Source organism: Acinetobacter sp. IK40 (genome assembly GCF_035615075.1).
Taxonomy (GTDB): Bacteria; Pseudomonadota; Gammaproteobacteria; order Pseudomonadales; family Moraxellaceae; genus Acinetobacter; species Acinetobacter courvalinii.
Genome location: NZ_JANBOE010000011.1, coordinates 1 through 57671, shown reverse-complemented (window position 1 = coordinate 57671; position 57671 = coordinate 1). Strand labels below are relative to the sequence as shown.

The following is a 57671-nucleotide window of genomic DNA, read 5'->3' as shown; positions in this document are numbered from 1 at the left end:
GAGGGTAAGTAAAATACCTAAAATAAGGAATAAAGATCTGAAAAGCTGGTGCATCTAAATAATTCTCGTATTAATAAATACTTCTAAAAATAGAATTGATAAAAGGGCGAATCAAAAAACAGAAAATATCACATTTAAATTTTGTATCAAAACGCCAGAAAGGTGATTTACCTGTGAAGCATTTATGTTCTAATAGGTCAGTTTTTTCAAATGTTAGAAATCAAAAATGTCTGAACAACGCCCAACGGTCTCTGTGCGCTATTATCTGAATCTGGAAGAATCACAGGATGGCTTTGCTCTGGTCACTTTTGGTAAAAAGACCTTTAGCCGTTTTCTAACACCCGTGATTAGTATCGCGATTATCCTGTGGGGGATTTATTTAGGCTTTTCTGGAGTCGGGCGCTATTATGTGGCGTTGGGTGCGTTCTTTCTGCTGATGCAGGGCGTAATGCGCTACTGGTTATTGCCGATGTTATTCAAGCGCCAGTTTGTCCGTTACCAGTTCGGTAAAAGTGAACAGGGGGTTGATTTATATCAGGATCATTTTGAACTGTACGCAACAGGCAAAACCCAGAGAAATCAGTATACCGAGGTACAATCTTTTGCAATTGGCAAACTGACCTATATGCTGGAACTGAAAAATCATACCGTGATTATTGTACCGAAACGTGCATTTGCAAATACTTCAGATCAAACCAAATTTGAAAATAGCTTTGAAAAGTAAATTTATCAGCGGTTCAAAGAACAAGGAACATTCATGAGTACACGTCCTTCAAAAATTGTGTGTGTTGGCCGAAATTATGCAGAACATGCCAAAGAGTTAGGCAACCCTATTCCTGATCGTGCGATCTTATTTATAAAGCCACCGAGCAGTCTGAGTCCTTTAGCACAAGGAATCAGTTGGAATCAGGCTTTAGGAGAGTGTCATTATGAATGTGAAATCTGTTTGAAAATCACCCATCCTCTATCTCAAGAAACGGATCCGACCAAAGCTTTAGAAGCCGTTGGTGCAGTGACCTTGGGGCTGGACTTAACCTTGCGTGATTTGCAAGGGGATTTAAAAGCCAAAGGCGAGCCATGGGAACGTGCCAAAGCCTTTGATGGAGCCTGTCTTCTGGCGGACTGGATCGAAGCGGATGAAATTGGCGACTTGCAGGAGCTGGAACTCATTTTCACCATTAATGGGGTTGAGCGTCAGCATGGATTTAGCAAAGACATGATTCGGGACATTGGCGCGCTACTGGTTGAGATCAATCAATGTTTTAGCCTGGAAGCAGGAGATGTCATTATGACCGGTACACCTGCAGGTGTCGGCGCTTTACGTGCCAATGATCAGTTGACTATGAAACTGATTACCCAGTCTGGTGAATATGACTGGGATAGCTTTGTAAAAGCACAATAAAAACAGCAAGATAAAAAAGCGCTGCTCAATAAATAGCAGCGCTTTTTTTTATTGCAAGGCCTTATAAATTATCCGCTATCCAAGCAAAGCTTAACTGCCTTGATAGAGCTTGCGGAACTGGTCAGGGGTGAAATGCATCCAGCGTTTAAACATATAAATAAAAGCAGATGAGCTGGCATAACCCAAATCCAGCGCAATACTTTCAATGGTCTTACCCTGATTGAGCATCGACATGGCTTTCATGACTTTTAAGCGCTGCCGCCATTCATGCAGCGACATGCCCAATTCTTTCTGGCTATAGCGGGCCAGCGTGCGTTCGGTCATGTTGATCATGTGTGCGAGCTGTTCAAGGGTGCTGTTGTCGGCAGGAAACTCATGTAAATGGCTCAGAACTTTAGCCAGTGCCGGATGTTGCGTGGTGGGCAAATAGCTGCCGACCAGTTCAGCATGGGTCAATGCGTCCAGTAAAACCTGAAGTAAGCGGATATATTCGGGATCGTGTTCTGAAAATGCGGTGTGACGAAGATGTTCCAGTAGTGCGCAAACCAGCGGTGCGGACAGTAAAATCCCGGCCTGTTGTGGCATCCGTTGACATAATGATTCATGAATATAAAGCGTACAATAGGTCACATCATTCCGGTTAATTCCGCTATGTTGCAGATGCGGTGGCAGCCAGATGCCATAAGGCGGCGGGGTAAGGTAATTGATCTGCTCAATATTAACTTCAAGCACCCCGTCAAAGGCATAAATAAACTCCCCCCAGGCATGCGCATGTTTAGGATAAAAAGTCTCTGCAGGTGCATCCCGAACCCGTAACCATAAAGGTGCCGGAATATCATTGTAGGTTGGAATGGCCTGAAAATCCTGAATCCGTTGTGCTGACTTTTTCATAAGATGAGAATTGCCCGAATACACGCATGTCTTGTCAGATTTTCACTATATCATGAAAATCTGACAGCCTTATATTGGTGCTCAAATAATAGAATCGGGAGCGTGCGATGGATGAGCGCAAAGCATTAGATGCAACTGCATCGGGCCTGATGGTCGTACTGTGTATGATCTGGGGCTTACAACAAGTCATTTTAAAAATGGCAGCTCCCGATATTTCGCCCTTAATGCAGATTGCATTGCGGTCAGGTCTGGCTGCAATTTTGTTATTGCCGTTGCTGTATCTGGATAAAGCCAGTCAGTTATTCAATCGCCAGAATCTCAAGGCAGGGGCACTGGTCGCTTTTTTATTTTCTTTGGAGTTCTTTTTGCTGGCGCAGGCCTTGCAATGGACGTCTGCATCTCATGCGGTGGTGCTGTTGTATACCGCTCCCATTTTTGTAGCTTTGGGGCTGCACTGGAAACTGCCTTCCGAGCGTTTAAGTGTGTTGCAGTGGAGCGGTATCGCCATTGCATTTTTAGGGATCGTGGTCACTTTTATGAGAGCAAAGCAGGGTGCCACCCAGCTAGAACAGCAGATGTTATGGGGTGACTTACTGGCTTTGGCAGGGGGGATTGCCTGGGCGGCAACCACGGTGACAGTGCGTTTATCTTCGCTGGCTCAGGCCGCCGTTACCCAAACCCTGTTTTATCAACTGGCAGGCAGTTTTGTATTGCTGTTCGGTTTGGCATTTTTTCTCGGACAAGCCACCATTCATTTTACCCCGCTGGTGATCGGCAGTCTGGCCTTTCATACCCTGATTGTGTCCTTTGCCAGTTTCCTGGCCTGGTTCTGGTTATTACGCAATTATCTGGCCTCGCGGTTGGGCGTATTTTCATTTCTGACGCCGTTATTTGGCATAGCCTTTGGCGTCTGCTTGCTGGGCGAAAAAATTGAACTGAATTTTGTAATGGGCTCAGCCTTGGTATTACTTGGCATTGTGGTGGTTAGTCTGCAAGGCTGGATCAGAAAATAAACAAGGCCTCGATTGAGGCCTTTTGACTATTTCTGTTCAAAGATGGTGGACAGCGGGATGGAGAGCTTGGCAGCTAAATAATCATTACTTTCAATCAGGGATGGGCCGAGCCGTTCCATCCATTCATCGTCCTGATGAATATTTTCAACATCGGGACGTAACGGTAATGGATAAGGCAGGGCAGTAAAGAAACTCCAGAAATCGACCTGCGCCAGATTCCGGACCAGTACATATTCGTCTTTATCAGTACGCATAATCAGGTTCTGCTGTTCCAGTTGCAGGATATAAGCCGGTAGTCGACCTAATTCGCCACGACCGATAATATTTAACAGCTCTTTCTCACTGACACTTTGTCCAATCTGCTGCTTCTTATAAAACAGTTCCAGAATGTCGAGTAACATCAGGATCGGATGGCGTTTCTGTTCTTTGCCAGAGTGAAAGGCGGTAAGGGCATAGCTGATTTCCACGCCTAATAAAATGATATTCCAGGACAGGTAAATCCAGAGCAGGAAGATCGGCACTGCGGCAAATGCACCATAAACGATTTCATAGCTGGTGAAGTTGCTCATCACCCAGCCGAAAAAACGTTTTAGAATTTCAAATACGGTTGCACTAAAACAGGCGGCAATAAAGGCTGAAAAGACCGGGACAATACGGTTCGGGATGGTCCAGTATAAAATGAAGAAGCCAACAACGGTCAGTAAAAACGAGATCAGCCAGAGCAGGAAGGCACCATCCAGCTGATAGCCTGCAAAATTATTGCTGAGAATACTCATCGAAGCGACGGTTGAAGACAATACAAAAGCACTGCCTAACACAATTGGGCCCAGTGAAATAATGGTCCAGTAACGCATAAAACCGACCAGACCCGTGCGAGTTTCCTTAACGCGCCAGATGCGGTTAAACACATTCTCAATCGAAGTCAGCATCAGCACGGTGGTAACAAACAGGAATAGCACACCAATCACGGTAAGATTGCTGGATTTCTCGGTAAAGGCATTCAAGGCCTTGTCAAAGGCAATGGTGCTTTTCGGTAAAAAGTTACTGTAAATCAGCTGTTGCAGCTGTTGCCGCGCAGGTTCTAAAGCTTTAATCGAGGAGATAATCACCAGAAAAACAGTCAACATGGGAACGACTGCAAACAGGGTCGTATAGGTCAGTCCTCCTGCCTGTTCCCGACAGCGATCCGCTTCAAAACGTCGTAACACAAACACAATAAATTGAAACCATGTTTTTTCTAAAAAAGGCAGTTTTTTTAGATAACGGTCTAAGATCATGGGTTCTATCCTAATTATTTTTAATAAGATCCTGCAAAAGCACAGGACTTGTAACAGCCTAAAATGTATAAAATGTCGTATAGTGTCCTTTTTAACAAAATTCTTGAAAGTGATGCAACCTTACGTTCTTGTTCTTTATTACAGTAAATATGGTTCCACTAAGCAAATGGCACATCTGATTGCCGATGGCATTGAAGCTACAGGTGTAACAGCGCGCATTCGAACCGTGCCGAATTTAGCCACCGTCGTCACTGAAGCGGCGCCCAGTATTCCAGCAGATGGCGACCTTTATTGCACTTTAGAAGATCTCAGCCATTGCTCTGGTTTGGCCTTGGGTTCGCCAACGCGTTTTGGCAATATGGCCAGTGAGATGAAGTACTTTTGGGATCAAACCACCAGTTTATGGCTGAATGGCGCTTTGCATGATAAACCGGCCTGTGTTTTTACTTCTTCAGGTTCCATGCATGGCGGGCAGGAAAGTACGTTATTGACCATGCTGCCGCCATTATTCCATCACGGCATGATGATCTTGGGCTTGCCCAACTCAATTCCAGCCTTGTCGAATACCAAAACCGGTGGAACACCGTATGGCGCCAGCCATGTCAGCGGGCCTCGCCATGATCAAAGTCTGAGCCAGGATGAAAAGGTTCTGTGTGAAGCACAAGGCAAGCGTTTGGGTGAAGTCGTTAAGGCGTTGGCTGGAAAATTTTAAGTCTGGGACAGTCGGTATTGTTGTCCGACTCGAACCAACTGCCAGAAGTGTAGAGGATCGGTTGGACAGGCAATCACGCTCTGATTTTCACTGAGCAGCGATATTTTATCGAGATTGCTTTGTGCTGAGATCAACATGGCATAGACATAATCAAGCAGATCGATAGCACTGAAAACCTGTTTATAGGCATCTTGCAGTTCAGCATTTTGATTAGCAAAACACACCCGATGTGGCTCATCTTCATTAAGGAAGGAAAGGCCAAGTGTTTTTTCTATTGCTGTCACAATCTCCCGATTCAACTGTAAAGGGGAGAGCGATAGAACGAGTTGGTGGCTTTTAAAGCCTGCACGGTGATCTGGCATCGCTTTGACCTGTTGCGATAGGGATAGCTTCTAAAATCACTATACGCTTTTTATGGATAATGAATACAGCGCAAAAAAATGGGAGCTTTTGCTCCCATCATTTTATTTCTTTAACTGCCAGTCATAGATGTTTCGACGATAGGCGTACCAGATCATCCACAGACCAATGATGATCATTGGGAAACTGAGGATCTGGCCTTTGGTCATCCAGCCAAACAGGATAAAGCCCTGATCTGCATCGGGTTGACGGAAGAATTCCATAAAGAAGCGGGCAACACCATATCCGGTCAGGAACAGTGCAGAAACCGCCATACGTGGACGTGGCTTGGAACTAAACCACCACAGTACGATAAACAGGATCAAACCTTCACATAGCGCTTGGTAGATTTGTGAAGGATGACGGACCAGACCTAATGGATCAGTTGGAAAAATCATCCCGAAAGGATAGTTTGGATCTTGCACCTGACGGCCGTAAAGTTCCCCGCCAATAAAGTTACCAAAACGTCCAAACATAAGGCCTGTCGGTACACATGGTGCAATAAAATCCAGGGTTTGAAACCAGGTTTTCTGATACTTTTTGCACCAGAACAACATGGCAATCATGACACCCAGGAAACCGCCGTGGAAGCTCATGCCGCCGGTCCAGACCTGAAATAACCACAGTGGATTTTCCAGAAACTTACCGAATTCGTAAAACAGCACATAGCCGACACGTCCACCCAGCACAACACCTAGCGCACCGTAAAACACCAGATCTGAAACCATATCGGCAGTCCAGCCATCACGTTGTTTAGCGCGGTACGATGCTAAACCCCAGGCACATAGAAAAGCCAACAGATACATGAGTCCATACCAGTGCACCTTGACTGGTCCTAAGCTCAGCGCAACTGGATCAATATTTGGATAGGTCAGCATTGCTGTTCCTCAATGTAGAATTTGAAATTAAGTTTTGATCAGATTGTAGCGGAATGATGTGAAAAATGTTGTACATTCAATGTGTAAAGATGTGAGAACCAAATCAATGTGTATTGTCGCTTTCGCATGGCATGTACTGGATGAGATGCCATTATGTCTACTTTCAAACCGTGATGAATTTTATCATCGTCCTAGTGCCGCTTTACATCAGTGGCCCGCGAGTCCGATTGTGGCCGGGCAGGACTTGCAGTCAGGCGGGACCTGGATGGGCGTGACTGCATCGGGACGATGGGCCATCCTCACCAATTTCCGTAATGGCCGGGATCAGCAATCCTACACCACTTCACGTGGCCATCTGATCCAGTCTTTTCTGGAAAGTGAGCTGGCACCGATTCGTTTTGCCCAGCAACTAGAACAGCAACAGCAGGATTATGCAGGCTTTAATCTGTTTGTTGGTGATCGGGAGCAGGCCGTTTACATGAGTAACCGGGGTGAAGCGCCTCAGGTACTGGCAAATGGGGTATATGTGGTATCGAATGGCTTAATGTCCGAAGATTGGCAAAAGACCCAACATTTACGCAAGCGCTTTACCCAGGAGTTTTTACCGATGCTGCAACAAGCACAAATATCTGAGGCCGAGCTCAGACATGTGGCCTGGGATATTCTGGAAGATGAACGTAAGGTCATTGCAGACCTGTTACCTGACACCGGCATCAGCACTGAAATGGAAGCCTTATTGTCTTCGACCTTTATCCAGAGTCCGGTCTACGGCACACGCTGCTCAAACTTTTTAAGACTCAACTCAACACAATGGCAATGGCTGGAAAAATCCCAGCAAGGGCAACAGCAGGGACAGATTGTTGCGTTAGAGCTCGAGTTGAATCCATAAAAAATGCCGACATGAAGTCGGCATTTTCTTTTTACAATGAAAGCTTGGATTTAAGCTTTTTTCTCAATTGATGGTGCAACTGGGTCAGCAGTGATGTAGCCGACGCTGGCACTATAACCACCATTGTAGTTGGCTAAAACGGTTGCTTTCAAGTCAGCAGGCAGTTTTGAGCTATCGCCTGCATGCTGGAAATTGCTCATGATATAGGTCCAGCCATTGACTGAATCAACCGCATGTAAACCGGTTGATTCTGCACCTGCTGGTGTCGAAAGAATTCGGTCTAAAGATTTGGTATCCACGTTATATGCCCACAAGAAGTTATTGGTATGGTTACCGCTATCTTCACCGATGAACAGGGTACGTAAGGTTTCAGAGAATTTTAGGTTATCTGGACTGGCGATATTGTCTGGATCAGCCGTATTGCCTAGACCGTCCACTGGAATATCCTTGCCCATCAAGACCATATGACTTTGATAAGGGGTCCATTCACTATTGATGACACCATTTAAGTGATCGATCTGGCTGCCTTTAAGGTCATGTGCAAGTACACCGCCGGCTTTCAGGGTGTTTTTGAATTTCACATTATGTTCAGCCACCCAGCCTGATTTACCTTCAATCATGGAGTCCTGGATATTGGCCAGTGCAGAATAAGCCACTTTATCCTTGATATTGACCGTGGTGCCTTCCATTTTGGTGAAGGCCATACTACCGCCTTTGAGCGCCGCATAACGGTGAGTTTCAAGGAAAGCTGCCGCCAGTTCGATTTCGGCTTTGCTGAAACCGTTATTGGCTTCTTTTAACTTGACCCACAGGGTTTTCTTATCCAGTACAATCTGGGTATAACCGGTCAAATCTGCTGGAGCAGTGCTTAAGCTCTCCATAATGTTTTCGGCTTTAATGCCACGAACATTGACCAGATCTTCAATGGTTTTACTGTTGGTATGGCCCAGTTTGATCCATTTAATCGGTGCAGTAGAGGTTTCATTCAATTCAGCTGTGTATTTCGCAACGTATAGGCTGCCTGCAGAAAGATCTTTCTCTTTATCTGCAACAAACATAAAGAAACCGCCGTTGGTATAGTCATCGCCCATGATCACGGTGCGGTTGTCTGGCATCACCTGAATCAGTTCGTGTGAAATACGGCCTAGGCAATAATGTTTAACGGCAGTACCACGACCTTTACCATCCAGAATGATTTCCGGTAAATGGCCGTAGTTATAGACATTCGCCGTATTTTCATTGCCATACAGATTTTTACTATAGGCTTTCAAAGTTGCGAGGCTGCTACCGATCTGATCAAAAGCATCCGGTTCATATTCTTCACTAGAAAGATGGGTATTCCACGGTGAGAGGCTCGCACCACAGGTAATCCATAGCCCGTGCACTTTGGACATATCGACATTGAAGTATTTTTTCAATGCCAGATGACCTGTTTTCTGATCCTGATCCAAGGTCAGTACTGCAATTGGAGAAGGTAATTGCCCATACATACTTTGTTGTGCCAGGTTTTGTGTGGTGTATTCGAACTGCACCACATGGAAGACTGGATTATTGACGCCCGGTACTTGTGCACCTTGAAGATGAATCATTGACGAACCATCTGGACAGTCAGAGAAGAATTGACGTTCCTGACCTGCCACCGAGGTATCCCGGATCGGTTTATTGTTGATGTCGTAATAACTACCAGCAATAATTTTTCCACCATCGATATTGTCGACTTGCATACCTGTGCGGAAAAATTCCTGATAACCCAGTTTATATTCGGTGGTGGTATTGTCTTCCCAGGTCACGGTCAGGCTAGACTTGACTGAAGTAGTGGCCATTTCTGCTGTGGTTGAGGGCGCTGCCATAGGGGTAAATTTGGCATTTTTAAACTTAACCAGTTTTGCTGGTGGTGTAACAACATTGTTATCGTTGTCATCATTACAACCCGTTAAAGCTGCAGCTGTCCCCATTGCCCCCAATGGTAAAAATGGAACGCCAGCGAACCATTTTAAAATATCACGACGACTTGGCTGATTAGTATTGGCTGTCATAATAATTCCGTATCTATAATATAGGGTAAATAAATCCTGATTGATTCTATGAAGTGGAGATGACAGTTTTTTGACAGTTTGAAGGCAGTTTCAAGACAATTGAATTTTTATAAATAGCTAAAAAATATAAATTTAAAATAAAAAAACCCTGAAGCATGCTCAGGGATCTGATTCGGTTCATTTAAGCCGATGCTTTACGTTTTTCGAGTATTTTTCCAAACAATAAACCCAGTTCGAATAACATCCACATCGGTACCGCCAGCATAATCATCGACAAGGCGTCAGGTGGGGTTACAAACATGGCAACAAAGAAACAGCCGACTACAATGAAACGGCGTTTCTCAATCAGGCTCTGGGTACTCACCACACCAATTAAAATCAGAACTAGGGTAATGATGGGAATTTCGAAGGTAAAACCAAACACCAGAAACAGTTTTAAACAGAAACTTAAATAACTGTTGATATCGGTCATTGGGGCAACGGTTTCAGGTGAAACACTGATAAAGAAATGTAAAATTGCCGGCAAGGTAATAAAATAGGCAAAGGCCACACCCAGATAAAACAGCACGATACTGCCCAATAGCAGCGGAATAGCCAGATGGCGTTCCTTTTCATACAGGGCCGGTTTGATAAATGACCAGATCTGGTAAATGATATAGGGCATGGCCAGCATGAATGCGACAAACAGATTCAGCTTGAATGGCGCCATGAATGTGGCCGTGACATCAGTCGCAATCATGGTTGAACTGGCTGGTAGCTGTTGTCTTAACGGTTCTGAAAGCCATTGATAGGTCGTGTTTCTAAACGGCAATAAACAGAAGAACAGCAGAATCGTCACCCCGACAATCTTGAACAGATATTGACGGAGTACAATCAAATGCTGCATCACTGGCATTTGTTGCAGGGTTTCTTCAGGATTTACTGAGGTCGAAGGTAACTGGCTCATACGGCAATCTTTAATTCTGTATCAAACGGTTGAGTCGATAGACTCGGCTCAGGCTTGAAAGGTAATTGCTTGTGATATTCAAGACTGAACGGCAGGATCGCTTGCTGCGGACTCAACGTATAAATGATAAAAGCTTTAGTCTCAGCTTTGACTTGTTCAGTCTCGGAAGGCGTTTGTGTATTTTTAAGCGCATCTAGCTGTTGTTGCATCCTGCGTTCAAGTTCTGTGATTTTATCAATTTCTTTTTGCATTTCTTCGCGGAACTCGGAAAGACGAAGTTCGCGGTCAATTTCATTCTGAATATTGTTGATAAACTTTTTAATTTTTCCATACCATTTGGCTACGAACCGGGCAGCTTCTGGTAATTTATCAGGACCGAGCACCAGCAATGCAATCACTGCAAAGCAAAAGATTTCGGTCATTCCCAAATTCAGCATAGTCGTGCTCGCTTAACTTTTTACCGAGCTTTCAGTATTTTTAACTTGAGCATCAATAGTGCGAGGTTCATTTAAAGAGGCCGCAGTTTCGTCTTCTTTCATGGATTTTTTGAAGTCTTTCACTGCACCACCGACATCTTTACCCAGATTTTTAAGCTTTGATGTACCGAAAAGTAGAATCACCACGATTGCAAAAATCAGTACATGCCAAATTGATAAACCCGCCATCATTCTATTCCTATAAAACTTTGGATATATCTCAACAGCTTGGCATGACAGAGATGTGACATTTATATTGCAGTTTTAAGACAGTGCATTTATCCCATGCTAAATAGTGCTAGCATAAGCAGCCTATCAAGACATGATAAAAAAATAGATCGACATGACCTTCATTCTTCCAGTAAGTGCCTTTATATTCGGGCTATTGCTTGCTCAGTTCAAAGTCGCAGAACAGGCGAAAAAAGTCCTATCTTCCTTATTGGCACGGCTTTTTATCCCAGCGGTGATCATCTACAACATGGTGTTTTATCAGGCAGGCAGCTTGGCCTTGATGGGATTTAGTTTTATTACATCGATTATTTTATTTTATGGTTTTTTCCATTTTTCGAAGGATCGCTTACAAGCGCTCTGTGTGAGTTATAGCAACATCGGTTGGTTGGGTTTTCCATTTGCTATCGCCTTATTTGGAGAGCAGGTCAGCGCAGCCATGATTGCGTTATATATTGGTGGTTCACTGTTTGGCAATATCTGGGCGGTGGCTGCGGTTTCAGACGGGCCCACTGATTATCTTGCAACATTGCAAAAAGTACTGAAATCACCCCCTGTATTGGCCTTGTTCGCAGCCTTGGTTTTATGGCTGTTGGGAGGGCATGATTTGCAGGGCAATGCGCTGGTAGAAGGAGTGTATGAGATTGCCAAGTTTGGGATGAGCTTTGCCGGGATGTGCATTCTGGGAATGTGGCTGAGACATACCCGTGTACATGTGGCTGATTTGCTGCTGAGTACTCGAACCCTAATGTTCAAGCTACTCTGTGGCGTCATCATATGTACCATGACTTATTATTTTGTCGCCATGCCGCAGATTGAATTTTTGATTCCGGTTTTGTTTTTTTTATTCTGTCTACCGCCTGCCGCCAATATTGTGGCATTGGAGACGCATTATCAAGGGACAGGCGTTTCAGCTCGCTATATTGCTGCAGGAACCATCGTCAGTTGTATTGTGATTGTGATCTATGGTCTATTGCTACATATAAAAAGTGCCCTCATATAGGAGAGCACTTTAGGGTTTTAAACCAGACTGGCTTTAAATAGCTGCATGGCTTGGCCACGATGGCTGATCTTATTTTTCTCTACCTTGCTGAGTTCAGCACTCGACACATTGAGTTCAGGTAGCCAAAATAAAGGGTCATAACCAAAACCGTTTTCACCACGTGCTGCTGTTAAAATCTCACCTTTCCAGATACCTTGGAAAATTTGTGGCAGCGGGTCTTCTGCATGCGTGACCAGTGCGAGTACACAAACAAACATCCCTTCAATCACTTCGCCGTCTTTACGAAAAGGTGCAAGATCGGCCAGCAACTTTTGATTGTTGGCAGCATCGTTACCATGTTCGCCAGCATAGCGCGCAGAGTAGATGCCAGGCGCACCGCCTAAAACCGGAACGCATAGCCCAGAGTCATCTGCAAGTGCAGGTTTACCTGAAAGCTTAGACGCATGACGTGCCTTGATAATGGCATTTTCAACAAAGCTGAGACCATCTTCGATCGCATCTTCAATATCGAGTTTGCCTTGGGGAATAATTTCAACAGGAAGATTCAGTTGTTGAAAGAGGTGTTCAAATTCGACAACTTTGCCTTTGTTATTACTTGCAAGCACAAGGCTGCCTTGGTTGAGCCAGGATTGGGTAGACATATCCGTTTTCAGATCAGAAAAAATTAAAGAGGATTTTAGGCAAATTTTATGAAAATAGATACTTGATACATACAGGTATGTCTATTTTGTGAAATTTGTTATGCTTAGACTCGAAAGAATAAGAATAGAGGGTAAATGATGAGTCCGACCTTTTTACATGAATTGGCCATAGAGCAATTGCAGCAAATGTCTCAGGAAGATATTGAGCAGACTTTAAGAGCTGAACAACTATATTGGGAGAATAAGCCACAGACACTTCATTATCTTGCTGTAAATGGTGCTAAAACAAAAAATGGTGGTTTAGTTAGTGCTTCTTATCATCATTATAAAATTGCAGAGATGTCGATTGCTCGTGTGGGTGATGACGTTATTTATAAGAATGGTACAACTTCTAAAATTATTTCAGGCGCAGGTCAAGCATGCATACTTGATGGCGTGCCAGTTGCTTTGGTGGGGAGCCATTTAGAAAATGGTGATGAGATTATTGATAGTCCAAATACATCCGTTGCGATACGTATTTTTAAAGATCAGCCAAAAGTTGATCACTTACTAAGTTCTGATACCTCTCTAAAGGACTAAATTATGGCAAAAGGTTTTGCGATTCATAATGCATTTACAGATCATGGTGGCATGATTCCAGCAACCCAAATGATGAGTTCTCAGCAGGGAAATTTATTTGTAAGGACGGGAGATGGGCATTTTTGCCCTAAATGTAGATGCTGGTCTACAGTAATAAAAAGCCATGATCATGTCATTTTTGATGGTAAACCTGTCGCTTACGTTGGTGATAAGCTAACGTGTGGTGCAACCATCATGCCTCAACAAACACATGTTGTTGGGAGTAGTGGACATTCTTATACGCAATCACAAGAAAAAACAAATGAAAATAAATTCATTTCTTCAACTCAAAAAGAAATAAAAGAAATTTTTTGGAGTTATGGGGATGATTTCATAAAATTGGAGACAGAGTCTCGATATTTTGTAGATATGAATTTGCATGTCAAAACGATAAATTACTCTGAGGGAGAGATCGTTGAAATTACTTTAACGTACGATGATGGAGATTTTATTTTTGATAACTTAAAAGAAATGAAAGTTCAGGGACCAGTAAATGCTAATGGTGAGGTTGTTCTGAAAAACGTATTCAAAAATAAGAAATTAAATCTAAAATAGGATAATAGTGTATGGCTCAGTTAACCGCCTCTGCAGGAAATAGCGCTTCAAAAATTAAAGTAAATAGGCCGGCATGGAATGATATGTTTTCTAGCTATCCTAAAGAAAATATAACCAGTAGTAATTTCTATCCTATGGTATCTCAAAGATTTGCTCAATTAGCAAGAGAGAATCCTAGGGACTGGGAAAATACATGTGCTGCTCGTATGTCTTACGCATTAAATCGATCGGGTATCCGTTTGCCTCAAGCACCAGCAGGAGGAAATTTAGTTGGAGAGGACAAATTTAATTATTGGTTAAGAGTTAAAGATTTAAAGACATTCATGTTTAACAGATTTAAAAGCCCAGATATATCTTATACTCCTATAAAGGTTAATGCTATCCAATCGGCTCAAGCTAAAGAGCGAATTACTGGTGTTCAAACTAATATTTTACAAAAAATCAAAGGTAAAAAGGGAATTGTTGTGTTTGATGTAACGGGTTGGGGTAATGCATCAGGGCATTTTACGCTTTGGGATGGTAGAAATTTACTGTATGTGGGGCCTAGTGATCATAATGTTCCATCTTCTATGGAATATTATTTTTGGTTTATGAGGGAAATGCCTTATTTTGATAAGGGGTTTAAGGTAAAGGTAGTTCAAACGACGAAAATATCATTTTGGGAGTTAAAGTAAATGAAAGTAATAAGTTTTCTGTTGATTGTATTTTTGAGTTCTTTTTTTAAAGTAGAGGCAAACTCAGTTCAACTAAACCCAAATGATTTTGCTTTGAAAGTTTGTCTGGATGATAATTATGAGAAAATTAAAGCCTATCAAAGAGAAAATTTAAGGGACTATTCTTCATTTAATGTGGGGACACCTGAACAACAACTTGCTCTTTCAGACTTTGTTAAATCGAATACAAAATATTTTTATAAAGAAAATTTACCAATTTATGTTGAGTCTAGCTCAGAAAAAAGTAATGCTATTTTCCAAAAGTGTATGGAGTTTTATAAATCTGATAAATTAAAAAGATTTATAAAGATAAATTATAAATTAAATTAGTTAAGTTTTGATTTTAATATGGATATAGTTGATTTTGGCATCTATGATGAATGCTATTTGGAATTTTATCTTCACATCTAAACAATAAATTTTTGTATATACGACTATGAAGATAATTTTTTTTGTATTTTGCATTGTAGGGCTGATTGCTTGTACACCTAAAAACTATTATTTAAAACCAGAGCTTTATGGGCAAATTTTTGATATTAAAACAAAAAAGCCCATTTCTAGTAGAAAAGGATATATCGGGTATAGCCTTAACGATGATACAAGTATTAAGACAGATGAGCATGGTCGATTTAAGATTACCCCTAAAGCCGAGTCTTATTATTTTTTTAGGCCGAATTTAAAAAAAATGTCCGCTAGTGCCCCACAAATTTATGTTTTTTTTGAAGATTATGAGCCTAGAATAGTGGACTATTCAAATGGAAAATCTCTTGAAGATATTAAAGAGAATCCTGGGGCGAGAATTTTGGAAAAGATAGATGTTGGTATTATCTATTTAGAACCAGAAAAGTAAAAGAACTTTGATCGAAGCGTTTAACAGGCAACTAAAAATTAGATCTAAATAAAAAACCGACTCTTACAAGTCGGTTTTTTATTATTCAATATCTCTAAATAAGATTATTGCGCTTGAATCCATTTATCAGCACGGTCACGTGCAGTACGAATCTGGTCTTGGGTCAAGTTTGCTGCCAACGCCGTTTTCTTACCTTCAGAAAGTTTGATCACTTTGGTATCGAGCATGCCATCACGGGTTGAAAGCTCATACCACTGATAAGCACCCATATAGTTTTTCTTTTGCTCTTCCATCATGGCAAGATTAAAGCTAGCACGGTTATCGCCATTGCTGGCGGCTTTCTCGAAATATTTACGAGCCAAAGCTTCATCTTTCTTGGTGCCAATACCATCGGCATACATGCGGCCCACATTCAATTGTGCTGCAGATAAACCTTGATCCGCAGCAGCCTTGAATAAGGTAAATGCCTGTTTCTCATCTTTAGCCACGTCTTTACCATACTGGTAACGGGTCGCTAAATAAAATTGTGCCCCCGCCTGACCTGATTTGGCTGCGCTTTGTAATCCACCGATGTCCATCACTGAATAACGCGCTGCCTGTGTTGCAACCGATTGTGGTTGGGCAACATAGTCAGCGTGCGCTTGTATACTGATCAGACCAAATAAAAATGTGCTGATTAATGTCTTTTTCATAGAGCGCTCACTCGATAAATTGCGACTTCACCAAATAGGTTCGGCATATGCTTGCTGAGCATACTACCTTGTTGGTCACCATTAACGGCAAGTCGATTAATAATTTTAATCCGGTTCTCGGCACATAAGGCTTCAAAGTCACGGAAAGTACATAAATGAATATTCGGGGTGTTATACCACATATAAGGTAAAGCTTCCGAAACAGGCATTTTCCCTTTTAATGCAAGAAAAGAACGCGTCTTCCAATGCGCAAAGTTTGGAAAAGTAATAATTGCCTGTTTGCCGACACGCACCATATCACGGAGTAATACATCGGGTGCATCTACAGCTTGTAAAGCTTGTGCCATAACCACAGAGTCAAAAGACTGGTCGGCAAAGCGGCTTAAACCGAGGTTCAAGTCCTGTTGGATAATATTTAACCCCCGACTGATGGCAATTGCAATCTTTTCTTGATCAATTTCTAGCCCATAGGCACGAATATTGTGCTGTTTGCTCATGTGAGCCAGCAATTCACCATCACCACAGCCTAAGTCTAACACGCTAGAGTTCGGGTTAATCCATTTTTCGGCAAGTTGTTGATCTATACGCATCAGTGCTGCTCCTGTCGTGTCGATTGCAACTGTTGTTCTCCACCTAAAAATGCCCGTAGTGTTTTCACATAGAGTGGAATAGGGAACAAGAACGAGTCATGACCTTGCTCAGCATCAATATCCAGATAGCTGACAGGCTTATGATTATCAATCAAGGCATCCACCAGTTCCTGTGAACGGCTCGGACTAAAACGCCAGTCCGTGGTAAATGAAATCACCAGAAACTGGCATTTCGGCTTACTCATGGCCTTTGTTAAAGAGTGCTCATATTCACGGGAAGGGTCAAAGTAATCCAGTGCCTTGGTCATAATCAAGTAAGTATTTGCATCGAAATTACGACTAAATTGTTCGCCTTGGTAACGCAAATAGCTTTCAACCTGAAATTCGACATCGAAACCATACATAAATTTGCCTGACTTGAGGTCACGGCCAAATTTCTGCTTCATGGCTTCTTCAGATAAGTAGGTAATATGCCCAACCATACGTGCCAGAATCAGGCCGCGTTTCGGATAGCTGTCATTTTCCAGATAGCGGCCATGATGGAAGTCTGGATCAGAGAGAATTGATTGGCGTGCCACCTCGTTAAAGGCAATATTTTGAGCCGAGAGTTTAGGTGCGCTGGCAATCACGGCACATTTTTTGAGGCGATCCGGATAATCCAGAGACCATTGCAAGGCTTGCATACCGCCTAAAGATCCACCAATAATGGCATACCAGACGTCGACACCGAGTCGGTCGGACAGCATGGCCTGGGTTTTGACCCAGTCCCGCACGGTAACCAGTGGAAAGTCTGGACCATAAGGGCGATTTTCATTTTCTGGATTCGGTGAGGTTGGGCCGGTAGAGCCGCTACAGCCCCCGATATTATTTAATGAAACAACAAAGAAATGATCGGTATCAATTGCTTTTCCTGGTCCAATACAGCTGTCCCACCAACCTGCTTTTTTATCATCTTCATGATGATAGCCTGCAGCATGGTGATGTCCTGAAAGTGCATGGCAAATCAGAATGGCATTGGATTGATCTGCATTGAGTGTTCCATAGGTTTCAACCATTAAATCGAAACGCAGCAATACGCGGCCACATTCAAGCTCTAGCGGTTGTTCAAATTGAAACTTTTGTGGAGTGACTAAACCCACTGAATCCGATGGAAAAGACACTGGAATGATTCGCCCTATAATAAATCATTAATAATAAAAGGATACCAATTCAGGTATCCTTTCAAAAGTCATTTTTTCTGATATTACAACTCAGCTTTACTGACGATTATGTGATATTTCACCGATCTAAACGGCTGCGGCAGCCACTTGGTCGGTGGTCAACACGCCTTGCTCAATCAAGCGGTTGGTACATGCAATAATGGCTTCAATTGATGAGGTCACGATGTTGTCATGTACGCCAGCACCGAATGCACTCTTACCTGTACCTTTCACCTGAAGCTCAATCAAGGCAAGGGCTTTGGCATTGGCACCTGAACTGATGCTGCGCTCTTCGTAGTTCACCACGTCAATCGGTAACTGTAAAGCATTCAACATGGCTGAAATCGGGCCATTGCCTTCACCGCGTAGACGTTGCATTTCACCATCAATTTCAACGTCCAATTCAATGATTTGTGTCCCATTAATATCTGATAATTGATAATGCTTGGTGTGATAATGGCTGTTTTTCACATCCACATAGGTTTTTTCAAACAAAGACCAGATTTCATGGGCGCTGATTTCAGTGCCATTTTCATCGGTATGTTGCTGTACGATCTGGCTAAATTCGATTTGTACACGACGTGGCAAGGCAACGTTGTAATTCGATTCTAACAAGTAAGCAATACCACCTTTACCTGACTGGCTATTGACACGAATCACCGCATCGTAGTCACGACCCAAGTCTTTCGGATCGATTGGTAAATACGGCATATCCCAGATTTCTTCGTTTTTCTGGAACTCGAAACCTTTCTTAATTGCATCCTGATGTGAACCCGAGAATGCGGTAAAGACTAAATCACCTGCATATGGATGACGAGGATGCACTGGTAAACCCGTACATTCTTCGACCGTTGCAATCACTTCATTGATATTGGAGAAGTCCAAGTTAGGTGCAACACCCTGGGTATACATATTCAAGGCAATTGCAGCAACGTCAACGTTACCGGTACGTTCACCATTTCCAAACACACAGCCTTCAACTCGGTCAGCACCTGCCATAATTGCCAATTCAGAGGCTGCGATACCGCAACCACGGTCATTGTGACAGTGAACCGAGATAATCACGCCATCACGACGTGCCAAGTTGCGGTGCATCCATTCGATTTGATCGGCATAGACATTCGGCGTCGACACTTCCACAGTTGCAGGCAAGTTCAAAATGACTTTGTTGGTTGGTGAAGCTTCCCAGATTTCAGTCACTGCATCGCAAACTTCTTTGGCGACTTCTAATTCGGTTGCGGTGAAACATTCGGGACTGTACTGGAAAATCCACTCTGTTGCCGGGTACTGTGCCGCATATTCCTTAACTTTGCTTGCCGCATTCATGGCAAGCTGTTTTGAGCCATTCGCATCGACATTCAAGACTTTCTTACGGAAAGTCGGCGAGTTTGAGTTATAGATATGCACGATGGCACGTTCTGCACCGACCAATGCTTCAAAAGTGCGTTCAATCAAGTGATCACGCGCTTGTACCAATACTTCGATATAGACATCATCCGGAATCAAATTTTCTTCAATTAACTTACGGGTGAAGTCGAAGTCGATTTGTGATGCAGAGGGGAAGCCGATTTCAATATGTTTAAAGCCAATCTTGACCAACATATGGAACATTTTTAATTTTTGTTCCATGTTCATCGGCTCAAAAATTGCCTGATTACCGTCACGAAGATCGGTACTCATCCAGATCGGTGCCTGATTGATTTCATTATTTGGCCACTGGCGATCGGGTAAATCGACGCGCTGGTACATACGGCGGTATTTTTTGCTTGGGTCAGCCAACATCATGAGATAACTCCTTGTCGTAGCATGGTTGCTGAGTCAAATAAAAGGCAACGTGCTACAAATATATATGGTGTCTATAAGAATTGATTTAAAGCGAATCTGGGGATCGAGTGCCTAAAAATGTAGGCAAAAATTTATACGCGCGCGAGGCGCAGCATCAGGAGAAGAGCAGCAAGATGTGTTGTATGAGACGGGTGAATAAAGCCGCGATTTGTTTTCATCATCTACCATTCGTATGGGTTATTTAATTTTGCAGTTATATTAATCATCTAACTGGGATCAGTCTAGGCGAAAATACAGACGGCTGCAAAGGTCTATAAAACATTTTAAAGAGAGTAATGCGAAAAATTTTGTCTATTTTTTCATTTTTTTTAATTTGTTCGGGAAAATTTACCGAAATTTCGTTGGATAGAGAAAAAATAATATCCTTCTCATCATTTGAGAAAAATATAGTTCTAAGCGTTAATGGAGTATTAATGTAGCGGCTATGACATCAGGGCGTGTGAAAACCTGAAAATTATCTGGTTACATTGGGAGTTAAGCTCTAGTGCAAGCAACACAGAGTGTGTTTACAGTCAGTGTAAAGGAGTTAAGTTCATACTGATGTTTTTTAGATAAACTTTCGATCAGTTGCACTAAACTTCGTTCTTCCTTTTCTTGCAGTGTTTCTAAAGTAAAGATGGTCTTACAAGCGCTACAGATGAATCTTATGGCGCTATAACTTTTTTTAAAAGAGAAGGAGGCTTGGATATCCCCATCTTTATATCTTTGGATAATACCAACTTTCTCTAATTCTCTTAATACATGATAGATACTCGAAATTTTAGCGCTGTTTTGATGGAATAATTTTTTTTGAATATCGGTTGCAGTTAATTCGATAGATGCGTCTTTTAATATGCGAAGAATTTTGATGCGTGGAATCGTTACCCGAAGTTTCTTGCTCTTTAAAATATCAATAACTTCTTTATCCATAATGTTCTGTATTACTCATCCTTTAGTAGCTCTTAATCTACTGTAATGCTTTTTTTAGTGCAAAAAATATGTTGGAGATAAAATTTAGCATGAAATTTATTTTTCTTAATATTTTGATATTTAAGGGGTTTTATTAATTTTTTTTAATGCTCTAATATTTTTAGTCCTCTTTTGTATTAAATTTCAGTCTTTTAGGTTTAAATTTTAATATTATTTTATTGAGAGAAGTCTGAATTGCTTTGGTGGGGATTTAGCAAGTAAGTGATAAAGGTGATAAATCTTTACCTCTACCACCAAAGCACGCCTTAAATTATAGTTCAGACCACATCCGGATCAGATTGTGGTAAATATTAGTTAGTTTCATCACTTCTGGATAAGCATCGCCATGAGTTTTACGCAGTTCACGGATACTTTCATCTAAAGAGAAGAGCAGGTGGCGCTTGCTATCATCCCGAATCAGACTTTGGACCCAAAAGAATGATGCGAAACGGGTTCCCGAGTCAATACTACTGACTTCATGCAAACTGGTTGATGGATAAAGCACCACATCACCAGCGGGAAGTTTAATCTCATGGTAGCCATAGGTATCTTCGACCACCAGTTCGCCGCCTTCATATTCTTCTGGTTCGCTTAAGAACAGGGTGCAGGATAAATCGGTGCGGATTTGCTCGGATGTGCCACGAATCAGGCGAATCGAATTATCGACATGAAAGCCAAAGCTTTCTGACTGATCATAACGATTGAACAGGGGCGGAATAATTTTATGAGGTAATGCTGCAGCCTGAAACAGTGGATGTTGCCAGATCGCTTTGATCACAATATCACTAAGCGCATGGGTCAGGGGATCTTGTTCTGAGAGCTGCTGATTTTGTTTCACTGAAGCAGAGAGGGTCCCCGCAGTCACTTTCCCACCCACCCAATTTGCATCTGCCATTAACTGGCGGAATTCTGCAACTTGTTGTTTGCTTAATACATTGGGAATATGATGGATCACGCTGAACACCTTTTGAATATTTATTGCATTTGTAAAAATAGCCTCATGACGAGGCTATTTTATATGAACTCAGTTGAATGCCATAAAGTTATTATGGCGCTGTTGCTTAGTATTTAAAATTAACAGCAAGTACCGCGTTACGACCATTACCTTCGAATGCATAATGTGCAGCATGTGCGCTGGTAAAGTAACGTTTATCACCAATGTTATTCACGTTAAGTTGTAAATTCACATTTTTGTTTACATCGTATTTTGCCATTGCATTGTAGATGGTATAGGTTGGCAAGAATTTCGGTGCTGTCGTGTTTACAAACACTTGATCACGATATTCTGCGCCCGCACCTAGTGTTAAGTTCGGTAATACTTTATATGTTGACCATAAAGTTGCACTGTTTTTCGCAACGAATGGAAGTGGTTTACCTTCTTGAGCGACGGCGTTATAAGCTGCCTTAGTGATTTCGCTGTCCAGATAGCTATAACCTGCAGAAATATCCCATTTATTGGTAATTTTGCCGTTTAAGCTCACTTCAAATCCATCTACTTTACTTTCACCCGCATTGGTGGTTGTAGTTGGATCAATTTGAATACGGGTATTTTGCTTTTCAGTACGGAAAATAGCTGCGGTTAAATTGGCACGTTCATTAAACAGATCCCATTTGGTTCCGATTTCAAAAGTCCGTGCTTCTTCAGGTTTCAGATTATTCACAATATCTGTCGTACCGAGTGCATTATCACTGCTATCACCTTCAGCTAAAACACCGACTGGATTTGCTGAAGTCGCAAAACTTGCATAGATACTGCCTGCTTCAGTTGGCTTAAACACTAAACCGGCCTGATAAGTAAAGAAGTCAGCATCACTTTCGTATTTAGTGCCTTTAGCTGTGGCAACTTTGGAATAGTCATAAGCGCCTTTATCTGTCGCATAGACATCTTTATTATATTTCTTCTCGGTATCAAATTTGTCCCAACGAACACCTAAGTTAAGTAACCATTGTGGGTTAAACTCAATACTGTCGAGGGCATAAACAGAGGCAGTACGGCTACGTGTTGTTGATTGACCTTTGATACTGCCTAAACTGTCAGTAAAGCGACCATTGCCTGGATTATTTAAACCCGTACACCAGCCATTTGACGTAGCGGAAGCTGTGTCACAACCACTGACATTCGAAGCCAGAATAGTTGAAGTCGTTTGGCCAGCCGCATTGGTAAAGGTATGCACGCCCTGATCGGTATTTTGATAGCTCCACTCAGTACCTACATTAAATGAATGTTTAAATGCGCCAGTGTTGAACTTGCCTCTTAAAGACAGCTGATCGCTATAGGCATCGGTATCCAGAATACGGCTTAAAGCACGGCGAGCAATTGTACCGCGGTAAATATTGCCATTTGAGTCATCCGCATTGGTATAGACATAGTCCGACTTTGATTTGTTATAAGTCATCACATTTGACAAGGTCAGATCTTCATTGAAATCGTGTTCTAATTTGAAGGTGCCAATGTGATTTTCACGTTTGTCAAAATCACGATCTTTCCAGCCATAGTAAGTGCCGGCTTTGACGCTTACTGGGCGACCATCACCTGGGTTAAGCGTTACACCCGCAGGGGCGCGTGTTGGATTATTAAATGGAATACCTGCATCTGGTTCGTCATTACTACGTAAATAGTAATAGCTGAATGTACCGCGTGTTGCTGTGTCTAAGCCAAAAGCAAGACTTGATGCGAGACCTGCACGAGCAAATTCTGCACCATTGTGTTGACCCGGTTTTTCATTTTCATGCCCCATCACCACAACACGACCTGCAATACCATTGCCGAAATCTTTATTGGCATCCAGCTGGATATGGCGATAGTTGTCGGTGCCCCCTTGAATGCTGCCCTGATATACATCACCCTGATGAGCCACTTTCGGGACAAGGTTAATGCTACCACCCACACTGCCACCTCCACCGAGGGCAGAAGAAGAGCCTTTAATGACTTCAACCTGTTCAATCGCGAACATGTCGCGGCTTTGTGAGGTGGTGTTACGTACGCCATCTACATAAATTGATGATTGACCACTATAACCACGAATATAGGGCATATCTGTAAATGGTGTACCCCCTTCACCCGCACCTAAAGTAATCCCTGGCTCGTAACGAAGTGCTTCGAGTAAGGTATTAGAGTTGGTATCTTTGATCAGTTTTTGAGAAAGGATAGAGACTGATTTCGGAGTATCTTTAAGGGGTGCAACAAATTTTGCATTTGCAGAGTTATCAACCTTGAGGCTCTGTTCTTGTTCTGCATGCGCATGAATAGTTGGGAGTTGAACGGGTTGTTCTTGTGCAATCGCAGGCACTGCAATAACCGAAAGTGATGATGCAATTGCAGAAGAGACAAGTTTCTTCCGTGATTTGATAAACGACATGAGACACGCCTAAACAGTATAAAAATTTATGCAAAGAATAATCATTCTTATTTCTATATGCATTTGTTTGGAATTGATTTTTCCAATTCCCTCAGCTTTTAATTATGGAAATATGAATGAAGTTTTGTTCTTAAATGTAGTTAATTTGTTGATTTTTTTATTTAATCTATAAAAACGATTGTACATTAAGAGTTAATTTTTTATTTAGATTTAATTGTTTTTTCATTCGAATGAAGTGAATTCTGTTTTTTCAATAGCCACTCAATATGAAAGCTTTTGAATATCAGCTTGTTATTTTTAATGGAAAAGTGAAGATGATCTGAACCTTGGGCTCTAAACAATATGCTCAAGGTTTAAAAGCGAAGACAGTAGAAATTTTAAAGTTTAATTTAAACTCTGAGTATAAAAAATTGTCCAAGCGATGACTTCAAAAAGCATGGTATGAGCGGGGGAAAAGTGTAAAAAACCTGCATGTGCAGGTTTTTTATATAGTGATGTATAGATTACTTAGAAGTCGTAGGATACAGATAACCAGTAGTTACGGCCTGCTAGATAAGTACCAGACATGCCTGAACTAATTTGCATATAGTCATAATAAGAGGCCGGATTACCATTGGCATCAATATATGAACCATTGCTGCTAAAGTCTTTGTCGAGCAGGTTGTTCACTGAACCATTGAAACGCAATTGATCATTTACACGATAACTTGCACCTAAATTAAATAAGTTATAACCCTTTAATTTATTGTTAGTTGCATTATAAATAATAGCGGCATCACCTGCGGTTTGCTCTGTATTGTAGCGCTTACGGTCTGATTTATATTCATGTTGTAACCATACATCAAATGCATCATTGATGTGCCAGGTTGAGGTCATATTAAATGCATTTTTAGGGACATTACTTAGATAAGAACCTTTGTTCTTACCTTTGGTAATTTCTGATTCCATATAGGTGTATGCAGCTTTAATGTCCCATTCAGGAATAATGCTGTATTTCAGACTGAGTTCAACACCTTTGGTTTCAGCTTCATCTGCATTGATTTTTTGTGCAAATGTATCCTGAGTAATATGTGATCCATAGCTCACACAACCGGGTTGATTTGGATTTTTTTCAGAGAAACAGTTCAGTAATTCAGGCCCTTCAGTAATCAGGTTCTTAATCTTATTAAAGAATGCTGTGGTGGTGAGGTCTAAATTACCGTTGTTATAGTTGAAGCCAAGTTCATAGTTGGTTGATTCTTCTGGTTTTAAGTTAGGAGAGCCAATGTTAAATGAGGTTCCTTGCCCACTAATACTTACAATACCATTGTGAAGGTCTTTTGCAGAAGGTGCTTTATAACCTGTGCTTACTCCACCTTTAATTGTAAGTTCGTCATTTGCATTCCAAACGAGGTAAGCGCGCGGGCTAAATTGACCACCGAAACCTGAGTGATCCTCATAACGACCACCGAGCGTAAAGCCAAGGTTATCTAAGATGCGCCATTCATCTTCTGCATAGACAGAGAACGAGTCTTTTTTGAATGTTGCACCAAGACCAGCAATATCATCTGCAATTTTTGCTTCTTTATATTCAGCGCCAACGGTGAGTTTATGATCTGCAATTGGCATAACTACATGTGAGTCGGCAACAAAATCCGTATTTTTTAAGGTACGGTCCTGACCTGCTGCTGCATTCCCAGGGAAAGTATTTCTTGGAATGGTACGGCCAATTGTTTCTGTTTTAGTCTGGCTGACATAAGAGTTCCATTGACCAAAACTATAGTCACCATGGTGACCTGCAGCAATCTGATCTCGTTTGAATTCCAGCTCGTCTTTATAGCCATTGGCTCGTTCTGGTGTATCCAATGTACCTAAACGGTTATCATCATTTTTATAAGTTTGACTTGAGTGAAAACCATCTACCCAGAAGCTATTTTGATCATCCAATTTAAAGGATAATTTTCCACCGACATCATAAATATCTGCTTCACTTGGACGTGGGTCACGGCCTGAAGTGCCTGGAACCCGTTCTGACTTTTGGCGATCTAAATAAGAACCACGTAACTGGAAGCCTAGTTTGTCCTGAATAATTGGACCATTCACCACGATGCTGGTTTTCCATGAGTCGGCTTCGCCGCCATGTTCCATCACATTGCCACTGACGGTGACATTACCATTCCATTCATTGCTAATTTTCTTGGTAATAATGTTAATGACACCACCCATCGCCTCGGAACCATAGCGCGTTGCCATTGGTCCACGAATGACTTCAATCCGTTCAATTGAAGCGAGTGGAGGTAAAAAGCCATTTGCCGATTCGCCAAAACCATTTGGTGTTACATCAGAAGAAGTAGTTTGACGGCGACCATCAATCAGAATCAGGCTGTATTCATTGCCTAGGCCACGCATTTTAATATTTAAACCTGAGGTCTTTCCAATACCATCGCGGATATCAATGCCTGGCACGTCCGAAAGTAGATCTGCAATACTGGTTGCATTTTTCTTTTCAATATCTTCTTTAGTCACAACGCTAATAGAAGCTGGTGCATTTTTAATATCTTGTTCGAAGCCAGAAGCTGATACCACAATGGTTGCGAGCTGGTGTGTATTGGTATTTTCAGGTGTTGTTGTATCAGCAAAAGCCGAAGTGGTCATTGCCCCAAGTAATGCAAAAGAAAGCGGGGATAAATTAAATTTACTCATAACTAGAGTTCCAAAGCTGGACGAGAAAAAATAGAAAAGTGCTCAAAATCAGTGCGAATTATAGTGATAATATTTATCATTAACAACAAAAAGTAACATTTAATTTAAGATTCATTTAAGAAAACTATGATTTCGAACAAAATGAAAAATATATTTGCTTTTTTAGCTTCCGATTTTGTATATCCAGAAAGTTGTCATATAATGTGGCACTTTAAAAATGTTACTACTAACTATATATCGAGGAAGCCATGCAAGTAACGACTGAAGCGGTTTCGGGCGTTGCCCGTCGTTTAAATGTTTCTGTACCGACGAGCCGTGTTAACGAGCAGTTTGAAGCTCGCTTAAAACGCACTGCCAAAACTGTGAAGATCAACGGCTTCCGTCCAGGTAAAGTGCCTTTAAATGTTGTCCGCCGTGAATATGGTGCGGGCATTTATCAAGAAGTTGTGAATGACGTCATTCGTGACAGCGTATTCGAAGCAATTCAACAAGAAAAAATCAATGCAGTGGGTATGCCAAACATTGAGAAAGTTGAAAACAAAGATGATGCTTTAGTTTTTGAAGCAACTGTTGAAGTTTATCCAGAAGTAGAAGTAAAAACTTTTGCTGACTTGGAAGTTGAACGTAAATCATCAGAAATCAACGATAAAGACGTTGACGTGATGATCGAAAACTTGCAAAAACAACGTCAAACTTGGGCTGTAACCAAAGGTATGGCGAAGAAAGACATGCAAGTGACTTTCGACTTCGAAGGTACTGTTGATGGTGAGAAGTTTGAAGGCGGCGCTGCTGAAGACTTTAAACTTGTACTTGGTTCAGGTCGTATGATCCCAGGTTTTGAAGACGGTATCGTTGGTATGAAAGCTGGCGAAGAAAAAGTTATCGATGTAACTTTCCCAGAAGACTACCAAGCTGAAAACTTGGCGGGTAAAGCGGCTCAATTCAAAATCACTGTGAAGCAAGTTGAAAAACCAAAACTTCCAGAAATTGATGCTGAATTCTTGAAAATCTTTGGTTTAACTGAAGAAGAAGGCTTAGACAAGTTAAAAGCTGACGTTCGTAAGAATATGGAACGTGAAGTTCGCAACGGTCTTCGTAACCAAGTTAAACAAGCTGCATTTGATGCGCTTGTTGCTGCGAATGAAATCGAAGTTCCAGCATCTATGGTTGCTCAAGAAATTGACCGTCAACGTCAACAAATGATCCAGCAATTCACGCAACAGTTTGGTGCTCAAGGTGCAGGCGCATTTGACAGCAGCATGCTTCCAGATGAATTGTTCAAAGAGCAAGCTGAAAAATCAGTGAAGCTTGGCGTATTGGTAAGCAAGGTATTGGCTGATGCTAAACTTGAAGTTGACCAATCACGTGTTGATGCTTACATCGATGACATGGCTTCTTCTTATGAAGATCCAACTGAAGTGGTTGAATACTTCAAAAATGACAAACAACAACGCGCTCAAATCGAAGCTGTTGTTTTAGAAGATCAAGTGGTTGATCACATCTTAGCTGCTGCTAAAGTAAAAGATGTTGCGATTAGCTACGAAGACTTATTGAAAGAACAACAAGCTCGTCGTGGCTAATCTTTCAAAAGTTGTTTAAAGAAAAAAGGCGCTTAATGCGCCTTTTTTCTTTAGCATTGAGCTGTATGTATAAGGTAGAACGTTAAAAAAATGAATTGAGCAGTTATGGCTCTCATCTCGTTCTATTCTCTCGTATGCAAAATGCTGGGGAGCAGGGCTTGTAGAATTCGAAAATTTCTATCCTCGAAAGTATTGCTGCAAGTGCTTAAAACCCTATGTTATGAAAGTGTTAATTTCTCGAAAAATTACCAGATTTTAGTCTAAATAATCGAATATTTCAGATTGAACCTTTTGCAATTTCATCGATTATCCCTCATATTGTTGGCATAGATCGGGTCACAATAATTTAGGAATAAGTAAACATATGTATGTTCCAACAATTGAAAATGCTTTAGTTCCTGTTGTCGTTGAACAATCCTCTCGTGGTGAGCGTTCATTCGATATTTTTTCACGTCTATTACGTGAGCGTGTTATTTTCTTAACGGGTGAAGTTGAAGATAACATGGCGAACTTAATCGTTGCGCAGATGTTATTTCTTGAAGCAGAAAATCCAGAAAAAGACATCCACCTTTATATCAATTCACCAGGTGGCTCAGTCACTGCGGGTATGGCGATTTATGACACCATGCAGTTTATTAAACCTGATGTTGTCACTTACTGCATGGGCCAAGCTGCATCAATGGGTGCATTCTTGTTAAATGCGGGTGCCAAAGGGAAACGTTACTGTCTGGAAAATGCACGTGTCATGATTCACCAGCCACTGGGCGGTTTCCGTGGTCAGGCCTCAGATATTGAAATTCACGCGCGTGAAATTCTATTCATTAAAGAACGTTTAAACCGCTTGATGGCCGAACATAGCGGCCAGGATTATGAAACGGTTGCGCGTGACACAGATCGTGACAATTTCATGACTGCACAAGCAGCCAAAGAATATGGTTTAGTAGATGAAGTGCTAAGCAAACGTCCCTGATTTAGGACCTAAGTTTAAGATTTAAGTTGTGGAGTAAATATGTCCGAACATCCTCAAGGACAAAAACATTGTTCATTTTGTGGTAAGACGCAATCTGAAGTTGGAAAATTGATTGCTGGTGAGGACGCATATATTTGTAATGAGTGTGTGGATGTCTGCTTGGACCTGGTGCAAACCAGTCAACAAGTTGAAGCAGGTGATTGGGCAACCAAGCCATTGCCAAAACCACACGAAATACGTGCTGCCTTGGATCAATATGTAATCGGGCAAGATGTTGCCAAGAAGACCTTGTCTGTTGCGGTCTATAACCACTATAAGCGTTTGAAAGTGGGCCAGTCGAACCATGGGCATCAGGATATTGAAATTGCGAAAAGTAATATTCTGCTGATCGGTCCGACTGGTTCAGGTAAAACCTTACTGGCGCAAACGCTGGCACGTTTACTTGATGTACCGTTTGCGATGGCAGATGCAACCACCTTAACCGAAGCCGGTTATGTGGGTGAAGATGTGGAAAACATCGTGCAGAAGTTATTGCAAAAAGCCGATTACGATGTAGAGAAAGCGCAGAAAGGTATTATCTATATTGATGAGATTGATAAGATTACCCGTAAATCTGAAAATCCTTCAATTACCCGTGATGTGTCTGGCGAAGGCGTACAACAAGCATTATTAAAAATGATTGAAGGTACGGTTGCTTCTATTCCGCCACAAGGTGGTCGTAAGCATCCACAGCAAGAATTCATCCAGATTGATACTGCCAATATCCTGTTTATTTGTGGTGGTGCATTCTCTGGGCTGGAAAAAATCGTACAGCAACGTCAAGAGAAGGGCGGAATCGGTTTTACCGCGGATGTGAAGAATAAAGATGACAGTAAAAAAGTCTCTGAATTGTTCCGTCAGGTTGAAGCAACGGATCTGGTTAAATTCGGTTTGATTCCTGAATTTATTGGTCGTTTGCCCGTGATTGCCACTTTAGAAGAGCTGGATGAAGAAGCATTGATGCAGATTCTGACAGAGCCTAAAAATGCATTGACGCGTCAATACCAGTACCTGTTCACGATGGAAGATGTCGATCTGGTCTTTGATGAGTCTGCATTACGTGCTGTTGCGAAGAAAGCGCTTGATCGTAACACCGGTGCACGTGGTCTGCGTTCAATTCTGGAAAATGTCTTACTTGAAACCATGTATGACTTACCAAGTCGTACTGATGTCGGTACCGTGATTGTGGATGAAGCGGTGATTAATGGTACGGCGAAGCCAACCTTTAAGCCGGAACGTTTACCACAGACAGGTACACCCGAACTGATTGAAAAGAAGGATTTGAAGGTGGTCGATTCTAAATCGGCTTAATTCTCGTCCATCTGAAAAAGCATGAAAGGCTAGGCTTTTCATGCTTTTTTTATTTGCAATTGGGCAACGAGGTGTTAATCTTAAAATTGAAAAAAATCCGCATAGTTTTGCGTTGTTAAAAATAAATTCAAGAAAACGCCTTGAGGGATGTCATGCGTTATTTAATAGTGTCATTATGTTGTGCAGGGGTGCTCGCTGGCTGTCAAAGCCATAAAGCTGTTGAAGAAAAACCAACCGCACTGACTGCAACATTACCCCCTGTGGATACAGAAAAAGAACCGGGTTTATTTGATCAATATCATGTCGGCGGCTTTAGTGTGGGCGGCTGGGTCAATCAAAAATTAGGGCAATATTTCGCGCCGGTTAAACCACAAAATGAACAAGCGGCGGTGGTCTACTTATACCGTCCAGATACGCGCTGGAATCGTCAGGAAATTGCTGCGGCCAATTTATTCATTAACGGACACCGTATTCCAAGTCTATTGCATAATCACTATTACTGGCTTGAGCTACCCGCAGGGACCTATCGTCTGAGTGTGAGTCGGCCATTGGCTGGACTGCATTTCCAAAAGCCGAAATATCTGGACTTTACGGTTGATGCTGCTCAGACTTATTTCATCAAGTATGACGAAGAAAATAAAATTTCCCGGAGTGAACATACGGGACCATTTATGATCATGCCAGATAAAGTGGCACATCAGGAAATCGCCTTTACCCGGCTAAAATCATCCAGCTATAACTTTGTCGCACAGGATGCTTCAGGCAAGGTGCGTTCTAAACCGCAAGAGTTAAAACCGGCCAAGTATGACGCAAAGTCGGAAGTGCATCTGGTCAAACCATTTAAGCTGTGGAACCCGTTGACCTGGTGATGATGAAAATGACAACAGCCATTTATTCTTCCTGAATTAACGGCTTGATAATCGTCAGGAACTGCTCTTTAAGCTGTGAACTTTGTTGGGGATCGCTCAAGGTCTTTTGACTGATGTTATTCATGTATTGAAAAACATGAGTGGTGATTTGTAGGGTTTTCTGGTTAATCGACTGGCCTTCAGGTGTCTTTAAAAATTTTAAATAGGCTTGGACTTCTTCTTCACTAAGCGCATCGGCGTAGATTTTTTCAATCGCCTGAATGGTTTCAGGTCGGGTAAACATTTTTGCGCTGGTTTCTTTCAGTAGTTGACTCAGTTCCAGCACCGCAAGATGCTCCTGGGTGGTGGTGAGTTCATCTTTGCCCAGCACCCGTAACAGGATATTTTCAGCTTCAAGATCCAGTGTAGGCTGCATTTCATCCAGTGAGGTATTTAGGGCATGTTCAAGGTCACTAAGTTTGATCAGCTCTTTGATCGATTTGCTTTGTGCAGGAGATGCAAAGCTATGCTGGATATTGCCAAGTAAACTCAGACCAAGCAGCATGCTGAGTAAATATTTATTCATTTGCATTTCCTTATTCTTCTCATCTTTATAATCTAGCAGAAGCTTTAGGCAAAAAAATAGCCGAATACGATGATTCGGCTATGATTATTGTATGAGTATTATTTATGACGCAGCGGCATCTACCACTGGAATCTTGCCAATTTTAGCTTGCCAGATTTTTGGTGCAGTGGCATGAATCGAGGTACCATTTACATCAACTGCAACAGAGACCGGCATATCTTCAACCACGAACTTGTAGATTGCTTCCATACCTAAATCAGCAAAGGCAACCACTTCAGCTTCACGGACTGCTTTAGATACAAGGTAAGCCGCGCCGCCTACTGCCATCAAATAAGTTGCCTGGTTGTCTTTGATTGCTTCAATTGCAGCAGGACCACGATCCGCTTTACCGATCATACCGAACAAGCCAGTTGCTTCTAGCACTTGACGGGTAAACTTGTCCATACGGGTTGCTGTTGTTGGGCCTGCAGGACCAACCACTTCATCACCGACTGGATCAACTGGACCCACGTAGTAAATGAATTTACCTTTTAGATCGACTGGAAGCTCTTCGCCATTGTTGAGCATGTCGACCATGCGCTTATGTGCAGCATCACGACCGGTATAAATTGTACCGTTCAACAATAATGTATCACCTGGTTTCCAGGCATTCATTTCTTCTTGTGTAATGGTATCAAGGTTGACACGCTTCGATTGAGAAGAATCCCAAGTCACAGCAGGGTAGTCTTCAAGTTTTGGTGCCTGAATATGTGCAACGCCTGAACCGTCTAACTGGAAGTGTGCATGACGAGTTGCAGCACAGTTCGGAATCATACCGACTGGCTTACCTGCTGCGTGGCATGGGTAATCCTTGATTTTAATATCAAGTACTGTAGTTAAACCACCAAGACCTTGTGCACCAATACCCAATGCATTTACTTTCTCGAAGATCTCGATACGGAGTTCTTCCATCTTGTTTTGTGGACCACGACGAAGTAATTCGTCCATGTTGATTTCTTCCATAAGTGCTTCTTTCGCAAGCATCATGGCTTTTTCGGCAGTACCACCGATACCGATACCGAGCATACCTGGTGGACACCAGCCTGCACCCATGGTTGGAACAGTTTTAAGTACCCAGTCCACGATTGAGTCAGATGGGTTTAACATCGCGAGTTTAGATTTGTTTTCTGAACCGCCACCTTTTGCAGCCACGGTAATATCGACTTTATTCCCAGGTACGAGTTTGTAGTGGATGACGGCAGGGGTATTGTCTTTGGTATTCTTACGACCAAAAGCCGGATCTGCTAAAACTGAAGCACGGAGTACGTTTGAGTTCTCTAGGTAACCTTGGCGTACGCCTTCGTTGACTGCATCATCCAGACTCATGGTTAAATCAAATTTAACGTCCAGGCCAACTTCAAGGAAAACGTTAACAATCCCTGTATCCTGACAGATTGGTCGGTGACCTTCAGCGCACATACGTGAGTTGATGAGGATCTGTGCAATAGCATCTTTGGCAGCTTTGTTTTCTTCACGATCATAGGCACGGCTCATCGCTTGGATAAAGTCTTGCGGGTGATAGTAAGAAATAAACTGCAGGGCATCCTTGATTGATGTAATCAAGTCATCTTGTTTGATGATCGTTGTCATATCAAATTTCTCTTGAGCGGGCGATTAGCTGGCGGGCTAAATTATATGACAAAAAGGAATGATTGTGGGAGTTTTAGCTTAGATTTGGCGAAAGGTCTAACAATGAAAACCGAACGTAAGAATATATCAGGAGTAATTCCTGTTTTAGTTTTTTCGGATTTGCGAAGGCGAATAACCAAACTGCTTTTTAAAACGATTGCTAAAATGACTGCTGGAGCTAAAGCCATATTGGGTGGCAATTTCAGTCAAATTCAGACTGCTGCTGTGTAATGCCTGATGTGCCAGTTCAAGACGACGTTGCATCACATACTGATGCGGTGGCATCTGCATTGACTGTTTGAACATATGGGCAAAATGATACTCGCTGAGTTGTGCTTGCTGGGCCAGATCCGATAAGGTCAGACTCAAATGGAGATGTTGATCAATCCACTCTAGCAGCTGTTTGAGGATATAAGGTGAGAGTCCCCCTTTAACTTCAGGCGCTTGCCATTGGGCATAACTGTAATTTTTGATCAGATGATTCAGTAATAGCGTGGTTGCGGTACTCATCTGCAAATGATTTTCACGTTCTTGCCAGGCACCATTGAGTAAAAAATGCCGATAGAGCATGGAAATTTGTGGGTCCGCCACAAAAATCTGCGGATTAAGGATGATCTGGCTGGGTTCGCGATCCCAGACTTGTTCAGCCACACGTTGTAAGTGCTGTTCGGTATAGTACAAATGTACAAATGTCAGTGGATCACGCAGATCCCAGGTCGATTCAAAATCCTGTGGCATCAGGCACATCCGATCAGGTCCACCACCATTATGCCAGCCTTGCGCCGTCTTTTGATAGCTTTCATAACCCCCTTGAACATACATGCTTAAGGTATGGTGATTACTACAGACACTGACCCGGTCCTGATTATTTTGCCACATGGCCAACTGCATACCCGAACCCAGTTCTACCGAGTCGAGCAATTGCGCTTTATATTGCTGTAATTGATCTAGAATCTGATATTTCATCTTCTATACGCAGTGCCAAATATGATCCAGTTAAGTGTAGAACGTTCAGCCAGTTTTGTCATCTGGTCAAAAAAATCCGAGAAAAACGCAAATTCATGATAAGCACCGCAAGATTGTGCAAGAACCCGGGCCATCAAATCTCGCAAAATAATCGTCCTAGTGATTAAGTTGGGTTTAAAAGAGATGAATGCGCTGTTATATGCTTTGGTTGTGGTGATTTGGGGAACCACATGGATTGCCATTACCTTGCAACAACAAAGTGGAATTTCAGCCAATGTTGCGGTGTTCTGGCGTTTCTTTATCTCAGCACTGATCTTATTTGGTTTTATTGCGCTCAGCCGGAAATTGCAAAAGCTGGCAGCTAAAGATCACTTATTCTGTATGTTGCAGGCCTGCTGTATTTTCGGCTTTAACTTTGTCTGCTTCTACTATGCGGTGCAATATATCAGCAGTGGTTTAGAAGCGGTCATTTTCTCGATGGCGGTGATTTTCAATACTCTTAATGCCCGATTATTTTTTTCTCAGCAGGTTTCTTCACGCTTTTATCCTGCCGCTTTACTTGGTGTGCTGGGGATTATTGCCTTGTTCTGGCATGACGTGGTAGGCACCACTCTAAATCGCAATACCTTGATCGGTATCGGGCTATGTATCCTAGGCACCTATGGTTTCTCTTTGGGGAATATGATCAGTACCCGGCATCAGAAACACGGGCTGGATATTTTTACTACCAATGCCTATGCCATGTTGTATGGTTCATTATTGATGGCTTTGATCTCATGGTTTAAACAGGACAATTTTTTCCCAAGCATGTCCTTTAGTGCGGTCAGTGCCTTGCTGTATTTAGCAATCTTTGGCTCGGTAATCGGCTTTACTGCCTATTTCTTTCTGGTGGGGCGTATTGGAGCAGGCAAGGCGGCATATAGTACTTTGCTGTTTCCTTTGGTGGCTTTGGTCATCTCGACGGTATGGGAAGGTTATCACTGGCAAATGAATGCCGTGATTGGGGTGATTTTGATTTTATGCGGTAATGCGATTTTCTTTGTGAAGGGGCCGCGGTTCAAAAGAATTGGGGTTTCAAAACGTGCTTAATTAAAACATCTACAATAAAAAGCCATCTACTCTTTATTAGTGTAGATGGCTTTTTTATGACTCTATAATCAATTTAATCTTGCTGTTTGGCCTGAATCGCGGTCAAAGCAATGGTAAATACAATATCATCCACCAATGCCCCACGGGACAAGTCATTCACAGGCTTATTCAGGCCTTGTAACATCGGACCGACACTAACCACATTCGCTGCACGTTGCACCGCTTTATAGGTAGTATTGCCTGTATTCAGGTCCGGGAAGATAAACACATTGGCACGTCCTGCCACTTGCGAGTCTGGTGCTTTTTGGCGACCAACACTTTCAACCGAAGCGGCGTCGTATTGCAAAGGACCATCAATCAATAAATCAGGACGGCGTTGCTGTGCAATTTTGGTGGCTTCAGCCACTTTCTCAACATCAGCGCCTGTGCCAGATGTACCAGTAGAATAGCTGATCATGGCAATGCGTGGATCGAGACCGAAGGCTTTAGCAGAATCAGCTGACTGAATGGCAATTTCAGCCAGTTGTTCGGCATCTGGATCCGGGTTAATGGCACAGTCACCATACACATAGACTTCATCTGGCAACAGCATAAAGAAGATCGAGGACACCAGTGAATAGTTTGGTGCTGTCTTGATCAACTGAAATGCAGGACGCACGGTATTGGCGGTGGTATGAATCGCGCCTGAAACCAGACCATCAACTTGATCCAGCGCCAGCATCATGGTGCCAAGTACCACAGTATCTTGCAGTTGTGCTTTGGCTTGCAAGGCATCCAGCTTGCCTTTACGCAGTTCCACCATCGGCTCAATGTATTGGTCGCGGATGCGATCTGGATCAATAATTTCCAAGTCCTCGGGCAGTTGAATACCTCGTGCTTTTGCCACTTCCGCCACTGATTCCGGTTTTGCCAATAACACACATTGTGCAATACCACGTGTCTGGCAAATTACTGCGGCCTGTACGGTACGAGGTTCATCACCCTCAGGTAATACAATCCGATTCTTGGCCGAAATTGATTTCTGTACCAGCTCATAGCGGAAAGCAGAAGGTGACAAACGAGGGTGCAGATTGTTCTGGGTATGTTGATCAAGCCAGTGATTATCAATATGGCTGGACACAAAACGCGTCACTTGTTCGGCACGTTCAGTATCATCAATTGGAATTTCATTGCCAAAGCGATGCAGCAGTTGCGCCGTTTCCAAAGTGTCTAAGGGCGTGTGCAAAATAGGCAAGCCTTGTTTAATCGCACTTTGGCAAAACTCAAGCACATTGCTTGCTGGGGCTGCCTGTTCAGTTAAAACCAGACCCGCGAGCGGTGTACCATTGCTGCTGGCAAGACTCGCTGCCAGGAGCGCATCGGTGCGTTGTGAGGCGCTAATAATCAGTTCGCCTGCAACAAACTTATGTAGCTCGGATTCGATGTTCGAAGCAATTAAACTGGTATGCAGAATGCGACGTTGTTTGGCTTCACCTTGATGCAACCAGGTTCCTTTAATCACTGGGGCAATATCCAGACTACGCGGTACACTGAGAATATTACTGAAGGGCACCAGTCCAATAATCGGCAGGTCATTGCTGCCCATATAACGATTATAACGTTGCAGTTCTAGGGCAAAGGCTTCGATGTGTTTGTCTAGGCGTAAGCTTGGGTCCAGCGTTACTGGAATTTCTGCGGTGCCTTCTGGAAGTCCTTTGGTGCGCATAAACAGCACGCCAGTGGTCCGCGCCGATGCGGCGCCGCCAAACTGGCGTAAATGGGCATCGACTTTTTCCGCTGTTTTACGAGGATCGGCCAGATCGGCAGTACTGACCAGAACCACTTGGGCATCGAGTGCTTGCGCGAGTGCTGCATTGATTTCGCTGGCAAAATGATCTTGCCCATTCGGCACTAGCCCTTCAACAATAATCACATCATGATTGGCGGCAATCTGGCGATGCAGTGCTACGGCTTCTTCCAGCAATTCATCGGTTTCGCCCAAGGCAATCAGCTGGGTCAGTTTTTCATAGCTAATCGGTTCAACCGAAGGGTGTTGAAATAAATGATGGTAGAGCGTGGTGGTGCGATCTACAGGCGCATCGGCAATCTGTGAAAATGGCTTGAGGAACCCCGCATTGATCCCTTTACAGTCCAGCGCATAAATCATGCCTAGACAGGCAGAGGTTAAACCAACACCTTCCCCGGTAGGGATGAGTAAAATCGTATTCATACTGACTTGGTCACTCTTTTATATTTCTGAATAAATTAAGCGTTTGGCTCAATCACTTGACGGGTTTCTTTGGCAATACGGCCTTCTTCATCGGTTGGAATGACCCAGATTTGTGGGCCCGTGCCATTATCAATACGGCCTTCGCTACCGCGTGCCAAAGCATCGTTTTTCGCTTTGCTAAATTGCAAACCAAAGTGAGATAAATAGCCCAAGGTTTTTTCACGGACATAGGCTGAGTTTTCGCCAATACCGCCAGTGAAGACTAAACCATCCAGACGTGGCAGACCACAACTTAAAGCAGATAAGGATTTGGCCAGACGATAGCAGAACACTTCAATCGCAAGCGTTGCATCTTCATGTCCATTTTCAGAGGCTTCTACCAAGGTGCGCATGTCATTGGATAAGCCCGACAAGCCGAGTAAACCGCTTTCTTTATTGAGCATGCTGTCAATTTTCTGGATATCCCAGCCCAGATTGCTGGCTAGGAACAGATGCAGACTTGGATCGACATCACCGCTACGGGTACCCATGACCACGCCTTCAAGCGGAGTCATGCCCATAGAGGTATCGACACTATGTCCATTCCATACGGCACAGGTTGAGCTACCGTTACCTAAGTGGGCACTGAGCCAGCCCCCCTGATTCTTGTTGCCCGCCAGTTCGCTGGCACGTTCAGTGACATAGGCATGGCTGGTGCCGTGGAAGCCATAACGGCGCACTTGATGTTCGGTATATAAATATTTTGGCAGTGCATAACGATAAGCGTGTTCAGGCATGGTTTGATGGAACGCGGTATCAAAGACAGCCACCTGTGGCAGTTGCGGGAACAAGCGCATGGTAGCTTCAATCCCGATGAGGTGTGCCGGATTGTGTAAAGGGGCAAGCGGTGTCGCGGCTTCAATGCGTTCAACTAGTTCAGGTGTAAGCAGTTCTGCTTTGGTGATATTGCCGCCGTGTACCACACGGTGTCCAATTGCTTGCGGATGATAGTTGGCTAAACGTGCCAACAAGGTTTCCAGTGCTTTGGCGTGATCTGCATAAGGAATTGAAAGTTCTAACGGTTCGCCACCCAGGGTGACCCCTTTAATACGGGCATCTGCTGCGCCCAGATTTTCTGCCAAACCATAAATACGATCTTCACGGCGTTCCGAGATCAGTGCGTATTTGATTGATGATGAACCACAGTTAATTACTAATACAGATATAGCCACGTTTGAACACCTAACAGATTTTAAATTTTATGATGAACACTCTGATCTTGCTGCAATGCATGAGCAGTGGAATCAAGCGCAATGTTTTAACATGGGATGTCATCTTGGCGAAGATAGACTTTAGCCTATACAACCCGTTTATAAATCAACCTAATCAGTATAGGCTGGAAATCATATCTTCTTTTAATTGATCTGTAGGTTTTATCATTATTTTTGTATGCAAGTATATAAAAACACGATAAAGATCAATTAAATGGCCTTTATCGTGTGGCTGTATTGCAATAGGTGTTTCTATTATTGGCGGATTTGACCGTCGCCAAACACAATCCATTTTTGAGAGGTTAAACCTTCTAGGCCAACTGGGCCTCGGGCATGGATTTTATCGGTTGAAATGCCGATTTCTGCACCTAAACCATATTCAAAACCATCGGCAAAGCGTGTAGACGCATTGATCATGACTGAGCTTGAATCAACACGTGCCAAGAACTCACGGGCTAGACTAAAGTTTTCGGTGATAATGGCATCGGTATGGTGCGAACCATACTTATTGATATGCTCAATCGCTTCATCCATACCCGTGACCACTTTGACTGCAAGAATTGGTCCGAGATATTCAGTATACCAATCTTCCTCTGTGGCTGTTTTTACAGATACACCTAGGATACGTTGGGTTTCCGCACAGCCGCGTAGTTCAACCTGCTTTTCAGCATACAGCTCAGCAATTAGAGGGAGGAATTCTTCTGCAATCGCTTCATCAACCAATAAGGTTTCCATGGCATTACACACGCCATAGCGATGGGTTTTGGCATTCAGGGCAATCGGTAAGGCTTTTTGCAGGTCGGCCTGGGCTTCTACAAATACATGGCAGTTGCCATCTAAATGTTTAATCACAGGAATACGGGCTTCATTGCTGATACGTTCAATCAGGCTTTTACCACCACGCGGCACGATCACATCGACAAACTCGGTCATGGTAATCAGATGGCCAACCGCGGCACGATCTGGGGTGTCAATCACCTGTACCGCATGCTCAGGCAAGCCTGAAACCTGTAAGCCATGCTGGATCGCAGTGGCAATGGCCTTGTTAGACTCCAGTGCTTCCGAACCGCCACGTAAAATAATCGCGTTGCCAGATTTTAACGCCAGGGATGCCGCTTCAAGCGTTACATTCGGTCTTGATTCGTAAATCATCCCGATCACGCCTAAAGGCACACGCATTTTACCCAACTGGATACCCGATGGACGGTAAGCCAGGTCAGTAATTTCCCCAATCGGGTCCACCAGACCAATGACATCTTTTAAACCTTGCAGCATGCCTTTAAAGCGTGCCGGAGTAAGCTCTAGACGATCCAGCAGGGCGCTGTCCAGTTGACGCTGGCGACCATTGTCCATATCAATTTGATTGGCCGCTAAAATCTGGGCCTGATTATTTTCCAAAGCGGTATAGATCGCAGACAAGGCATGATTTTTCAAATGCGTTGAGGCGCTGGTTAGCATACGAGATGCCTGACGTGCCTGAGCACCGACCTGTTGCATATAATTTTGAATAGAGTCTTGCATAGCAGTTTGATATTTGCATGTATTTATAAAGATAGTAACAGTCAAATGCTGAACAATGAATAGGCGAAACTGACAATTCAACAAATTATAAAACGTTAATTGGCGCAAAATTTTTTATTTTAGTGCGATGAAGATATTGAATCTAAAGCCAAGACTACATATTTTGCAAAAGATTATTCATTTAAACAAGATGAGTGGTTAAGGAAATGATTGCGTATAAAACGTGCATACGTATAGAATGAAAAAGTATAGGATAAATGTAATACAAATTTTATAAATTTGTTAACTTGCAAGAGCAAATCGCTGAAAATGAGATGCTTGCAACAGAAAAATAAACAAGGATGGAGGAAGGACATGAATTCCATTATCCAAATGGACTCGGATATAAATCATACCTACACAGGCTTTGGTTTTTTCGACATTTACAATAAAAACAGTTTTAAGCAGCCAGCACGTACCACGTGGATTGATGGCTGGAAAATTGAATATATGGCCATTGCAGATCCTAAAACGATCTATAACACGCCAATTGTAATTGTCGGGGGCGCATTTCAAAATTTTAACTCTTATAAGTATTGTGTTGAGCAACTCTTTGAGAGTGGTCCTGTGATTTTAATCGATTTACCTTCAATGGGTGCGAACCAGCAGATTCGTAATGTTGATACCGGTGAATCTGCTGGAATTCTGGAACTACCTGATTTATCAAAAATGCTCGGTCAATGGCTGGATATTGTTGGAATCGATAAGGTTTCTATGATGGGGATGTCATTGGGGTCGGTGGTCGCTTCTTCATTTGCCGATCAACGTCCAGAACTGATTGACCGCATGGTGTTGATGGGAGTGATGCAAAAGACCCGTAAAAGCTGGCGTATGCTGCTGGAAGAGTCTTTGCATTTAATGCGTGAAGATCGTATGGAAGAGTTTGGTCAGGCGGTGATTCTCTATCTTGTCAATCATGCCAAACTGGACAAGACGCGCATGTCGCCAACGGCCAAGCGTCTGTTCTTCAAACAGATGGCAGAGTTTAGTGCCACAGAGCGCGAGCGTTATGAAATTAACTGCAACCGTTTATTGCGTTTAAGCGATGTGCCGGTTCCGCAATGTAAGACCTTGGTTGCAGCCGGACAATATGACAGCTTTACCTTGCCGCATGAAAATGCCGATTTTGCCTTACAATGTCAGGATATGCAGTTTGCCCTGATTGCCAATGCAGATCATGTACCGCAATTGCAACGCCGTAAAGAAACCATGAATCTGTTTACTACCTTTTTAAAAGGGGAATCTATCGACAATCTGGATGGTATCATTCCGATGAACCGTGAACAGATGCAGCAGATGGAACGCCGTGGTGAAGAACGGATCGCAGTGTTACAACCCGAAAGTAAACTGACTCATCGTCATTTGAATACTGAAGCAGCGGTGAGCATTGTGGATATCACCTTCTTTGGCGTGTACTTAAAACCTCACCAGCTAGAGCAGCTTGATTTTGTCACGCAGCATCCACGTGACTTAGCCTTGCATTTAACAGATGAAGAAGGCGAGTTTAAAATTGAATGTTTAATCTTTGATGCAACTGAGCAAGGATTACGTATCTTGTTTAAACATGGCAGTTTTGATATCGCCGAGCGTTTGACCCGTTTTATTCAACGCCAGAAGCCAACTGAATAACACCTATTGTGGCATTAAAAAAAGTGGCAATTTGCCACTTTCTTTTTTGCTGATGTTATCGATTGCTCGCCTGAATCATCCAGACCAGGTCTCCTAAATGTTGCTCTTTGTTTTCTAACGCGGTGTGCTCAAAAAATTGCTTCGGTTGTAGGACCTCAACCTGATGAAAACCGGCTTCCTGAAAAAAGTGTTCGACTTCAGCAGGGGTTTTAAAATGAAAACTAAAGGCACTGCGAGACATCCATTTCAGCAAGCGGCTACTGTTCCAGATAATCGTCGCCAGTTTATTTTGGGTTGGTTCTGGATAGATATCGGTTAAATAGTGCAATGTTTGAAAGTCTTGACCATAGTGGGCAATCGCTTGAATGAGTTGTTGTAACAATGGTTTGTCAAAGTAGTTGATCAACCCTTCACTAATGACCACCAATGGGCGTTTCGGATCAAAGATTTCAAATGCCGAAGCAAATGCTTCTGTAAACAGGTCTAGCGATAATACAGCATCGCTATGACTTTCAATTTGCTGCAATGCTGCCTGTTTGGTGGCCGCCATATCCGGTAAGTCCAGTTCACGATAGCTGATTTCTGGGTAATGTTGTCTAAACCACCAGCCACGTGGTGATAGGCCACAGGCAATTTCTAGCACTTGTAGATCAGGATGTTGTTCAATCAGTTTTTTTAAATGGCTATCCAGCATGCTGTGACGTTGTTTGAGTGTAGTACGCATGCTGCCACCGACATGTTTTTCCGCCCAGCTTTCGATGGGATGGACTAAGGCGGCGAGTGTTTTGCCTTTTTTTGTTGCCAGCGCCGGATGTGAGATCCCCATTTGATACCAGATATAGCCTGTGTAGTGTGCTGTAAATGAAATATGGCGATGTTTTGAAAGTTGTTGTGTCATCTGTCCTAGACTCTATTTTTTCCTAATTTAGATATAAAATTCATCTCTTTAAAATACAGAGTGCTTTGACTACATCTTGATTTAGGCTTGTTATTTACTATCATGGGGCGGCATGGATGCCGCCGTTGGGCTGGGGTTACAAGGATGTACCCTCAGCCTAACAAAGGATTTTTGCTTACTTTTCATCCCTGAAAAGTAGGTCGAGCCGAAGGCCAAATCCTTTAATCAGATGAGTACTCGGCAAGATTCCATCGTGTGAATAGAACAATTAAAAATCTAATCAAAGTTAGAACGAATTCTTAAATTCTTCAATGACTTTTCTGACGTTATGCCAGTTTTCATCGTCTAACGTTAAGGTAGTACCGATTTGGATATTTGGAATCTTACCGCGCATCCGTTCTAAACGTTGTTGGTTTGGTAAAGCCAATGTTTGAATGCCTTCCAATGCGCTACACGCGGCAGCACGGTCATTACACACCAGTCCCATATCACAGCCTGCATTTAACGCGGCTTGAATACGGGCATCTGCACCGCCAGCGACGCAGGCAGCCTGCATACTCAAGTCGTCCGAGAAAAGTACGCCGTCAAATTTAAGTTGTTGACGTAAGATTTGTTGTAACCAGAATGGTGAGAAACCTGCCGGATTTGGATCAACCTGATCATAGATCACGTGCGCAGGCATCAAGGCATCCAGCTGTGGCATCAGCTTGATAAAGCTTTGCATATCCTTGTCATAGATTTCCTGATATGAACGGCTGTCAATTGCAGCGGCAACATGTGAGTCGGCTTTGACTGAACCGTGACCAGGGAAGTGCTTACCTGTTGTCGCCATGCCTGCTTTTTTCATACCGCGCATAAAGGCATCGGCAAGTGGAACGATGTCCTGCATATTTTTGGCAAAGCCGCGATCACCAATCACATCACTGACATCATTCAGGTCCAGAACAGGTGCAAAGCTGAAATCAATACCGACCGCCAATACTTCTGTTGCCATGAGCCAGCCGCATTGTTCAGCCAGCTCAACTGCCTGTTCAGGATGAGTGAGATAACGCTCGCCTAAGCGTCCCATGGCCGGTAACAAGGTAAAGCCCTGTCTTAAACGCTGTACACGGCCACCTTCCTGATCGACAGCAATCAGAATTTCTGGACGGACCTGACGCATATGATCGGTTAGAGCACGGACCTGTTGAGGGGATTCAATGTTGCGCGCAAATAAAATCATGCCACCGACTTGCGGAGCTTGTAATAGTTCAATATCTTCTTGGGTAAGTTCTGTGCCAGCAATATCTAGCATCAATGCGCCGATCATAAGGATTCCGTTTGAATTTTGATGAAAAAAACGATAGCTAAATTGTGCAATGATTTGCTACATTTTGTCAGTACAGAATATGATAAAACTACATGATATTGATGATAAGTGCTTATTGGTCATTTATTTATGACGACTAATCAGTACTGCAAGTTGATAAAGTATCGAATGAAATGTGTTCATATTGACAGTATCAGCGTGTAATAATTGCCATATCCAAGGAAGTACCAAAATTTTATGAAACTTCAAATGATAGCGTGTGCAGTTGCAATTGCGACTGGTGGTTTATTTTTCTCTCACACCATGAATGAGGCGTTTGCGGCGACAGAAACACCAGTGGTTTCAACCGTTATCAAGCCAACACAAGAACAAGCGCTCGTATCACGTCAGCTCGCAACCTTGGTTGATCGCCAGCATTATTTGAATATGCGTTTAGATGCAACCACGTCAAACCGTATTCTGGATATGTATCTCGACAGTCTTGATCCAGATCATTCATTATTTTTAAGCGGTGAAGTTGCAGACTATAAGAATAAGTATGGTTCCACTTTTGGTAGCTCATTAAAAGCCGGTAACTTAACTGGGCCTTTTGCTATTCATGCGCAATATCGTGACCGTTTGAAACAGTTCTATGAGTTTATGTTGGCCGAATTGAAGAAGCCCCAGAACCTGAATCAGAAAGATGTCTATCTGGAAACCGATCGTGAAAAAGCGCCTTATTTCCAGACGGCTGCTGAACAACAGGCACATTGGCAGAAAATGCTGGTGTCACAGCTGATCAATTTGACCATTAGCAAAGAAGAAGAACAGGCCAAGCAGAAAGCATTAAAGGCAGATCCATCACTGGCCAATGGTCAGGATTTGACTGGCCCAGAAGATTTAACCCCGGTTCAGACTTTAACCAAGCGCTATACCCGTCAGTTAGAACGTATTGGTCGGGTCAAGAGTGATGATGTCCTCGACAAAACCCTGAATGCGATGATGGCGACCTATGATCCACATAGTAACTATTATCCACCCATTGATGCGATGGAATTGAATCGTCAAACCACCTTGCAACTTGAGGGCATTGGGGTTTCGATTCGTCCAGAACGCGGCAATGAAGATTACACCAAGATCGAGACCATCGTTGAGGGCGGTCCGGCAAGTAAATCAGGTCAGGTCAAATCAGGCGACCGCATCATTGGTGTCGCTCAAGACGGCGATAAAATGGTGGATGTGATTGGCTGGCCGAGCTCGGAAATTGTGGGCTTGATTCGTGGTAAACGTGGCACCAAGGTGGTAGTACGTCTACTAGGTGCAGGGGCACCGATGAGTCAGGCGCGTAATGTCACTTTAACGCGCGACATTATTCAGGAAGAAGATGCCGGTGTTCGTTCGCGTACGGTTGAAATCACCCGTGATGGTAAAAAACACCTATTTGGCGTACTTGAAATTCCTTCGTTCTACTTTGATTATCGCTCACGTCGTGCGGGAACCGAGTACCGTTCAGTTTCTGAAGATACGGCTAAAGCACTGGAATCACTGAAAGCACAGAAAGTGGAAGGGGTACTGGTGGACCTGCGTAATGACCCGGGTGGTTCTTTGGAAGAAGTTGCGCGTATGCTGGGTCAGGTAATCAAGTCAGGGCCAGTGGTTCAGATCCGTGATGGCAATGGTAATGTCAATGTCTTTGAAGATACCGATGGTGGCGAGCAGCTTTATGCAGGCCCGATGGCAGTATTGGTCAACTTGGCATCGGCTTCTGCCAGTGAAATCTATTCTGCTGCGATTCAGGACTATGAGCGTGGCATCATTATCGGTAGCACGACTACAGGTAAAGGTACGGCTCAGGTGCAGCTGGATTCACTTGCTTATGGTCAGGCAACCCTGACACAGCGTAAGTTCTACCGTATTACCGGTGGAAGTACGCAAAATAAAGGTGTAATCCCGGATATCAAACTGGTGGATATCTACAATGAAGAGTTTGGTGAGCGTAAAGCCAAAAATGCCTTGAAGTGGGACACCATTCCAACCGCACCATTTAAGCGTGAAGGTTCAGTTCAACCGTATATTGCCAAGTTAACGGAAACATCTCAGCAACGTGTTGCCGTAGACTCACAGTTCAAGTATCTAGAAGCGCGTAAAGCGATTGCCAAGAAAACCTCTGATCAGAAGAAAGTGGTACTGGATATCAATCAGCGCCGTGCTGAACTGATTGATCTGGAAAAACAAACCTTGAATGCTGAAAACCAGCGTCGTGCGGCAACAGGTCAGGCACCTTATGCCAACTGGGAAAGTTATCAGGCTTCAATTGACGCATTGGTTGAATCACGTGCCAAGATGAAAGCACATTTACGTCCGCCACTGCCTGAAGAAGAAACCTTTATTACAGAAGCGGCAAATGTCCTTTTAGATTATGCCAAGCTGCAAAATCGTTAAGTTGATATGCTTTTAAATAAAAAGCCCTGTTTGATACAGGGCTTTTTATTGCTGTCTTGATGGTGATTTCAATTTGGACGTATAGATGTCAAGATCATCGGAAGCTGGCGTAATTTGATGGTTCTAAATTTTAAATAGAATAAGCGTCCTTATCCATTGTTCAGTATAAAGACGCTTTGGGCTTAAATAACAGAGCAGTGCCGCTGCATGATCCGAGTAATCTTTTCTACCTGTTTTAGCAACAAGCGCTACTCAGTGCGTATCCAGATTTGATTACGACCCAGCGCAGAAATCCCCAGATAACCCCGTAAATGCAGACGTTTGCCATTGGCGCTTAATTTGGCTTTCATGCTGTAAATCTTGCCTGTATTCGGGTCCAGAATACGTCCACTGGTATAGTTAAGACCTTCACTATGTTTTAAGCCTGTCAACACATCCAGTCCGATAATCGGTTTATTGGTATAGGGCGCGGGGCAGTCCACACAGATTTCCTTGGGTACATAACCTGTCCGTGGGGTAATTTTCACAACTTTACCTGTATAGGTGCCATTGGCCTCTTGGCGAATTTCAACGATCCCTTTTGGTGCACCTGTTTTATCATCGATACTTTGCCAGAGACCAGTGATGTCTTGGGCAAAGCTAAAGCTGCTGATCATGGTTAAAAATAAAATACTGATTAAGCTTTTACTCATTATTAAAAATCCGTTTAACACTCATTTTTATTATGTAGGATATCTAATAAGCGATTCAATCATTATTTTACATTTGTATATTAATATTTGAAAATTCAATGTTTTTTAATTTTTTGATCAAAAAAGCCTCTCCATTTTAAAATAATGAAGAGGCTCTTTAAATTTATTTAAATACACGTCGGGCCGTTTGATGCTCCCTACAAATATTTACTCTGCCCGAATCCAGATCTGATTCCGGCCTAATGCAGAAACACCCAAATAACCCCGTAAATGCAGACGTTTACCGTTGGCACTGAGTTTGGCTTTCATACTGTAAATTTTACCTGTATTCGGATCGAGAATCCGGCCATGGGTATAATTCGAACCATCACTGTATTTTAAGCCGGTGACCACATCCAGACCGACAATCGGTTTGTTGGTGTAGGGTGCAGGGCAATCTACACAGGTTTCTTTAGGTGTATAGCCAGTACGTGGTGTTATTTTTACAACTTTTCCGGCATAGGTGCCATTCGATTCTTTACGAATTTCCACCAGTGCCTTCGGTGCTCCGGTTTTGTCATCAATACTTTGCCAGAGCCCCGTAATATCCTCTGCAAAAGTAAAACTGCTGATTGCAGTCAAGCATAACGCCCCGATTAATTTTTTCCCCATTATTAAAAATCCTTTTAATATTCAAGCATTCATTATGAAGGATTTTTGACAACCAGTTCAACCTTTAACTGATACTTGTGGCAAATTTTAAGATAAAGATAAAATAAAAGTCGGCAGCCAGATTGCGGTAAATACGCCATTCACAGCCATACCAAATGCAGCATATCGGCCCGCAACAGGTCCACGTTGCCATGCCTGTGCAGTACCAATGGCATGTGCTGCCAGACCTAGGGCCAGGCCCGAAGCACGTTCATCATGGATATGTTTTAAGATCCAGGGAGAAAATGCGGCGCCAATCACACCGGATAGAATCACAATCAGGGTCACCATCATTAAAGGGGCATGTAGCAGGGTTGCAATGTTCAGCGCAATTGGCGTGGTTACAGCACGGGTAGCAAATGCCAGAATGGTCGGCTCGGACATATGCAGTAAATACGCTAGCCCCATTGGTAAAGCCACTGCACTGATACTTGCGAAACACAAGATACCGATCATGGATTTAAGCGGTAAGTCATCATAGCGCATCGCAGCCAGAGGAATCGCCAAAGCCACGGTGACGTAGCCGAGCAGGTGATTAAAAACATTATTCACATGATCCATGTACTGCTGATAGGGAATCCCGAAAATGGCTAAGAACGCGATGACAATAAACATGCCGAAAACGATTAAGGGAATCTGTGGAAATTTCTGATTCAGCGGTTTGGCCAGAAGATAACTGATCAAGGTAATGATAAAGCCATAGATAACCATAGACATCGATCAGCTCCTTATAACCAACGCTTCGCCATTTTGGCATAGATCCATAATGGCAATAATGTACTGAATGTTAAAATAAATAGAAAGGCAGGAATTTCCTTGCCCATATGCACCAGCATGATTAACGAACCGGCACAGATGGGTAAAAAGGCAAACGCACTTTCTTTCAATATTTTATTGTTGGTATCAATCAGACGATTGGAGATTTTTTTAAAGCGTCGCCAGATCAATAAGGTCATTAACAGACTAATTAGCCCGACCAGATTGCCCAGTTCGGGATGACCAAAAGCCGTTGTGATCGCGACAGCTCCTTCACGATAGCCAATAATTAATAAAATCGTGCCAAACCAAGCTGTCCAATCAATATTCTTCATTTTATTTGTTACTCTCGTTAATCTAAACGATGGCTGATCGCAATTAGGATGAGTGAGGGCCGATCTCAAATTCTTCCAAAGGTCGCTGGAATAGGGAAGCTTTTTTTCCCAGTATTTCGTCTAATGGCAAATGAGCCTGTTTAATGAGTTGTTCCAGCTTATGTGGTGCAATACGGACCGACAGGTGTAAATTGCCATGATCATCATAATGTTCAGACTGAATGACATTCAGGGTATATAACTGGGTACGTAATTTCCCATAAGCAGGTTTTAACACTAAATCAAAATCTTGTAACTGGCCCAACAGACATTGTTGTACCGCTTGCGCAAGCAGCTCCAAGCCTTGTCCTGAATGTGCTGAAACATAGACCCGATCAGGCTGGTCTGCCGATTTATAAATAATTTTGGGCGCATCACCGCTCAGGTCAATTTTATTGTAAACATGCAAGATGGGCGCATCGGCACCAATTTCTTTGAGAACAGATTCAACCGCTTCAATTTGCTCTGGCATATTCGGACTGCTGCTATCAATCACATGCAGCAGCAAGGTGGCCTCTAAGGTTTCTTCCAAGGTTGCTTTAAATGATTCAACCAGATCATGCTGCAGATTTCTGACAAAGCCGACGGTATCTGCGAGTACTACCGTGCCAATACCATCCCAGTCTAAACGGCGTAAGGTTGGATCGAGGGTGGCAAACAGTTGATCTGCGGCATAGACATCACTTTTTGCCAGCAGATTAAATAAGGTTGATTTGCCCGCATTGGTATAACCCACCAGTGAAATGGTCGGGATCGCGGCTTTTTGTCTTGCAGCACGACCTTGCAGACGGGTTTGTTGTACCTTGACCAGTTTATCCTTGAGCTGGGTAATCCGGACCCGAATTAAACGACGGTCGGTTTCAAGTTGTGATTCACCCGGTCCACGCAGGCCGATCCCGCCTTTTTGCTGCTCCAGATTACCGGTAAAACCACGAATCAGGCGAGTGGATAAATGTTTGAGCTGGGCCAGTTCGACCTGTAATTTACCTTCATGGGTCCGCGCGCGTAAGGCGAAAATGTCCAGAATTAAACCTGTGCGGTCAATCACACGACATTTTAAGATCCGTTCCAGGTTACGTTCCTGGGCGGGTGACAGGGAATGGTCAAAAATAACCAGCTCAGCTTCGAGACTTTGTACCAGTTCGGCGATTTCATCGACTTTACCTGAGCCAATGAAAAATTTCGGGTCAGGTTTATTGCGTTGTACCACAAGATGTTCAAGGATTTCAGCGCCAGCGGATTGAGCAAGCAATCGAAACTCTTCAGCATCAAGATCATCGAGGAGCTGAACAGACACACTGACTAAAATTGCCCGTTCACCGCTTTGACGCTGCTCAAAATTTTCCACGCGACTATGTAATCCTTATTTTTAAAGTCTTATTCTAGAATAAACTTCAAGCAAAGGGCAAAGGCTTACACGATTTATATGACATTACGACGTAAAAGCTCAATGAAACCGACCAGTGTGCCCATATATAGAATTGACCAGCCAAGGAACATTCTCAGCGCATAGCCATAAGGAACTGTGGTTTGGTTTGCTGATGTTGTGCTTTGCGGATTCATCACATCACCTTTTAATCAGTAAATTCGATTTATTTATATTAATTGATCTAATAAACCTTTTAAAATTGAAAAAAATTATGCTCGCATTCGCTTTTTATGATGCAGATAACTTCTATAAGTCGATATCGGCATGATATAACTGGATGAATTCAATGCACATATGCATCTATGCGTACGGTTTTAATGATTTATGACTCAAGAAGTAACAGCGGTAAATAAAACCCCATTAAATTTAATCTCTAAATTGAGTTTGTATAGTAAAAAATTAGCCTCAGGCCTGGAAACAATAGGTGAAGGCTTTTATCTGATTTACCGTCATGGTCTATATAAAGATCCCAATAATCCAGTCAATACCCGATACGTACAGTACTTCTGTCGCCGTTTATGCGAAGTGTTCAATATCGAAGTCGAAGTCCACGGGACCATTCCGCGTGAACCTGCGCTTTGGGTCAGCAACCATATTTCATGGCTGGACGTTGCGGTACTGGGGTCGGGTGCACGAATTTTCTTCTTGGCCAAAGCTGAAGTTGAAAGATGGCCGATTCTGGGAAAACTGGCAAAAGGCGGCGGAACTTTATTTATCAAACGTGGATCAGGTGATTCGATCCGTATTCGTGAACAGATTACAGAATTCTTAAAACAGGATATTCCGGTTTTGTTCTTCCCGGAAGCGACCACAACAGATGGGCGTAAAGTCAAAAAGGTGCATGGACGTTTATTGGGTGCGGCCATTGAGGCACAACGTCCGGTACAGGTCTGTGTGATTTGCTATGTCAACCAGAACGGAGAACTCGATCTGGTGGCGCCGTTTATTGGTGAAATGACCTTTGCAGAACATGTGCAGCGTGTCTTGGAAATGCCGAAAGTTACCGCACATCTGATGACTTTACCTGCGATTTCAGTCGAAGGGCATACTGTAGATAGCCTGACCAAAGAAGTGGATCGTCAGATGCGTGCCGGTCTGGCCAAATTACAGCAGAAGGTGTTGACGGTCTTGCCAGAAACGGCCGAGTCTACATAAAGCCTTCGATTGGCAACCATGAAATGATTTTTACGCCAGCTTTTTGCCACCATTTCATCTTGGGTTCTTTGGTATAAATCAACGGACCTCTAGGTGTTTCTCTCTGCCAGGTAATTTTCTTATTGGCATCCAATACTAACCGATAGGCATAGGTTTTCAGGTTTTGATCCATGGTGGCATGCACGGCTTGTGCTAAGGGTGGGCTATTCAGTAATACCCCGATTTCAGTATTTAAATAGGCAGAACGGGGGTCGAAATTAAAGGAACCAATAAATACCTGTTTCTCATCCAGTGCCATCAATTTGGCATGCAGGCTGGAACGACTGAGTCCCTTAAGATTGACTTTGGCTTTTTTCGCTAACTCTTCGGTATGTTTATCTAAATCATTTTTATCCAATGCGGGGAGGAACTCATACAGTTGTACCCCATTTTCCAGCAGTTCCTGACGATATTTTCCATAAAAGGCATGAACCACCGCCACGTCATTGGCTTTAAAGGAGTTGGTGAGTACTCTGACCTTGACTCCATCTTGCGCCAGTTCACTTAAAATTTTTGCGCCTTTCTTTTCCGGAACAAAATAAGCCGAGATCAGATCAATATTTTTTTCAGGCTGTTCCAGATGATTGATCAGCTGGAAATTCAGGTGCTCTTCTTTTTTGGCTTTGGATTTAATTTTATCAGGGGAGTCCTTCACCACCTCGGCCTTGACCCATTCCAGAGAAATATCCCGATTCATGAGTGAATCAATGGCTTGAGAACGGCTGGTCAGGTCGACATAATTCTGTACCGTAATCCGTTTATAGTGCTCGTCCAGTTGCTGCTTTAAACTTTCATAGCTCAGTCGATGCGATTTTGGATTGACAATTTCCCTGACATCGTAGGCATATTCGTGATTCCAGTAATCATCAAACGATTTGGAAATATCATTGACGGCTGTGCCGAACAGCATCACGTCCACATCGGAAAACTGGTAATTGTCACTGACATTATAATACTGGTTGGTCATGTTACGACCGCCAATCAAGGCCACTTGGTGATCGGCAATAAAACTCTTGTTATGCATCCGGCGGTTAATACGTTTCAGATCCAGTACCATATCCAGTGCACGGTATTTACGGAACCGGTAGGGGTTAAATAATTTAATTTCTATATTGGGATGCTGGGCCAGCGCCAGAAAAATACCTTCCGTATGTTTGGCATTATTATCATCAATCAGTAATCTGACTTTTACCCCACGATCAGCGGCACGAATTAAAGCGTGTAGTGCCAAAGCCCCAACTTTGTCGTTATCCCAGATATAGTATTGTAAATCCAGTGTTTTTTCGGCTTTATCAATCAAACGAAGACGCGTTGCCAGTGCTTCTAGCGGTTCATATAACACGTGATAGCCAGTCAGGTCGGGATGTTGTTCTTGTAAAGGACGGATCACCTGAGCCAAAGAAGTTTGGGTGGTATCGATCTGGGCGACAGTTTGAATGACTGGTTCCAGCTTATGCTTGGGGAGCGTACTACACCCCGTCACAGTCAACGCAATGGCGCAATAAATCGCAAGCATATTTTTATTGTAAGCGGTTGTACTTATCTTTGTATGTTTGCCATTTAAATGAGAAAATTGCGTCATAATCGTTACTGATTAAAAGTTGGGCTCGAGTATACCATTTCATCGAAAAAGATAAATATAAGATGAGACGTATGTCCCTAAAGTGAAGTTAATGAGGGCTGTAATGTCGGATTCAGATACTGTTATTGTTGGTTTTTATCTTATTTTTGCTGTTCTGGCATTATGGGCATTGATTCAGGCCTGGGTCCATCAGGCACGTACAGAAACTATTCATCCTTTTAAAGCCTTTGTACATTTGCTGGCGTTTTATCTTTCGTATTTATTGGTCCCGCTGTGGTGCTTTAGTCTGTATGCTGGCTGGGTGGGCTATTATAGCCTGCATCAGGCGGGATTTATTTTCTTGTTAAGCAGTGTGCTGATTTATGCACGCTTCATTGAACCGCATCAGATTCATGTCAAACGTCATCAATACCGTCTCAATCCAAAGCGTGAGTTTACTCGTCCGGTCAAGGTCGCATTGGTGGCCGATATGCATGTCGGTCTCTTTTCTGGGCACGAACGCCAGCTAAAAATCATTGTGAAGAAGCTGAATCAGGAACGACCTGATCTGGTGGTGGTGGCAGGGGACTGGACCTATGAGCCAGAAAACCGTTTGGTGCAAGAGCTGGAAGTGCTCAAGCAAATTCAGGCGCCGGTTTATTCTGTACCCGGTAATCATGACGAACAATATCCGGGTCCACCCATTCAGGCGCTATTGAGTAAAGCGCTAGAACAGAATAATGTGATGGATATTGAAGGCAAAATTGTCGATTTTGACGAATTCCGTCTTATCGGGATTGGTGATTTGTGGGCGGGTAAGGCGAATATGCGCTTTATGCCTGAGTTGCCGCAAGACAAGCCTTGGCTGATTTTGTCGCATAATCCGGATACCGTGGATATGGTGCCTGAATTACCGACGCGTCCCCTGATGTTATCGGGCCATACCCATGGCGGGCAGATCGAACTGCCGTGGATTACTAACTATATTATGAAGCGGGTGTCGATTCTGGGACATAAAAAAGGTTTTTATACGCATGAACATGCGGATGTATTTGTGACAGTAGGAACTGGTATGGTGGGTGTACCATTTCGATTTAGAGTGCCCCCAACAGTGGATATTATCGAATTGATTTAAATAAAAAAGCCGACTCAATTGAGTCGGCTTTTTTATGATTGCAATGCTTAAGGAATAATAATCACATTCACGCGGCGGTTGCTGGCACGGTTTTCATCCGAAGTATTCGGTACAAACGGTTGATTCGAGCCACGGCCGAGTACAGTTAAATTATTGGGTTTGAAACCCTGTTCGATGAAAATAGAAGAAACGCTTTGAGCACGTTCTTCCGAAAGTTTCTGGTTATATTCAGGATTGCCGATATTATCGGTATGGCCAACAATTTTTAATTTTTGTAGATCATATTTATTCAGCTGCGTTGCAAGACGTACAATCTCTTGCTGATGCTCCGGCTTAATATCGACCTTATTGAAATCAAATAACAAACGTTCTGGTAAGCCGAGACTCCAGCCTTCATCCGTTAATACGAACCCCTCTTTTTTTAACATCTTGACCTGACGATATTTCAACGGGCCAAAACTTAAACATCCAGCCAATGTTAGGCAGAGTAACGCAATAAATGAAATTTTAATGGTGTGTGCGCGCATAACATGTCCTAAATTTCTGGTTTATAAAGAAACCAATGTGGATTTAAACTTTTAGCTTTATACATGGCTTGATCCGCTTGCATAATCAAATCTTCTGGATTCTCTGCAAACTGAGAAAAGGCAATTCCTAAGCTAAAACCAAAATGAATAATTTCACCATTGAAATCTAAAGGCTCCTTGCAACTGGCCAGTAGACCTTCAGCAATGGTCTGTAAATGATCCGCATGATGGATAGAATGCAGGATAATAGCAAACTCATCCCCACCCAAACGGGCAATAAAATCCTCATGGCGGACAGAAAGTTTTAAACGGTCGCCCATTTCTTTTAGCACCGCATCACCAGCCAGATGCCCATACTGATCATTAATCATCTTGAAATTATTATTATCAATAAAGAGTAAAGCTGAATTATGACGGTATTGCGGATTCTCAAAAATATTAAACAGCTCTTGATAGAAATAATGACGGTTTGGCAGGCTGGTCAGCTGATCATGATGAGCCTGAAATGAAAGTTGACGATTTTCTTTTTGCAGATGCGTATGCCAAATCTGAATTTCTTCTAGCAGTTCATTAAATACCGCATTTAAATTCTGGAACTCTTTAATATGGTTGTTGGGAAAACGCAGATTATAGGCTTTCTGGTCACTGACCAGTTGGGCGATATGGGTCAGCGGCTTAATCGACTGCATGATTTGACGATAGGTAATATTCACTGACCATAATAAGGCAATCACAATAAAGAACATTGAAATGGCCAGACCGATAATAATGGTTTTCAGAAAATGTAAAATATTTTCTGAACTTCCGTATAACACCAGTTCTCCCACTTTTTTCTTGTGATGCACAATCATTAACTTGACTGGATCATGTAAAAACCAGCGATCCATCAGGTCCTGCATCATGGAAGTATGGGCTATTTTTTTGGTACTTTCAGCAAGAAGCTGATGTTGGGGATCATACACATGAATCGTTCGAATGGCATGTTCACGCGTATAATCATCCAGAATCTGGTCAATCGCGCCTTTATCCCGAAACACTACGGCTGGCTGGATCCGTTCAAGCACGGTCTGGCTCAAAAGCTGCAAGTTCTGTTTGGCATAAGTTTCCATGGTAAACATGGAAATTGTGGCAAAAGTAAAAGAACAAATCACGAAAGTAATCGCAAAAATTGCAAACTGGGATTTACGGAATAATGCATGTAAGGAAGTTGACTGATATAGATTGGAAATCATCTGCACTTACTCCGCATTCTTCGCCAAGAGCAAGACTCTTGGATCGATATGAACTTTGGAATAACTCAATGCTTCCAGATTCACCTTAAAGGTCGAATAGGTTTTCTTATTATATAAGCAGAAAATACTGCCGACTTCACACGCCGGATTATTGGTGCTTAAAGAAAGTAATGAGCGAGATGGATAAGCCTGAATCAGGTTTTGCTGTTGTTGTGGCGAGGTCGTGGTGAAATAAGCCACATGACATTCGGTTTTGGGAAAATCTTTTGCCGTGACTGCCTGCACCTGATAATCATAAGCCAACTGCCGGATATTCGACTGAAACTGATTGGCTGCTTCCGTATTGTCAATCACACAAATAGAAGGGCGGCTGGTATTCGACCATTTACTATAACTTAATATTGATAATGCCAGCTCATAGAAGTTATGCGTCGAAATGGCATAGCAAAGCGGGCTCACAGCTACCGAAGCTGCAAGCAAGATAGATCGAGCTTTGATATTTAAAAACCGTATTTTCAATCAGAAGTGCCAAAAAGTGTGAAGCAAGAGACATATTCTACTGGACTTAATTGTTTAAAAAAAGTTCTTAATTACTCAGAAAAGCCAATAAAAGTAACTATTCAGTTCAAAAAGTATGCGTTTGATCAAATAAATCAAATAAATTTAAAAAAGGGTGTTGCATTGGGTTAGGAATGCTGTAGAATGCACATCCATCGGCGGTGATGTAGATAAAAACTTGTTGAGAAACAAGGATTTGGCTAAAATGGTTAGATTCTTGAGTTGGTTGATAAGTTTGCTAAATATCTAAATTACCTGTTGACTTTTAAGAAATTGAGAGTAATATAGCCGACCTAGCTTGATGATGACGAATCATCGAGAAGATCATTAAGAGAATAGAAGAACAAC

Annotated in this window: 56 protein-coding genes (1 of these 56 running past the window's edge); 20 read left to right on the top strand and 36 right to left on the bottom strand. The window is 42.8% G+C overall.

What is annotated here, in order from left to right; all coding sequences use genetic code 11:
- Nucleotides 1-54, bottom strand: partial view of a hypothetical protein gene (locus tag MSG93_RS17325; protein WP_324622668.1) — the 5' portion only. It extends 720 nt beyond the left edge of the window; only the first 54 of its 774 coding nucleotides appear in the window; it begins with the start codon at nucleotides 52-54; the stop codon falls past the left edge of the window.
- A gap of 172 nt (nucleotides 55-226) precedes the next feature.
- Here MSG93_RS17325 and MSG93_RS17320 point away from each other — a divergent pair, with 172 nt between their 5' ends.
- Complete coding sequence (locus MSG93_RS17320; protein ID WP_324622667.1) at nucleotides 227-724, top strand: hypothetical protein; 498 nt, start codon at nucleotides 227-229, stop codon at nucleotides 722-724.
- A gap of 33 nt (nucleotides 725-757) precedes the next feature.
- Nucleotides 758-1402, top strand: coding sequence for a fumarylacetoacetate hydrolase family protein (locus MSG93_RS17315; RefSeq protein WP_324622666.1), 645 nt, complete (start codon nucleotides 758-760; stop codon nucleotides 1400-1402).
- Between the two features lie 90 nt (nucleotides 1403-1492).
- Here MSG93_RS17315 and MSG93_RS17310 read toward each other — a convergent pair whose 3' ends face one another.
- Entirely contained in the window at nucleotides 1493-2293 is an 801-nt protein-coding gene (locus tag MSG93_RS17310; protein WP_324622665.1) for a helix-turn-helix transcriptional regulator, read from the bottom strand.
- Nucleotides 2294-2400: 107 nt separating this feature from the next.
- Here MSG93_RS17310 and MSG93_RS17305 point away from each other — a divergent pair, with 107 nt between their 5' ends.
- The gene (locus tag MSG93_RS17305) at nucleotides 2401-3306 is read left to right on the top strand and encodes a DMT family transporter (RefSeq protein ID WP_032868689.1); all 906 of its coding nucleotides are present in this window, start codon (nucleotides 2401-2403) and stop codon (nucleotides 3304-3306) included.
- Between the two features lie 26 nt (nucleotides 3307-3332).
- Here the strand turns inward: MSG93_RS17305 and MSG93_RS17300 are convergent, their stop codons facing one another.
- The gene (locus MSG93_RS17300; RefSeq protein ID WP_005227359.1) at nucleotides 3333-4583 is read right to left on the bottom strand and encodes a YihY family inner membrane protein; all 1251 of its coding nucleotides are present in this window, start codon (nucleotides 4581-4583) and stop codon (nucleotides 3333-3335) included.
- 112 nt (nucleotides 4584-4695) lie between these two features.
- On the opposite strand from MSG93_RS17300, the gene wrbA reads away from it, so the two are divergent.
- Nucleotides 4696-5295 (top strand): NAD(P)H:quinone oxidoreductase, encoded by a 600-nt coding sequence (wrbA, locus tag MSG93_RS17295; RefSeq protein ID WP_324622664.1) that lies wholly within the window; start codon nucleotides 4696-4698, stop codon nucleotides 5293-5295.
- On the opposite strand, the gene MSG93_RS17290 is transcribed toward wrbA, so the two are convergent.
- Nucleotides 5292-5657: a hypothetical protein gene (locus tag MSG93_RS17290; RefSeq protein WP_324622663.1), complete on the bottom strand. Its 366-nt coding sequence runs from the start codon at nucleotides 5655-5657 to the stop codon at nucleotides 5292-5294. The two genes, wrbA and MSG93_RS17290, sit on opposite strands and share 4 nt — an antisense overlap.
- A gap of 102 nt (nucleotides 5658-5759) precedes the next feature.
- Nucleotides 5760-6572: a prolipoprotein diacylglyceryl transferase gene (gene lgt / locus MSG93_RS17285; RefSeq protein ID WP_005227354.1), complete on the bottom strand. Its 813-nt coding sequence runs from the start codon at nucleotides 6570-6572 to the stop codon at nucleotides 5760-5762.
- A gap of 106 nt (nucleotides 6573-6678) precedes the next feature.
- Between lgt and MSG93_RS17280 the strand changes: the two genes are divergently transcribed.
- A complete protein-coding gene (locus MSG93_RS17280; RefSeq protein WP_005283083.1) occupies nucleotides 6679-7461 on the top strand; it encodes an NRDE family protein in 783 nt (260 codons plus the stop codon).
- A 50-nt stretch (nucleotides 7462-7511) separates the two neighbouring features.
- On the opposite strand, the gene MSG93_RS17275 is transcribed toward MSG93_RS17280, so the two are convergent.
- From MSG93_RS17275 to tatA, 4 genes are all read right to left on the bottom strand, one after another.
- Entirely contained in the window at nucleotides 7512-9497 is a 1986-nt protein-coding gene (locus MSG93_RS17275) for a PhoX family protein (protein ID WP_005283087.1), read from the bottom strand.
- Between the two features lie 181 nt (nucleotides 9498-9678).
- Entirely contained in the window at nucleotides 9679-10443 is a 765-nt protein-coding gene (tatC, locus tag MSG93_RS17270) for a twin-arginine translocase subunit TatC (RefSeq protein ID WP_005283090.1), read from the bottom strand.
- Nucleotides 10440-10880, bottom strand: coding sequence for a Sec-independent protein translocase protein TatB (gene tatB, locus MSG93_RS17265; RefSeq protein ID WP_199950380.1), 441 nt, complete (start codon nucleotides 10878-10880; stop codon nucleotides 10440-10442). Before tatB ends, tatC begins: the two co-directional genes overlap by 4 nt.
- A 12-nt stretch (nucleotides 10881-10892) precedes the next feature.
- Complete coding sequence (tatA, locus tag MSG93_RS17260) at nucleotides 10893-11108, bottom strand: Sec-independent protein translocase subunit TatA (protein ID WP_032876465.1); 216 nt, start codon at nucleotides 11106-11108, stop codon at nucleotides 10893-10895.
- 154 nt (nucleotides 11109-11262) lie between these two features.
- Here tatA and MSG93_RS17255 point away from each other — a divergent pair, with 154 nt between their 5' ends.
- Nucleotides 11263-12150, top strand: a complete 888-nt coding sequence (locus tag MSG93_RS17255) for a permease (RefSeq protein WP_324622662.1) — start codon at nucleotides 11263-11265, stop codon at nucleotides 12148-12150.
- 17 nt (nucleotides 12151-12167) lie between these two features.
- Here the strand turns inward: MSG93_RS17255 and rdgB are convergent, their stop codons facing one another.
- Nucleotides 12168-12791, bottom strand: a complete 624-nt coding sequence (rdgB, locus tag MSG93_RS17250; RefSeq protein ID WP_324622661.1) for an RdgB/HAM1 family non-canonical purine NTP pyrophosphatase — start codon at nucleotides 12789-12791, stop codon at nucleotides 12168-12170.
- 135 nt (nucleotides 12792-12926) lie between these two features.
- Between rdgB and MSG93_RS17245 the strand changes: the two genes are divergently transcribed.
- The 5 genes from MSG93_RS17245 (at nucleotide 12927) to MSG93_RS17225 (ending at nucleotide 15527) form a co-directional block, all read left to right on the top strand.
- Nucleotides 12927-13370 carry a PAAR domain-containing protein gene (locus MSG93_RS17245; protein WP_324622660.1) on the top strand — a complete coding sequence of 148 codons (444 nt, stop codon included), beginning with the start codon at nucleotides 12927-12929 and terminating at the stop codon, nucleotides 13368-13370.
- Nucleotides 13371-13373: 3 nt separating this feature from the next.
- Entirely contained in the window at nucleotides 13374-13964 is a 591-nt protein-coding gene (locus tag MSG93_RS17240) for a PAAR domain-containing protein (RefSeq protein ID WP_324622659.1), read from the top strand.
- Nucleotides 13965-13975: 11 nt separating this feature from the next.
- The gene (locus MSG93_RS17235) at nucleotides 13976-14638 is read left to right on the top strand and encodes a type VI secretion system amidase effector protein Tae4 (protein WP_324622658.1); all 663 of its coding nucleotides are present in this window, start codon (nucleotides 13976-13978) and stop codon (nucleotides 14636-14638) included.
- Nucleotides 14639-15007 carry a hypothetical protein gene (locus MSG93_RS17230; RefSeq protein WP_324622657.1) on the top strand — a complete coding sequence of 123 codons (369 nt, stop codon included), beginning with the start codon at nucleotides 14639-14641 and terminating at the stop codon, nucleotides 15005-15007.
- A 106-nt stretch (nucleotides 15008-15113) separates the two neighbouring features.
- A complete protein-coding gene (locus MSG93_RS17225) occupies nucleotides 15114-15527 on the top strand; it encodes a hypothetical protein (protein WP_324622656.1) in 414 nt (137 codons plus the stop codon).
- Between the two features lie 104 nt (nucleotides 15528-15631).
- On the opposite strand, the gene MSG93_RS17220 is transcribed toward MSG93_RS17225, so the two are convergent.
- The 8 genes from MSG93_RS17220 to MSG93_RS17185 form a co-directional block, all read right to left on the bottom strand.
- Nucleotides 15632-16219 (bottom strand): tetratricopeptide repeat protein, encoded by a 588-nt coding sequence (locus MSG93_RS17220; RefSeq protein WP_005227336.1) that lies wholly within the window; start codon nucleotides 16217-16219, stop codon nucleotides 15632-15634.
- Nucleotides 16216-16809: a methionine biosynthesis protein MetW gene (gene metW, locus MSG93_RS17215; RefSeq protein ID WP_004775800.1), complete on the bottom strand. Its 594-nt coding sequence runs from the start codon at nucleotides 16807-16809 to the stop codon at nucleotides 16216-16218. The genes MSG93_RS17220 and metW overlap by 4 nt, the downstream gene beginning before the upstream one ends.
- Nucleotides 16809-17969, bottom strand: a complete 1161-nt coding sequence (gene metX / locus MSG93_RS17210) for a homoserine O-succinyltransferase MetX (RefSeq protein ID WP_324622655.1) — start codon at nucleotides 17967-17969, stop codon at nucleotides 16809-16811. The genes metW and metX overlap by 1 nt, the downstream gene beginning before the upstream one ends.
- Nucleotides 17970-18095: 126 nt before the next feature.
- The gene (gene leuA, locus MSG93_RS17205) at nucleotides 18096-19793 is read right to left on the bottom strand and encodes a 2-isopropylmalate synthase (RefSeq protein WP_324622654.1); all 1698 of its coding nucleotides are present in this window, start codon (nucleotides 19791-19793) and stop codon (nucleotides 18096-18098) included.
- 534 nt (nucleotides 19794-20327) lie between these two features.
- The gene (locus tag MSG93_RS17200; protein ID WP_005283113.1) at nucleotides 20328-20762 is read right to left on the bottom strand and encodes a Fur family transcriptional regulator; all 435 of its coding nucleotides are present in this window, start codon (nucleotides 20760-20762) and stop codon (nucleotides 20328-20330) included.
- Between the two features lie 310 nt (nucleotides 20763-21072).
- Nucleotides 21073-21756 carry a Fe2+-dependent dioxygenase gene (locus MSG93_RS17195; RefSeq protein ID WP_005283116.1) on the bottom strand — a complete coding sequence of 228 codons (684 nt, stop codon included), beginning with the start codon at nucleotides 21754-21756 and terminating at the stop codon, nucleotides 21073-21075.
- Nucleotides 21757-21862: 106 nt separating this feature from the next.
- Nucleotides 21863-24160 (bottom strand): TonB-dependent siderophore receptor, encoded by a 2298-nt coding sequence (locus tag MSG93_RS17190; RefSeq protein WP_324622653.1) that lies wholly within the window; start codon nucleotides 24158-24160, stop codon nucleotides 21863-21865.
- A gap of 507 nt (nucleotides 24161-24667) precedes the next feature.
- Nucleotides 24668-26842 carry a TonB-dependent receptor domain-containing protein gene (locus MSG93_RS17185; RefSeq protein WP_324622652.1) on the bottom strand — a complete coding sequence of 725 codons (2175 nt, stop codon included), beginning with the start codon at nucleotides 26840-26842 and terminating at the stop codon, nucleotides 24668-24670.
- 248 nt (nucleotides 26843-27090) lie between these two features.
- Between MSG93_RS17185 and tig the strand changes: the two genes are divergently transcribed.
- The 4 genes from tig to MSG93_RS17165 all read left to right on the top strand — a co-directional run bounded on the left by tig (nucleotide 27091) and on the right by MSG93_RS17165 (nucleotide 31611).
- Nucleotides 27091-28422 carry a trigger factor gene (tig, locus tag MSG93_RS17180; protein ID WP_005227325.1) on the top strand — a complete coding sequence of 444 codons (1332 nt, stop codon included), beginning with the start codon at nucleotides 27091-27093 and terminating at the stop codon, nucleotides 28420-28422.
- A 364-nt stretch (nucleotides 28423-28786) separates the two neighbouring features.
- Complete coding sequence (clpP, locus tag MSG93_RS17175) at nucleotides 28787-29392, top strand: ATP-dependent Clp endopeptidase proteolytic subunit ClpP (RefSeq protein WP_004775790.1); 606 nt, start codon at nucleotides 28787-28789, stop codon at nucleotides 29390-29392.
- Between the two features lie 39 nt (nucleotides 29393-29431).
- Nucleotides 29432-30742, top strand: a complete 1311-nt coding sequence (gene clpX / locus MSG93_RS17170) for an ATP-dependent Clp protease ATP-binding subunit ClpX (RefSeq protein ID WP_005227324.1) — start codon at nucleotides 29432-29434, stop codon at nucleotides 30740-30742.
- A 152-nt stretch (nucleotides 30743-30894) separates the two neighbouring features.
- Nucleotides 30895-31611 carry a DUF2846 domain-containing protein gene (locus MSG93_RS17165; RefSeq protein WP_032868709.1) on the top strand — a complete coding sequence of 239 codons (717 nt, stop codon included), beginning with the start codon at nucleotides 30895-30897 and terminating at the stop codon, nucleotides 31609-31611.
- A 22-nt stretch (nucleotides 31612-31633) separates the two neighbouring features.
- Here MSG93_RS17165 and MSG93_RS17160 read toward each other — a convergent pair whose 3' ends face one another.
- The 3 genes from MSG93_RS17160 to MSG93_RS17150 all read right to left on the bottom strand — a co-directional run bounded on the left by MSG93_RS17160 (nucleotide 31634) and on the right by MSG93_RS17150 (nucleotide 34810).
- Nucleotides 31634-32176 (bottom strand): DUF2059 domain-containing protein, encoded by a 543-nt coding sequence (locus MSG93_RS17160; protein ID WP_324622651.1) that lies wholly within the window; start codon nucleotides 32174-32176, stop codon nucleotides 31634-31636.
- 102 nt (nucleotides 32177-32278) lie between these two features.
- Complete coding sequence (locus tag MSG93_RS17155; RefSeq protein ID WP_005227321.1) at nucleotides 32279-33805, bottom strand: fumarate hydratase; 1527 nt, start codon at nucleotides 33803-33805, stop codon at nucleotides 32279-32281.
- A gap of 144 nt (nucleotides 33806-33949) precedes the next feature.
- Entirely contained in the window at nucleotides 33950-34810 is an 861-nt protein-coding gene (locus MSG93_RS17150; RefSeq protein ID WP_324622650.1) for an AraC family transcriptional regulator, read from the bottom strand.
- Nucleotides 34811-34993: 183 nt separating this feature from the next.
- Here MSG93_RS17150 and MSG93_RS17145 point away from each other — a divergent pair, with 183 nt between their 5' ends.
- Complete coding sequence (locus tag MSG93_RS17145; protein WP_324622649.1) at nucleotides 34994-35899, top strand: DMT family transporter; 906 nt, start codon at nucleotides 34994-34996, stop codon at nucleotides 35897-35899.
- Between the two features lie 73 nt (nucleotides 35900-35972).
- Here the strand turns inward: MSG93_RS17145 and pta are convergent, their stop codons facing one another.
- The 3 genes from pta to MSG93_RS17130 form a co-directional block, all read right to left on the bottom strand.
- Nucleotides 35973-38108 (bottom strand): phosphate acetyltransferase, encoded by a 2136-nt coding sequence (gene pta, locus MSG93_RS17140; RefSeq protein ID WP_324622647.1) that lies wholly within the window; start codon nucleotides 38106-38108, stop codon nucleotides 35973-35975.
- Between the two features lie 35 nt (nucleotides 38109-38143).
- The gene (locus tag MSG93_RS17135) at nucleotides 38144-39319 is read right to left on the bottom strand and encodes an acetate kinase (protein ID WP_324622645.1); all 1176 of its coding nucleotides are present in this window, start codon (nucleotides 39317-39319) and stop codon (nucleotides 38144-38146) included.
- Between the two features lie 294 nt (nucleotides 39320-39613).
- Nucleotides 39614-40879 carry a glutamate-5-semialdehyde dehydrogenase gene (locus MSG93_RS17130; protein ID WP_005227310.1) on the bottom strand — a complete coding sequence of 422 codons (1266 nt, stop codon included), beginning with the start codon at nucleotides 40877-40879 and terminating at the stop codon, nucleotides 39614-39616.
- Between the two features lie 354 nt (nucleotides 40880-41233).
- Between MSG93_RS17130 and MSG93_RS17125 the strand changes: the two genes are divergently transcribed.
- Complete coding sequence (locus tag MSG93_RS17125; protein WP_324622643.1) at nucleotides 41234-42547, top strand: alpha/beta hydrolase; 1314 nt, start codon at nucleotides 41234-41236, stop codon at nucleotides 42545-42547.
- A gap of 55 nt (nucleotides 42548-42602) precedes the next feature.
- Here MSG93_RS17125 and MSG93_RS17120 read toward each other — a convergent pair whose 3' ends face one another.
- On the bottom strand, nucleotides 42603-43445 hold the full coding sequence (locus MSG93_RS17120) for a class I SAM-dependent methyltransferase (protein WP_324622642.1): 843 nt from the start codon (nucleotides 43443-43445) through the stop codon (nucleotides 42603-42605).
- Between the two features lie 286 nt (nucleotides 43446-43731).
- Nucleotides 43732-44754 (bottom strand): beta-N-acetylhexosaminidase, encoded by a 1023-nt coding sequence (gene nagZ / locus MSG93_RS17115; RefSeq protein ID WP_009510633.1) that lies wholly within the window; start codon nucleotides 44752-44754, stop codon nucleotides 43732-43734.
- Nucleotides 44755-44991: 237 nt separating this feature from the next.
- On the opposite strand from nagZ, the gene MSG93_RS17110 reads away from it, so the two are divergent.
- Nucleotides 44992-47175: a carboxy terminal-processing peptidase gene (locus MSG93_RS17110; RefSeq protein ID WP_005283159.1), complete on the top strand. Its 2184-nt coding sequence runs from the start codon at nucleotides 44992-44994 to the stop codon at nucleotides 47173-47175.
- 248 nt (nucleotides 47176-47423) lie between these two features.
- On the opposite strand, the gene MSG93_RS17105 is transcribed toward MSG93_RS17110, so the two are convergent.
- From MSG93_RS17105 to MSG93_RS17080, 6 genes are all read right to left on the bottom strand, one after another.
- Nucleotides 47424-47867 (bottom strand): DUF2147 domain-containing protein, encoded by a 444-nt coding sequence (locus MSG93_RS17105; protein ID WP_276553321.1) that lies wholly within the window; start codon nucleotides 47865-47867, stop codon nucleotides 47424-47426.
- Nucleotides 47868-48074: 207 nt separating this feature from the next.
- The gene (locus tag MSG93_RS17100; protein ID WP_005227299.1) at nucleotides 48075-48518 is read right to left on the bottom strand and encodes a DUF2147 domain-containing protein; all 444 of its coding nucleotides are present in this window, start codon (nucleotides 48516-48518) and stop codon (nucleotides 48075-48077) included.
- Nucleotides 48519-48605: 87 nt separating this feature from the next.
- Nucleotides 48606-49274 carry an LrgB family protein gene (locus MSG93_RS17095; protein ID WP_005227298.1) on the bottom strand — a complete coding sequence of 223 codons (669 nt, stop codon included), beginning with the start codon at nucleotides 49272-49274 and terminating at the stop codon, nucleotides 48606-48608.
- An 11-nt stretch (nucleotides 49275-49285) separates the two neighbouring features.
- Nucleotides 49286-49648 carry a hypothetical protein gene (locus MSG93_RS17090; RefSeq protein ID WP_005227297.1) on the bottom strand — a complete coding sequence of 121 codons (363 nt, stop codon included), beginning with the start codon at nucleotides 49646-49648 and terminating at the stop codon, nucleotides 49286-49288.
- Nucleotides 49649-49691: 43 nt separating this feature from the next.
- The gene (hflX, locus tag MSG93_RS17085; protein WP_009510567.1) at nucleotides 49692-51035 is read right to left on the bottom strand and encodes a ribosome rescue GTPase HflX; all 1344 of its coding nucleotides are present in this window, start codon (nucleotides 51033-51035) and stop codon (nucleotides 49692-49694) included.
- Between the two features lie 74 nt (nucleotides 51036-51109).
- On the bottom strand, nucleotides 51110-51250 hold the full coding sequence (locus MSG93_RS17080) for a hypothetical protein (RefSeq protein WP_009510551.1): 141 nt from the start codon (nucleotides 51248-51250) through the stop codon (nucleotides 51110-51112).
- Between the two features lie 190 nt (nucleotides 51251-51440).
- Between MSG93_RS17080 and MSG93_RS17075 the strand changes: the two genes are divergently transcribed.
- Nucleotides 51441-52271 carry a lysophospholipid acyltransferase family protein gene (locus MSG93_RS17075; protein ID WP_009510622.1) on the top strand — a complete coding sequence of 277 codons (831 nt, stop codon included), beginning with the start codon at nucleotides 51441-51443 and terminating at the stop codon, nucleotides 52269-52271.
- Here the strand turns inward: MSG93_RS17075 and MSG93_RS17070 are convergent.
- Nucleotides 52264-53826 carry a phospholipase D family protein gene (locus MSG93_RS17070; protein ID WP_227555710.1) on the bottom strand — a complete coding sequence of 521 codons (1563 nt, stop codon included), beginning with the start codon at nucleotides 53824-53826 and terminating at the stop codon, nucleotides 52264-52266. The two genes, MSG93_RS17075 and MSG93_RS17070, sit on opposite strands and share 8 nt — an antisense overlap.
- A gap of 169 nt (nucleotides 53827-53995) precedes the next feature.
- Between MSG93_RS17070 and MSG93_RS17065 the strand changes: the two genes are divergently transcribed.
- A complete protein-coding gene (locus MSG93_RS17065) occupies nucleotides 53996-55006 on the top strand; it encodes a metallophosphoesterase (RefSeq protein ID WP_199950355.1) in 1011 nt (336 codons plus the stop codon).
- Between the two features lie 47 nt (nucleotides 55007-55053).
- Here the strand turns inward: MSG93_RS17065 and MSG93_RS17060 are convergent, their stop codons facing one another.
- Genes MSG93_RS17060 through MSG93_RS17050 form a run of 3 tightly spaced genes read right to left on the bottom strand, consistent with a single transcriptional unit; the run spans nucleotide 55054 to nucleotide 57245 of the window.
- Entirely contained in the window at nucleotides 55054-55533 is a 480-nt protein-coding gene (locus MSG93_RS17060) for an OmpA family protein (RefSeq protein ID WP_005227291.1), read from the bottom strand.
- 8 nt (nucleotides 55534-55541) lie between these two features.
- Complete coding sequence (locus MSG93_RS17055; RefSeq protein WP_005227290.1) at nucleotides 55542-56765, bottom strand: diguanylate cyclase domain-containing protein; 1224 nt, start codon at nucleotides 56763-56765, stop codon at nucleotides 55542-55544.
- 6 nt (nucleotides 56766-56771) lie between these two features.
- Nucleotides 56772-57245 carry a YfiR family protein gene (locus MSG93_RS17050; protein ID WP_324622784.1) on the bottom strand — a complete coding sequence of 158 codons (474 nt, stop codon included), beginning with the start codon at nucleotides 57243-57245 and terminating at the stop codon, nucleotides 56772-56774.
- Between the last annotated feature and the right edge of the window lie 426 nt (nucleotides 57246-57671).

Coding starts and splice junctions, on each gene's coding strand:
- MSG93_RS17095 (WP_005227298.1), bottom strand. CDS start 49,274: ATGTCTATGGTTATCTATGGCTTTATCATTACCTTGATCAGTTATCTT.
- MSG93_RS17110 (WP_005283159.1), top strand. CDS start 44,992: ATGAAACTTCAAATGATAGCGTGTGCAGTTGCAATTGCGACTGGTGGT.
- clpP (WP_004775790.1), top strand. CDS start 28,787: ATGTATGTTCCAACAATTGAAAATGCTTTAGTTCCTGTTGTCGTTGAA.
- MSG93_RS17120 (WP_324622642.1), bottom strand. CDS start 43,445: ATGACACAACAACTTTCAAAACATCGCCATATTTCATTTACAGCACAC.
- MSG93_RS17300 (WP_005227359.1), bottom strand. CDS start 4,583: ATGATCTTAGACCGTTATCTAAAAAAACTGCCTTTTTTAGAAAAAACA.
- pta (WP_324622647.1), bottom strand. CDS start 38,108: ATGAATACGATTTTACTCATCCCTACCGGGGAAGGTGTTGGTTTAACC.
- MSG93_RS17275 (WP_005283087.1), bottom strand. CDS start 9,497: ATGACAGCCAATACTAATCAGCCAAGTCGTCGTGATATTTTAAAATGG.
- MSG93_RS17190 (WP_324622653.1), bottom strand. CDS start 24,160: ATGTCGTTTATCAAATCACGGAAGAAACTTGTCTCTTCTGCAATTGCA.
- MSG93_RS17220 (WP_005227336.1), bottom strand. CDS start 16,219: ATGAAAAAGACATTAATCAGCACATTTTTATTTGGTCTGATCAGTATA.
- MSG93_RS17145 (WP_324622649.1), top strand. CDS start 34,994: ATGAATGCGCTGTTATATGCTTTGGTTGTGGTGATTTGGGGAACCACA.
- MSG93_RS17165 (WP_032868709.1), top strand. CDS start 30,895: ATGCGTTATTTAATAGTGTCATTATGTTGTGCAGGGGTGCTCGCTGGC.
- MSG93_RS17310 (WP_324622665.1), bottom strand. CDS start 2,293: ATGAAAAAGTCAGCACAACGGATTCAGGATTTTCAGGCCATTCCAACC.
- MSG93_RS17125 (WP_324622643.1), top strand. CDS start 41,234: ATGAATTCCATTATCCAAATGGACTCGGATATAAATCATACCTACACA.
- rdgB (WP_324622661.1), bottom strand. CDS start 12,791: ATGTCTACCCAATCCTGGCTCAACCAAGGCAGCCTTGTGCTTGCAAGT.
- MSG93_RS17105 (WP_276553321.1), bottom strand. CDS start 47,867: ATGAGTAAAAGCTTAATCAGTATTTTATTTTTAACCATGATCAGCAGC.
- tig (WP_005227325.1), top strand. CDS start 27,091: ATGCAAGTAACGACTGAAGCGGTTTCGGGCGTTGCCCGTCGTTTAAAT.
- MSG93_RS17315 (WP_324622666.1), top strand. CDS start 758: ATGAGTACACGTCCTTCAAAAATTGTGTGTGTTGGCCGAAATTATGCA.
- MSG93_RS17290 (WP_324622663.1), bottom strand. CDS start 5,657: ATGCCAGATCACCGTGCAGGCTTTAAAAGCCACCAACTCGTTCTATCG.
- MSG93_RS17055 (WP_005227290.1), bottom strand. CDS start 56,765: ATGATTTCCAATCTATATCAGTCAACTTCCTTACATGCATTATTCCGT.
- MSG93_RS17075 (WP_009510622.1), top strand. CDS start 51,441: ATGACTCAAGAAGTAACAGCGGTAAATAAAACCCCATTAAATTTAATC.
- MSG93_RS17185 (WP_324622652.1), bottom strand. CDS start 26,842: ATGAGTAAATTTAATTTATCCCCGCTTTCTTTTGCATTACTTGGGGCA.
- clpX (WP_005227324.1), top strand. CDS start 29,432: ATGTCCGAACATCCTCAAGGACAAAAACATTGTTCATTTTGTGGTAAG.
- MSG93_RS17070 (WP_227555710.1), bottom strand. CDS start 53,826: ATGCTTGCGATTTATTGCGCCATTGCGTTGACTGTGACGGGGTGTAGT.
- MSG93_RS17235 (WP_324622658.1), top strand. CDS start 13,976: ATGGCTCAGTTAACCGCCTCTGCAGGAAATAGCGCTTCAAAAATTAAA.
- MSG93_RS17080 (WP_009510551.1), bottom strand. CDS start 51,250: ATGAATCCGCAAAGCACAACATCAGCAAACCAAACCACAGTTCCTTAT.
- wrbA (WP_324622664.1), top strand. CDS start 4,696: ATGCAACCTTACGTTCTTGTTCTTTATTACAGTAAATATGGTTCCACT.
- lgt (WP_005227354.1), bottom strand. CDS start 6,572: ATGCTGACCTATCCAAATATTGATCCAGTTGCGCTGAGCTTAGGACCA.
- MSG93_RS17160 (WP_324622651.1), bottom strand. CDS start 32,176: ATGAATAAATATTTACTCAGCATGCTGCTTGGTCTGAGTTTACTTGGC.
- MSG93_RS17240 (WP_324622659.1), top strand. CDS start 13,374: ATGGCAAAAGGTTTTGCGATTCATAATGCATTTACAGATCATGGTGGC.
- metW (WP_004775800.1), bottom strand. CDS start 16,809: ATGCGTATAGATCAACAACTTGCCGAAAAATGGATTAACCCGAACTCT.
- MSG93_RS17150 (WP_324622650.1), bottom strand. CDS start 34,810: ATGAAATATCAGATTCTAGATCAATTACAGCAATATAAAGCGCAATTG.
- MSG93_RS17060 (WP_005227291.1), bottom strand. CDS start 55,533: ATGCGCGCACACACCATTAAAATTTCATTTATTGCGTTACTCTGCCTA.
- MSG93_RS17155 (WP_005227321.1), bottom strand. CDS start 33,805: ATGACAACGATCATCAAACAAGATGACTTGATTACATCAATCAAGGAT.
- MSG93_RS17305 (WP_032868689.1), top strand. CDS start 2,401: ATGGATGAGCGCAAAGCATTAGATGCAACTGCATCGGGCCTGATGGTC.
- tatC (WP_005283090.1), bottom strand. CDS start 10,443: ATGAGCCAGTTACCTTCGACCTCAGTAAATCCTGAAGAAACCCTGCAA.
- MSG93_RS17090 (WP_005227297.1), bottom strand. CDS start 49,648: ATGAAGAATATTGATTGGACAGCTTGGTTTGGCACGATTTTATTAATT.
- MSG93_RS17320 (WP_324622667.1), top strand. CDS start 227: ATGTCTGAACAACGCCCAACGGTCTCTGTGCGCTATTATCTGAATCTG.
- tatB (WP_199950380.1), bottom strand. CDS start 10,880: ATGCTGAATTTGGGAATGACCGAAATCTTTTGCTTTGCAGTGATTGCA.
- MSG93_RS17280 (WP_005283083.1), top strand. CDS start 6,679: ATGTGTATTGTCGCTTTCGCATGGCATGTACTGGATGAGATGCCATTA.
- nagZ (WP_009510633.1), bottom strand. CDS start 44,754: ATGATCGGCGCATTGATGCTAGATATTGCTGGCACAGAACTTACCCAA.
- leuA (WP_324622654.1), bottom strand. CDS start 19,793: ATGATGTTGGCTGACCCAAGCAAAAAATACCGCCGTATGTACCAGCGC.
- MSG93_RS17225 (WP_324622656.1), top strand. CDS start 15,114: ATGAAGATAATTTTTTTTGTATTTTGCATTGTAGGGCTGATTGCTTGT.
- MSG93_RS17130 (WP_005227310.1), bottom strand. CDS start 40,879: ATGCAAGACTCTATTCAAAATTATATGCAACAGGTCGGTGCTCAGGCA.
- MSG93_RS17255 (WP_324622662.1), top strand. CDS start 11,263: ATGACCTTCATTCTTCCAGTAAGTGCCTTTATATTCGGGCTATTGCTT.
- MSG93_RS17230 (WP_324622657.1), top strand. CDS start 14,639: ATGAAAGTAATAAGTTTTCTGTTGATTGTATTTTTGAGTTCTTTTTTT.
- MSG93_RS17200 (WP_005283113.1), bottom strand. CDS start 20,762: ATGGATAAAGAAGTTATTGATATTTTAAAGAGCAAGAAACTTCGGGTA.
- tatA (WP_032876465.1), bottom strand. CDS start 11,108: ATGGCGGGTTTATCAATTTGGCATGTACTGATTTTTGCAATCGTGGTG.
- MSG93_RS17100 (WP_005227299.1), bottom strand. CDS start 48,518: ATGGGGAAAAAATTAATCGGGGCGTTATGCTTGACTGCAATCAGCAGT.
- MSG93_RS17065 (WP_199950355.1), top strand. CDS start 53,996: ATGTCGGATTCAGATACTGTTATTGTTGGTTTTTATCTTATTTTTGCT.
- MSG93_RS17245 (WP_324622660.1), top strand. CDS start 12,927: ATGATGAGTCCGACCTTTTTACATGAATTGGCCATAGAGCAATTGCAG.